59 protein-coding genes and 1 tRNA gene (2 of these 60 running past the window's edge) are annotated in these 54,347 nt (G+C 67.5%); 29 read left to right on the forward strand and 31 right to left on the reverse strand.

The window, feature by feature from the left end; all coding sequences use genetic code 11:
• The 3 genes from trkA to NGM10_RS12850 all read left to right on the forward strand — a co-directional run.
• Window positions 1-599, forward strand: partial view of a Trk system potassium transporter TrkA gene (trkA, locus tag NGM10_RS12840; RefSeq protein WP_253479390.1) — the 3' end only. It extends 739 nt beyond the left edge of the window; only the last 599 of its 1,338 coding nucleotides appear in the window; the start codon falls outside the window, past its left edge; it ends in the stop codon at window positions 597-599.
• A 53-nt stretch (window positions 600-652) separates the two neighbouring features.
• Window positions 653-883: an Lrp/AsnC family transcriptional regulator gene (locus NGM10_RS12845; RefSeq protein ID WP_253479392.1), complete on the forward strand. Its 231-nt coding sequence runs from the start codon at window positions 653-655 to the stop codon at window positions 881-883.
• A 148-nt stretch (window positions 884-1,031) separates the two neighbouring features.
• Window positions 1,032-2,567, forward strand: a complete 1,536-nt coding sequence (locus NGM10_RS12850; protein ID WP_253479393.1) for a TrkH family potassium uptake protein — start codon at window positions 1,032-1,034, stop codon at window positions 2,565-2,567.
• Window positions 2,568-2,591: 24 nt separating this feature from the next.
• Here NGM10_RS12850 and NGM10_RS12855 read toward each other — a convergent pair whose 3' ends face one another.
• From NGM10_RS12855 to NGM10_RS12865, 3 genes are all read right to left on the reverse strand, one after another.
• Window positions 2,592-4,913, reverse strand: a complete 2,322-nt coding sequence (locus NGM10_RS12855) for an amino acid permease (protein ID WP_253479394.1) — start codon at window positions 4,911-4,913, stop codon at window positions 2,592-2,594.
• A gap of 58 nt (window positions 4,914-4,971) precedes the next feature.
• Window positions 4,972-5,430 (reverse strand): universal stress protein, encoded by a 459-nt coding sequence (locus NGM10_RS12860; protein WP_253479395.1) that lies wholly within the window; start codon window positions 5,428-5,430, stop codon window positions 4,972-4,974.
• A gap of 268 nt (window positions 5,431-5,698) precedes the next feature.
• Entirely contained in the window at window positions 5,699-6,193 is a 495-nt protein-coding gene (locus NGM10_RS12865) for a DUF7975 family protein (RefSeq protein ID WP_253479396.1), read from the reverse strand.
• Window positions 6,194-6,298: 105 nt separating this feature from the next.
• Between NGM10_RS12865 and NGM10_RS12870 the strand changes: the two genes are divergently transcribed.
• Both NGM10_RS12870 and NGM10_RS12875 read left to right on the forward strand, forming a co-directional pair.
• Window positions 6,299-6,943, forward strand: coding sequence for an adenylate kinase (locus NGM10_RS12870; RefSeq protein ID WP_253479397.1), 645 nt, complete (start codon window positions 6,299-6,301; stop codon window positions 6,941-6,943).
• 116 nt (window positions 6,944-7,059) lie between these two features.
• Window positions 7,060-7,977 carry a DUF106 domain-containing protein gene (locus NGM10_RS12875; protein ID WP_253479398.1) on the forward strand — a complete coding sequence of 306 codons (918 nt, stop codon included), beginning with the start codon at window positions 7,060-7,062 and terminating at the stop codon, window positions 7,975-7,977.
• 144 nt (window positions 7,978-8,121) lie between these two features.
• Here the strand turns inward: NGM10_RS12875 and NGM10_RS12880 are convergent, their stop codons facing one another.
• The 4 genes from NGM10_RS12880 to NGM10_RS12895 form a co-directional block, all read right to left on the reverse strand.
• Window positions 8,122-8,592 carry a DUF7384 family protein gene (locus tag NGM10_RS12880; RefSeq protein ID WP_253479399.1) on the reverse strand — a complete coding sequence of 157 codons (471 nt, stop codon included), beginning with the start codon at window positions 8,590-8,592 and terminating at the stop codon, window positions 8,122-8,124.
• Window positions 8,579-8,743 carry a hypothetical protein gene (locus tag NGM10_RS12885; RefSeq protein ID WP_253479400.1) on the reverse strand — a complete coding sequence of 55 codons (165 nt, stop codon included), beginning with the start codon at window positions 8,741-8,743 and terminating at the stop codon, window positions 8,579-8,581. The genes NGM10_RS12880 and NGM10_RS12885 overlap by 14 nt, the downstream gene beginning before the upstream one ends.
• 68 nt (window positions 8,744-8,811) lie before the next feature.
• Complete coding sequence (locus NGM10_RS12890; RefSeq protein ID WP_253479401.1) at window positions 8,812-10,626, reverse strand: LEA/WHy family protein; 1,815 nt, start codon at window positions 10,624-10,626, stop codon at window positions 8,812-8,814.
• 124 nt (window positions 10,627-10,750) lie between these two features.
• Window positions 10,751-11,587 carry an RAD55 family ATPase gene (locus tag NGM10_RS12895; protein WP_253479402.1) on the reverse strand — a complete coding sequence of 279 codons (837 nt, stop codon included), beginning with the start codon at window positions 11,585-11,587 and terminating at the stop codon, window positions 10,751-10,753.
• Between the two features lie 133 nt (window positions 11,588-11,720).
• Between NGM10_RS12895 and NGM10_RS12900 the strand changes: the two genes are divergently transcribed.
• Both NGM10_RS12900 and NGM10_RS12905 read left to right on the forward strand, forming a co-directional pair.
• A tRNA-Leu gene (locus tag NGM10_RS12900) sits at window positions 11,721-11,805 on the forward strand.
• 326 nt (window positions 11,806-12,131) lie between these two features.
• On the forward strand, window positions 12,132-12,665 hold the full coding sequence (locus NGM10_RS12905) for a DUF5813 family protein (RefSeq protein WP_253479403.1): 534 nt from the start codon (window positions 12,132-12,134) through the stop codon (window positions 12,663-12,665).
• 5 nt (window positions 12,666-12,670) lie between these two features.
• Here the strand turns inward: NGM10_RS12905 and NGM10_RS12910 are convergent, their stop codons facing one another.
• Window positions 12,671-12,901, reverse strand: coding sequence for an Lrp/AsnC family transcriptional regulator (locus tag NGM10_RS12910; RefSeq protein WP_253479404.1), 231 nt, complete (start codon window positions 12,899-12,901; stop codon window positions 12,671-12,673).
• Window position 12,902: 1 nt separating this feature from the next.
• A complete protein-coding gene (locus NGM10_RS12915; protein ID WP_253479405.1) occupies window positions 12,903-13,607 on the reverse strand; it encodes a potassium channel family protein in 705 nt (234 codons plus the stop codon).
• A gap of 83 nt (window positions 13,608-13,690) precedes the next feature.
• Here NGM10_RS12915 and NGM10_RS12920 point away from each other — a divergent pair, with 83 nt between their 5' ends.
• On the forward strand, window positions 13,691-13,921 hold the full coding sequence (locus tag NGM10_RS12920; RefSeq protein WP_253479406.1) for an Lrp/AsnC ligand binding domain-containing protein: 231 nt from the start codon (window positions 13,691-13,693) through the stop codon (window positions 13,919-13,921).
• Window positions 13,922-14,096: 175 nt separating this feature from the next.
• On the opposite strand, the gene NGM10_RS12925 is transcribed toward NGM10_RS12920, so the two are convergent.
• Window positions 14,097-15,173, reverse strand: a complete 1,077-nt coding sequence (locus NGM10_RS12925) for a thiamine pyrophosphate-dependent dehydrogenase E1 component subunit alpha (protein WP_253479407.1) — start codon at window positions 15,171-15,173, stop codon at window positions 14,097-14,099.
• Between the two features lie 214 nt (window positions 15,174-15,387).
• Between NGM10_RS12925 and NGM10_RS12930 the strand changes: the two genes are divergently transcribed.
• Complete coding sequence (locus tag NGM10_RS12930) at window positions 15,388-16,032, forward strand: helix-turn-helix domain-containing protein (protein WP_253479408.1); 645 nt, start codon at window positions 15,388-15,390, stop codon at window positions 16,030-16,032.
• Window positions 16,033-16,061: 29 nt separating this feature from the next.
• On the opposite strand, the gene NGM10_RS12935 is transcribed toward NGM10_RS12930, so the two are convergent.
• On the reverse strand, window positions 16,062-16,382 hold the full coding sequence (locus NGM10_RS12935) for an antibiotic biosynthesis monooxygenase family protein (protein WP_253479409.1): 321 nt from the start codon (window positions 16,380-16,382) through the stop codon (window positions 16,062-16,064).
• 177 nt (window positions 16,383-16,559) lie between these two features.
• On the opposite strand from NGM10_RS12935, the gene ddfA reads away from it, so the two are divergent.
• Window positions 16,560-16,853, forward strand: a complete 294-nt coding sequence (gene ddfA, locus NGM10_RS12940) for a DdfA family disk-determining factor (RefSeq protein WP_253479410.1) — start codon at window positions 16,560-16,562, stop codon at window positions 16,851-16,853.
• A gap of 73 nt (window positions 16,854-16,926) precedes the next feature.
• Window positions 16,927-18,459 carry an amidohydrolase gene (locus NGM10_RS12945; RefSeq protein WP_253479411.1) on the forward strand — a complete coding sequence of 511 codons (1,533 nt, stop codon included), beginning with the start codon at window positions 16,927-16,929 and terminating at the stop codon, window positions 18,457-18,459.
• Between the two features lie 81 nt (window positions 18,460-18,540).
• Here NGM10_RS12945 and NGM10_RS12950 read toward each other — a convergent pair whose 3' ends face one another.
• Window positions 18,541-18,690: a hypothetical protein gene (locus NGM10_RS12950; protein WP_253479412.1), complete on the reverse strand. Its 150-nt coding sequence runs from the start codon at window positions 18,688-18,690 to the stop codon at window positions 18,541-18,543.
• 9 nt (window positions 18,691-18,699) lie between these two features.
• Window positions 18,700-19,362 carry a hypothetical protein gene (locus NGM10_RS12955; RefSeq protein ID WP_253479413.1) on the reverse strand — a complete coding sequence of 221 codons (663 nt, stop codon included), beginning with the start codon at window positions 19,360-19,362 and terminating at the stop codon, window positions 18,700-18,702.
• 279 nt (window positions 19,363-19,641) lie between these two features.
• Between NGM10_RS12955 and nadA the strand changes: the two genes are divergently transcribed.
• The 3 genes from nadA to nadC are packed head-to-tail and all read left to right on the forward strand — an operon-like array spanning window position 19,642 to window position 23,118.
• The gene (gene nadA, locus NGM10_RS12960; protein WP_253479415.1) at window positions 19,642-20,766 is read left to right on the forward strand and encodes a quinolinate synthase NadA; all 1,125 of its coding nucleotides are present in this window, start codon (window positions 19,642-19,644) and stop codon (window positions 20,764-20,766) included.
• Window positions 20,763-22,319, forward strand: coding sequence for an L-aspartate oxidase (locus NGM10_RS12965; RefSeq protein ID WP_253479417.1), 1,557 nt, complete (start codon window positions 20,763-20,765; stop codon window positions 22,317-22,319). The genes nadA and NGM10_RS12965 overlap by 4 nt, the downstream gene beginning before the upstream one ends.
• The gene (gene nadC / locus NGM10_RS12970) at window positions 22,306-23,118 is read left to right on the forward strand and encodes a carboxylating nicotinate-nucleotide diphosphorylase (protein WP_253479419.1); all 813 of its coding nucleotides are present in this window, start codon (window positions 22,306-22,308) and stop codon (window positions 23,116-23,118) included. The genes NGM10_RS12965 and nadC overlap by 14 nt, the downstream gene beginning before the upstream one ends.
• A 156-nt stretch (window positions 23,119-23,274) precedes the next feature.
• On the opposite strand, the gene gpmI is transcribed toward nadC, so the two are convergent.
• A complete protein-coding gene (gpmI, locus tag NGM10_RS12975; protein WP_253479421.1) occupies window positions 23,275-24,804 on the reverse strand; it encodes a 2,3-bisphosphoglycerate-independent phosphoglycerate mutase in 1,530 nt (509 codons plus the stop codon).
• Between the two features lie 738 nt (window positions 24,805-25,542).
• Between gpmI and NGM10_RS12980 the strand changes: the two genes are divergently transcribed.
• Window positions 25,543-26,802 carry a DNA double-strand break repair nuclease NurA gene (locus tag NGM10_RS12980; RefSeq protein ID WP_253479423.1) on the forward strand — a complete coding sequence of 420 codons (1,260 nt, stop codon included), beginning with the start codon at window positions 25,543-25,545 and terminating at the stop codon, window positions 26,800-26,802.
• A 77-nt stretch (window positions 26,803-26,879) separates the two neighbouring features.
• Here the strand turns inward: NGM10_RS12980 and NGM10_RS12985 are convergent, their stop codons facing one another.
• Window positions 26,880-27,230 (reverse strand): DUF7113 family protein, encoded by a 351-nt coding sequence (locus NGM10_RS12985; protein ID WP_253479425.1) that lies wholly within the window; start codon window positions 27,228-27,230, stop codon window positions 26,880-26,882.
• A 201-nt stretch (window positions 27,231-27,431) separates the two neighbouring features.
• Here NGM10_RS12985 and NGM10_RS12990 point away from each other — a divergent pair, with 201 nt between their 5' ends.
• The 3 genes from NGM10_RS12990 (at window position 27,432) to NGM10_RS13000 (ending at window position 30,670) form a co-directional block, all read left to right on the forward strand.
• The gene (locus NGM10_RS12990; protein WP_253479426.1) at window positions 27,432-29,237 is read left to right on the forward strand and encodes an ATP-binding protein; all 1,806 of its coding nucleotides are present in this window, start codon (window positions 27,432-27,434) and stop codon (window positions 29,235-29,237) included.
• Window positions 29,238-29,324: 87 nt separating this feature from the next.
• Window positions 29,325-29,753, forward strand: coding sequence for a universal stress protein (locus NGM10_RS12995; RefSeq protein ID WP_253479429.1), 429 nt, complete (start codon window positions 29,325-29,327; stop codon window positions 29,751-29,753).
• A gap of 245 nt (window positions 29,754-29,998) precedes the next feature.
• The gene (locus tag NGM10_RS13000; RefSeq protein ID WP_253479432.1) at window positions 29,999-30,670 is read left to right on the forward strand and encodes a glycine zipper family protein; all 672 of its coding nucleotides are present in this window, start codon (window positions 29,999-30,001) and stop codon (window positions 30,668-30,670) included.
• 9 nt (window positions 30,671-30,679) lie between these two features.
• On the opposite strand, the gene NGM10_RS13005 is transcribed toward NGM10_RS13000, so the two are convergent.
• Window positions 30,680-31,870: a KaiC domain-containing protein gene (locus tag NGM10_RS13005; protein ID WP_253479434.1), complete on the reverse strand. Its 1,191-nt coding sequence runs from the start codon at window positions 31,868-31,870 to the stop codon at window positions 30,680-30,682.
• Between the two features lie 185 nt (window positions 31,871-32,055).
• On the opposite strand from NGM10_RS13005, the gene NGM10_RS13010 reads away from it, so the two are divergent.
• The 3 genes from NGM10_RS13010 (at window position 32,056) to NGM10_RS13020 (ending at window position 34,176) form a co-directional block, all read left to right on the forward strand.
• The gene (locus NGM10_RS13010) at window positions 32,056-32,877 is read left to right on the forward strand and encodes an NAD(+)/NADH kinase (RefSeq protein ID WP_253479436.1); all 822 of its coding nucleotides are present in this window, start codon (window positions 32,056-32,058) and stop codon (window positions 32,875-32,877) included.
• Window positions 32,878-32,927: 50 nt separating this feature from the next.
• Window positions 32,928-33,857: a GTP cyclohydrolase MptA gene (gene mptA, locus NGM10_RS13015; RefSeq protein WP_253479437.1), complete on the forward strand. Its 930-nt coding sequence runs from the start codon at window positions 32,928-32,930 to the stop codon at window positions 33,855-33,857.
• 118 nt (window positions 33,858-33,975) lie between these two features.
• Entirely contained in the window at window positions 33,976-34,176 is a 201-nt protein-coding gene (locus NGM10_RS13020) for a hypothetical protein (RefSeq protein ID WP_253479439.1), read from the forward strand.
• On the opposite strand, the gene pyrF is transcribed toward NGM10_RS13020, so the two are convergent.
• Entirely contained in the window at window positions 34,173-34,982 is an 810-nt protein-coding gene (gene pyrF, locus NGM10_RS13025) for an orotidine-5'-phosphate decarboxylase (protein WP_253479440.1), read from the reverse strand. The genes NGM10_RS13020 and pyrF overlap by 4 nt on opposite strands.
• Before the next feature lie 98 nt (window positions 34,983-35,080).
• On the opposite strand from pyrF, the gene NGM10_RS13030 reads away from it, so the two are divergent.
• A complete protein-coding gene (locus tag NGM10_RS13030) occupies window positions 35,081-35,737 on the forward strand; it encodes an HAD family hydrolase (protein ID WP_253479441.1) in 657 nt (218 codons plus the stop codon).
• On the opposite strand, the gene NGM10_RS13035 is transcribed toward NGM10_RS13030, so the two are convergent.
• Both NGM10_RS13035 and NGM10_RS13040 read right to left on the reverse strand, forming a co-directional pair.
• Window positions 35,711-36,160 carry a DUF7993 family protein gene (locus NGM10_RS13035; RefSeq protein WP_253479442.1) on the reverse strand — a complete coding sequence of 150 codons (450 nt, stop codon included), beginning with the start codon at window positions 36,158-36,160 and terminating at the stop codon, window positions 35,711-35,713. The two genes, NGM10_RS13030 and NGM10_RS13035, sit on opposite strands and share 27 nt — an antisense overlap.
• Window positions 36,161-36,186: 26 nt before the next feature.
• The gene (locus tag NGM10_RS13040; RefSeq protein WP_253479443.1) at window positions 36,187-36,639 is read right to left on the reverse strand and encodes a DUF2240 family protein; all 453 of its coding nucleotides are present in this window, start codon (window positions 36,637-36,639) and stop codon (window positions 36,187-36,189) included.
• Window positions 36,640-36,756: 117 nt separating this feature from the next.
• Between NGM10_RS13040 and NGM10_RS13045 the strand changes: the two genes are divergently transcribed.
• Window positions 36,757-37,134: a 30S ribosomal protein S8e gene (locus NGM10_RS13045; protein ID WP_253479444.1), complete on the forward strand. Its 378-nt coding sequence runs from the start codon at window positions 36,757-36,759 to the stop codon at window positions 37,132-37,134.
• 16 nt (window positions 37,135-37,150) lie between these two features.
• On the opposite strand, the gene radB is transcribed toward NGM10_RS13045, so the two are convergent.
• Entirely contained in the window at window positions 37,151-37,888 is a 738-nt protein-coding gene (gene radB, locus NGM10_RS13050) for a DNA repair and recombination protein RadB (protein ID WP_368408628.1), read from the reverse strand.
• Between the two features lie 445 nt (window positions 37,889-38,333).
• On the opposite strand from radB, the gene NGM10_RS13055 reads away from it, so the two are divergent.
• Entirely contained in the window at window positions 38,334-38,567 is a 234-nt protein-coding gene (locus tag NGM10_RS13055; RefSeq protein WP_253479446.1) for a hypothetical protein, read from the forward strand.
• Window positions 38,568-38,723: 156 nt separating this feature from the next.
• Window positions 38,724-39,470, forward strand: a complete 747-nt coding sequence (locus NGM10_RS13060; protein ID WP_253479447.1) for a hypothetical protein — start codon at window positions 38,724-38,726, stop codon at window positions 39,468-39,470.
• A 257-nt stretch (window positions 39,471-39,727) separates the two neighbouring features.
• On the opposite strand, the gene larC is transcribed toward NGM10_RS13060, so the two are convergent.
• Window positions 39,728-41,167 carry a nickel pincer cofactor biosynthesis protein LarC gene (larC, locus tag NGM10_RS13065; protein ID WP_253479449.1) on the reverse strand — a complete coding sequence of 480 codons (1,440 nt, stop codon included), beginning with the start codon at window positions 41,165-41,167 and terminating at the stop codon, window positions 39,728-39,730.
• 288 nt (window positions 41,168-41,455) lie between these two features.
• Between larC and NGM10_RS13070 the strand changes: the two genes are divergently transcribed.
• Both NGM10_RS13070 and NGM10_RS13075 read left to right on the forward strand, forming a co-directional pair.
• On the forward strand, window positions 41,456-43,681 hold the full coding sequence (locus NGM10_RS13070; RefSeq protein ID WP_253479451.1) for a CDC48 family AAA ATPase: 2,226 nt from the start codon (window positions 41,456-41,458) through the stop codon (window positions 43,679-43,681).
• Between the two features lie 123 nt (window positions 43,682-43,804).
• Entirely contained in the window at window positions 43,805-44,683 is an 879-nt protein-coding gene (locus NGM10_RS13075) for a DUF4097 family beta strand repeat-containing protein (RefSeq protein ID WP_253479453.1), read from the forward strand.
• A 157-nt stretch (window positions 44,684-44,840) separates the two neighbouring features.
• On the opposite strand, the gene NGM10_RS13080 is transcribed toward NGM10_RS13075, so the two are convergent.
• From NGM10_RS13080 to NGM10_RS13095, 4 genes are all read right to left on the reverse strand, one after another.
• Window positions 44,841-45,503 carry a sensor domain-containing protein gene (locus tag NGM10_RS13080; protein WP_253479455.1) on the reverse strand — a complete coding sequence of 221 codons (663 nt, stop codon included), beginning with the start codon at window positions 45,501-45,503 and terminating at the stop codon, window positions 44,841-44,843.
• 97 nt (window positions 45,504-45,600) lie between these two features.
• Window positions 45,601-45,867 carry a DUF7521 family protein gene (locus NGM10_RS13085; protein ID WP_253479457.1) on the reverse strand — a complete coding sequence of 89 codons (267 nt, stop codon included), beginning with the start codon at window positions 45,865-45,867 and terminating at the stop codon, window positions 45,601-45,603.
• The gene (locus NGM10_RS13090; protein ID WP_253479458.1) at window positions 45,857-46,171 is read right to left on the reverse strand and encodes a hypothetical protein; all 315 of its coding nucleotides are present in this window, start codon (window positions 46,169-46,171) and stop codon (window positions 45,857-45,859) included. Before NGM10_RS13090 ends, NGM10_RS13085 begins: the two co-directional genes overlap by 11 nt.
• Window positions 46,168-46,509: an ArsR/SmtB family transcription factor gene (locus tag NGM10_RS13095; RefSeq protein WP_253479460.1), complete on the reverse strand. Its 342-nt coding sequence runs from the start codon at window positions 46,507-46,509 to the stop codon at window positions 46,168-46,170. Before NGM10_RS13095 ends, NGM10_RS13090 begins: the two co-directional genes overlap by 4 nt.
• Window positions 46,510-46,691: 182 nt before the next feature.
• On the opposite strand from NGM10_RS13095, the gene NGM10_RS13100 reads away from it, so the two are divergent.
• Window positions 46,692-47,441: a sensor domain-containing protein gene (locus tag NGM10_RS13100; protein ID WP_253479462.1), complete on the forward strand. Its 750-nt coding sequence runs from the start codon at window positions 46,692-46,694 to the stop codon at window positions 47,439-47,441.
• 39 nt (window positions 47,442-47,480) lie between these two features.
• Here NGM10_RS13100 and phoU read toward each other — a convergent pair whose 3' ends face one another.
• The 5 genes from phoU to NGM10_RS13125 form a co-directional block, all read right to left on the reverse strand.
• Entirely contained in the window at window positions 47,481-48,158 is a 678-nt protein-coding gene (gene phoU / locus NGM10_RS13105) for a phosphate signaling complex protein PhoU (protein ID WP_253479464.1), read from the reverse strand.
• A gap of 159 nt (window positions 48,159-48,317) precedes the next feature.
• Window positions 48,318-49,202, reverse strand: coding sequence for a phosphate ABC transporter ATP-binding protein PstB (gene pstB / locus NGM10_RS13110; RefSeq protein ID WP_253479467.1), 885 nt, complete (start codon window positions 49,200-49,202; stop codon window positions 48,318-48,320).
• A gap of 3 nt (window positions 49,203-49,205) precedes the next feature.
• Complete coding sequence (gene pstA, locus NGM10_RS13115) at window positions 49,206-50,849, reverse strand: phosphate ABC transporter permease PstA (RefSeq protein WP_253479469.1); 1,644 nt, start codon at window positions 50,847-50,849, stop codon at window positions 49,206-49,208.
• 19 nt (window positions 50,850-50,868) lie between these two features.
• On the reverse strand, window positions 50,869-51,789 hold the full coding sequence (pstC, locus tag NGM10_RS13120) for a phosphate ABC transporter permease subunit PstC (protein ID WP_253479471.1): 921 nt from the start codon (window positions 51,787-51,789) through the stop codon (window positions 50,869-50,871).
• 51 nt (window positions 51,790-51,840) lie between these two features.
• Window positions 51,841-52,845, reverse strand: coding sequence for a PstS family phosphate ABC transporter substrate-binding protein (locus NGM10_RS13125; RefSeq protein ID WP_253479473.1), 1,005 nt, complete (start codon window positions 52,843-52,845; stop codon window positions 51,841-51,843).
• Between the two features lie 273 nt (window positions 52,846-53,118).
• Between NGM10_RS13125 and NGM10_RS13130 the strand changes: the two genes are divergently transcribed.
• Window positions 53,119-54,117 carry a phosphate uptake regulator PhoU gene (locus tag NGM10_RS13130; protein WP_253479475.1) on the forward strand — a complete coding sequence of 333 codons (999 nt, stop codon included), beginning with the start codon at window positions 53,119-53,121 and terminating at the stop codon, window positions 54,115-54,117.
• A gap of 24 nt (window positions 54,118-54,141) precedes the next feature.
• Here the strand turns inward: NGM10_RS13130 and NGM10_RS13135 are convergent, their stop codons facing one another.
• A protein-coding gene (locus tag NGM10_RS13135; protein ID WP_253479477.1) for a CBS domain-containing protein crosses the window boundary here: on the reverse strand, window positions 54,142-54,347 show its 3' portion. It continues 940 nt past the right edge of the window; 206 of the gene's 1,146 nt are visible here — the last part of the coding sequence; its start codon lies beyond the right edge, outside the window; it ends in the stop codon at window positions 54,142-54,144.

Here is a 54,347-nt window from a genome sequence, read left to right on the forward strand (position 1 = left end):
AAGACCGCGGGCTCCGACCCCGACTCATCGAGCGCGACCCAGACCGCGCCCGCGAACTGGCCGAGGACCTCCCCAACTCGGTCGTGATGAAACACGACGCGACCGACGCCGAGTTCCTCGCCCGCGAGCACGTCGACGAGGCCGACGCGGTCGTCGCCGCGCTCGAAAGCGACGAGAAGAACCTGCTGGTGTCGATACTCGCCAAGCAGATCGGCGTGAGCCGGACGGTCGCAATCGTCGAGAACACCGAGTACGTCGACGTGTTCGAGACGGTCGGCGTCGACGTGGCGGTCAACCCCCGAAACGTGACCGCCGAAGAGATAACCCGATTCACCCGCGAGACCACCACCGAGAACGTCTCGCTCATCGAGAACGACCGGGCCGAGGTCATCGAGGTAGAGGTCGACGCCGACAGCGCGCTGGTCGGCAGACCAATCCGCGAGGCGGTCGCCGACCTCCCCGCGCGGTTCGTGATCGGAGCCATCACCCGCGGGCAGGAGTACGTGGTCCCGCGGGGCGACACGGTGATCGAACCCGGCGACCACGTCGTCGTGTTCCTCGACACCGAGGTCCTCGACGAAGTGACCGCCAAGCTCTGAGCGCCCTCGCGGTCCGGCAAAACACCTTTGGGAACCACCGGCGTACCCGGCCCATGGTTCGTGCGTACGTCGCGATAATCACCGGCGAGGGGGCGGCCGACGACATCGTCTCCGCGGTCCGAGACCTCCCGGGGGTCGCCGAGGCACATGTGGTCGCGGGGGACTTCGACGTCGTCGCCGAGGCTGAGGGCGAGACCGTCCGGGACCTCCAGCGGACCGTCACCGACGGCATCCACGGCGTCGAGGGCGTGGGGACGACCCGGACGTACGTCCAGCTCGACTGATTCGGCGACGGTCGCGACCTCCGAGTGACCCCTCCTCGGGGGCCGAATCGGGCGAGGAGACTCGTCTTCGTTCCGGAGCATTCATTGACCAAGTGGATTATGCAGGGGGTATGCAGCGAGCCATCGATACCGGGAGCGCTGGTCGACGATGGAACTGAGGGTCGAGTGGCGCCAGAGCGTCGCGCTCACCGGAACGATAATCAAGTACCTCGCCGCGGCGATGGTCGTTCCGCTCGCGGTCGCGGTCGTCTACGGCGACGACGTTGGCGTGTTCCTGGCCTCCATCGCCATCACGGTCGCCGTCGGACTCTCACTGGAACGGCTCTCCGACGACACCGACCTCCACCCGCGGGAGGCGCTGTTGCTGGTCGCGCTCTCGTGGGTCGGGGTCGCCCTCGTCGGAACCGTCCCCTACCTGCTCGCGGGGTACGGAACGGCGTCGACGCTCGCCAACCCCGTCAACGCGCTGTTCGAGTCGATGTCGGGGTTCACGACGACCGGCGCGACCGTGATGGGCGAAATCTCCTTCGAACGCCACTCCCACGCGTTGTTGATGTGGCGACAGCTCACCCAGTGGCTCGGGGGGATGGGAATCATCGTCCTGATGGTGGCCATCCTGCCGGAGCTGGCGGTCAACGGCGCACAGCTCATCAGCTCGGAAGCGCCCGGTCCCGAACTACAGAAGCTGACGCCGCAGATCGCCGAGACGGCGCGCATCCTCTGGCTGTTCTACCTCGGGTTCACGGTGCTGTACGTCGTCCTCCTCTACGGCCTCCACCTCGCGGGCCTCGCGCCGAACATGGACTTCTACAACGCCGTCGCACACGGGTTCACGACCCTCCCGACCGGCGGGTTCTCGCCCGAGGCCGACAGCATCGCCGCCTTCTCTCCGGCGGTCCAGTGGGTCGTGATACCGTTCATGCTCATCGCCGGGACCAACTTCGCGCTGTTCTACTTCGTCTATCGGGACGACGTCCGGGAGTTCTTCGAGAACCGGGAGTTCCAGGCGTACGTCGGTGCGAGCGCGGGGCTCACCGTCGTCCTCTGGGGGCTCCTGTTCACCGGCTCTGCGCCCGCGCTCGACCTCGGCGGCGTGACCGAGGGGGTCACCGAGAACGCCCTGCGACAGGCCGCGTTCCAGATCGTCTCGCTGTTGAACTCGACGGGCTACGCGACCAGCGACTTCGCCCAGTGGGACACGACGGGACAGGTCGTGCTGTTGTTCGCGATGTTCATTGGAGGGTCCGCGGGGTCGACTGGCGGCGGGGTGAAGGTCGTCCGGTGGCTCATCGTCCTCAAGGCCGCCAGGCGCGAGCTGTTCACCGCCGCCCACCCCGAGGCGGTCCGACCGATTCGACTCGGCGACAGCGTCATCGACGAGGACACCATCCGCGGAATCCTCGGGTTCACGTTCATGTACCTCCTCATCTTCGGGGTGGCGACGGTCCTGATCGCGCTCGACGCGGGCCGCGTCGGGATGGAACTGACGACCCTCGACGTAATCAGCGCGAGCATCGCGACCCTCGGGAACATCGGGCCGGGGTTCGGCCCGCTCGGCCCGTTCGGGAGCTACCTCGACTTCCCGGCGACGAGCAAGCTCCTGATGATATTCCTGATGTGGATCGGCCGCTTGGAGATCATCCCGGGGCTCGTGTTGCTCACGGGGGCGTTCTGGAAGCGGTAGCGAACCGCTTCCGGCCGCGCGCCCTCACCGCTCGTCGCTCCGAGTCCCGAACAGCCGCTCGCGGAGCGACCGACTCGTCGGTCGCTCGGCCAGCAGGACCGAACACTCCACGTCGTGGACGACGTCGTAGGCCAGCGAGCCGCGAACGAGCCGGGAGAGCAGGCCGCGTTCGGTGGCCCCGATGACGACGAGGGTGTGGTCGCGCGCGGCTTCCGCGATAGCGCCCTCGATGTCCCCCGAGGCGTCGACCCGGACGGCGGCGTCTCCGAGGTCGTGGTCCTCCGCCCACTCGGTCAGGAACGCCTCGCCGGTCTCGCGGTCGTCTTCACTGTCGACGACGTGGAGGAGCGTTATCTCCGAACCCAGTTGCTCGCGGAGGTACTTCGCCACCTCCGCGCTCAGGTCCGAGTCGGGACCGCCCGCGGTGGGGACGAGCACGCGGTCCGTTTCGAGACCCCGGTCGTTGAGGACGAGGAAGTCGCAGGGGAGGTCGTGGGTCAGCTCCTCCAGCGGCCGCTCGGCTCGTCCGGAGGACCACGGCCGGTCGGGACCCCACCCCATGACGACCTTGTCGGGTCGTTCGCGTTCGGCCACCTCGAACACCTCCTCGAACGAGCGGTGGGAGACGACCGTCTTCACCTCCACGGGAACATCGAGGGTCTCCGTGCTCTCGCGGACGCGCTCCATCAGCGTCCGGGACTCCTCGTTTATCCGCTGGACGTGTTCGGACCCCTCCAACAGCGGCGTCTGGTCGGGCACCTCGACGATGTGGACGGCCTGCACGATTCCGTCGTTTGCCTTCGCGAAGATGCTCGCGAGCGAGAGCAGGTCGGACTCGGTCCGGGGGTTCGAGACGGGCACCATCACCTTGTACTGGGTGCCACCGGACGGACGCGCGACGTTCGCGGCCGAGACCGCCGCGTCCGGCATCTCGTCGGACCGCGAGAGGATGTGGCGGCTCAGGACGCCCTCTCGGTCGGTCTTGTTGCGAGCGTACAGCCCGTACCACGCGACCGCGCCAGCGACGAACACCAGTCCCAGCGCGATTTCGATGGCCTTCATGAAGCCGATCAGGCCGAGCGAGAGCACGAACCCGAGGATCGGCGTGATCGGGTACAGCGGGACGGTGAAGTCGGGGTCGTACTCCGGGACGTCGGCCTCGCGGAAGACGACCAGCGCCACGTTGATGAGCGCGTAGACCACCAGATGGAGGACGCTGGCGGCTTTCGCCAGCACCTCGACCTCGCCGCCGAGGACGACGAGGAAGAGGACGATCATGAAGCCCGTGACGGCGATGGACCGGTAGGGAGTCGCGAACTTCGGGTGGATCTCGTTGAGCCAGTCGGTGACTATCTTGTCGCGTCCCATCGCGAAGTTGATGCGGGCCGACGCGAGGATGGACGCGTTCGCGCTCGACGCCGTCGCGAGCAGCGCGGCCAGCGTGATCGAGGTGATGCCGATGACGCCGATGTTCCCCTCGAAGATGACCCTCGCGACGTCGGACATCGGGGTGTCGACGTCGATCTGGTCGTAGGGGATGATACCGACCATGAGTCCGACGAGGATGGAGTAGACGACCATCACGATGGCGACGCTCCCGATGATGGCGATGGGGAGGTTGCGGCCCGGGTCTTTGAGCTCCTCGCCGATGGTCGCGATCTTCGCGTATCCGAGGTAGGAGACGAACACGAGCGCGGTCCCCGGCAGTATCTCGGTGTATCCGAGCGGGGCGATGGTGCCGTCGACCATCACCGTCCCCCAGTCGAACGAGAAGAAGCCGACGGCCGCGAACACCGTGAGGATGCCGAGCAAGACCGTGACGATGACGGTCTGGACGCCGCCGGTCTCCTTCGCGCCGATGTAGTTGACGGTGACGAACGCGACGCCAGCCAGTAACGCACCGATCTGGATGTCCGAGAGGACGAACGGGCCGAGTACAATCGTGGGCAGGAGTTCGACGCCGCCGGTTCCGGGGAACGGAATCACGACGCCGTCGAGGAGCGTCGTGAGGTACCCGCCGAACCCGATGCAGTAGAACGCGCTCGCGAACGCCAGCCCCATCCAGTCGCCCATCCCCGAAATCGAGCCGAAGAGGGGACCGAGCGCGCGATTGATGTAGTAGTACGCGCCGCCCGCCTTCGGCATCGCGGTGCCGAGTTCGCTCACCGTGAGCGCGTTCACCATGGCGATTACGCCGCCGATGAGGAACGACAGGACGACGATGGGCCCGGCCTCCCGGGTCGCGATTCCCGGCAGGACGAAGATGCCCGCGCCGATCATCGTCCCGATGCCGACGGCGAGTGCCGAGAGCAGGCCCAGGTCCTTCGCGAGTTCCTCGTCGCTCACCGTCCGTCACCCCCGGAGATGGACGGAGTTGGCCGCGGTATCGAATACAAACCCTCGCTCATGCGTCCCCCTCGTCCGTCTCCTCGTCTCCGGGGTCCGGCAACACGACCACCGGCCGGTCGGTCTCGGTCGCCAGCGACAGCGCGACGTCGCCGGTCAGCAGGCGGACCCATCGGCTCCCGCCCCGCGGCGTGAAGGCGATGGCGGTCGCGTCCACGTCGTCGGCGACCTCGAATATGGTCTCGGCCACGTCGGTGCCGTACGCGATTCGCGTCTCGACCGGGACGCCCGCGTCGGCGCACCGGCGTTCGACCACCTCGAACGCCTCCTCGGCGTACTCCTCGCGTTGCTCGACGGACACCTTGTCGGGCGCGCCTCCGGCCTTCTCGACGACGTGGACGGCGACGACGCGCCCCCCGGCGGCCGCGATGCGGTCCACCGCGGCCGCGCAGGTGGCCTCGGCGTCCTCGGGTCCCGCGACGGGCAGGAGAACGGTTTCGAGCAGTTGGTCGGTCATCCGCCACCACCGCCGTCGACGAGTGCGTCACGTCGGTACTTCCGGACGCGGGCGTCGAACCGGGGCGATTCGCCGAGGGTAGCGACTCGTAAGTGCCGACTCGGATGAAGACTCATTACGCGGCTAAATGCAGAGGTCCCAAATAAGTCGCCCGGTCGAATCGTGATTCGCCCGAACGATGCCGCGCTCTGGCCGAAACACGCCTGCGGTGGGACGAACGCCGCGCCCCGCCCCACCGCAGCCTCCCGGAAGTCGAGTGCGGCGGGGGCTACACCGCCGAGACCCACGCCCGGAACCCCTCGGGCTGGTCGTACACGTCCCGGAACGCGCGGTCGACCCACTGGGCGACCCGGTTGGGGTCGGCCAGCGCCGACACCCTGACGTTGACGCCCTCGGCCTCGTCGGGCCGGGCGATGTCGTCGATCTTGAACGCCGGGAACTCCGCGAGGAGGGACTTCAGCCGGTCGAGTTCCTCGTCGGTGCAGTCGAGGTTTAGCGTGCCGTCGCCGAACTGGACCCACGGCGGGAGCGCCTCGGTGGCCTCGGCGTCTCCGTCGGCGTCGTTGCCTTCTCCGTCGGCATCTACGTCCTCTCCGTCGAGCGCCCCGGCGGCGTCCGACTCGGACGCCGCCGGGGCGCTCGACGAGGCGTCCTCGTGGGCCTCGAACGTGCAGAAGGCGCTCGCGCGCTCTCGGTGGGCCGCGATGGCCTCGACGAACAGTTTCCGGCGCTCGGCGGGGGTGTCGGCGTCGAATCGCGTCATGGGCGGTCGTAGGCGGCCCGTCACTAAAAAGGCCGACTCCGCGCGCCGCGGCGCGCGGAGTCGGCTTTCTTTAAGCCTTTAAGCGTGGGCGTCGCAGTCGGAGACATGAACCCGCACATCCTGATACTCGGTGCGCCGGGCGCAGGCAAGGGAACCCAGAGCGACAACATCGTCGAGGAGTTCGGCGTCGAGCACGTCACGACCGGCGACGCCCTCCGCGCGAACAAGGGGATGGACATCTCCCACCTCGGACTCGAATACGACACCCCCGGCGAGTACATGGACCGGGGCGAACTCGTCCCCGACGAGGTCGTCGACGAGATCGTCGAGACCGCCCTCGACGAGGCCGACGGCTACGTCCTCGACGGCTATCCGCGCAACCTCGCGCAGGCCGAGACGCTCGCGTCGATGACCGACCTCGACGTGGCGCTGTACCTCGACGTGGACGAGGACGTGCTGGTCGAGCGCCTGACCGGCCGCCGGGTCTGCGAGGAGTGCGGCGCGACCTACCACGTCGAGTTCAGCCCGCCCGAGGAGGAGGGCGTCTGCGACCGGTGCGGCGGCGACCTCTACCAGCGCGAGGACGACACCGAGGAGACCGCCCGCGAGCGCATCCGGGTGTACGAGGAGAACACCGCGCCGGTCGTGGAGTTCTACGACGAGCGGGGCGACCTCGTCCGAATCGACGGCGAGGGGTCGCCCGACGAGGTGTGGGCCGACGTGAAGGACGCAATCGAGTCGAACGCCTAACGCTCGCGCTCGGCTCGGAACCCCGTCGCGCGGCCGGTCCGAAGTCGCGGGTTCCGGCCCGCGAGGGGAGACGAATAGCGAAACTTGATTAACCGGGGGATTCCAAATCCGTGTCAATGGCACGGACCGCGGACAAGATAGAGTCGCTCATCGCCGACGACGGGGCGATGGCCGACGCGCTTGCGGTCGTCTACGACCGCACCGACGGCGGCTCCGAGCGAATCGAGTGGGCCGACGTGAACGACCAGCTCACGAGCGGCCAGTGGGGACGACTCATCGAGAAGGACGTTCTCGAAAGCGACGGCGACGAGTTCCGACTCGCCGACCCGAGCGCGGTCGAAGCCGCCCTCGAAGACGAACCGACGACGACCATCTCGACCGACACCGACGGCGACACCGACGTGGACATCGACGACGAGGAGTCGTCGTGGTCGAAGTGGGACAAGATGGCGGCGGTGGGCTCGGTCGGGCTGTTCCTCGGTTACTCGCAGGCGTCGGTGCGGAACGTCATCGGGAGCGCCGTCAACGTCCTCATCGGCCCCATCGAGGCTGTGTTGCCCTTCTACGTGGTCGTCTTGGTGCTGGCGCTCATCACGGGTCTGTACTCGACGCTGTTGCAGGCCAATCTGATGGACATGGAGAAGATGGGGGCCTACCAGCAACGGATGAAGGACATCCAGGAGAAGCGAAAGAAGGCCAAAGAGCGCGGCGACGACGAGGAGATGGAGCGCATCCGCGAGGAGCAGATGGACGCGATGGGCGACCAGCTCGGCATGTTCAAAGAGCAGTTCCGCCCGATGGTCTGGACGATGTTCCTCACCATCCCCGTGTTCCTCTGGATCTACTGGATGGTGCTCGACGGTCACGTCCCGGCCGACGAGACCACCATCGTCGCGCCGCTGGTCGGGGAGGCCAACTGGCGACAGGGCGTCGTGGGTCCGATGCAGCTGTGGATCGTCTGGTACTTCCTCTGCTCGATGGGATTCACCCAGCTCATCCGGAAGTCGCTGAACATCCAGACCACGCCGACGTAGTCGGCGTTTCTCTGCTCCGTCCGCGTTTCCCCGTTCCATCCTCGACCGTTTCGAATCGGACCGCGAGCGCCGTCCTCGGCGCTCGCGGTCCGAGCTAGACGGGCACGTCCCGGCTACTCACGCCGACGGATTACGGTTCGATACTCACGCCCGCGGGTCGCGGTCCGGCCCCGGGTACTCCCCGCCCTCGACGGCCTCGTACAGTCCCTCGGCGTCGAACATCCCGACGAACCCCGCGGGCGTCTTGACGCTCAGGTTCATCCGCGACCCCAGTGTGGCCCCGGCCTCCGCGCTCCGGAGGTCGTCGTCGTAACTCAGCAGGTGGGCCGCGCCCCCGCGGTACGCGCTCGCCAGCGCGGGGTGGTCGCCCGCCGGGTGTTCGACCCGGACCCGGAGGTTCTCGATCTTCTCGCGCCACGCGCCCGCCAAGTCGTCGTCGGCCAGTTCCCGGATCACGGCCTCGGCGTCGTCGAGCAGGTCGTCGCTGGCGACCAGTTCGACCCACGAGTGGGCGCGGGTCGTATCCAGCGCCTCGCGGGCCGCCCCGCCGACGAGCAGGTCGGCCGCCAGCACGTCGGCGTCGGCGACGATTCGGGCCGGATTATTCTCGGCCATCGCGACCCTCCCGTCGGTCGGCGTCGGCCGGTCCGTCGTCGCTCCCGCCAGCGTCGTCCCCGCGCTCGCGAACCGCGGCCAGCGCCTCGCGTACGGCGGCCTCGTCGGCGTCGTACGTGTCGGCGCGCTCGAAGAGGTCGGTCCAGTCCATGCCCGAGGGTGGGGCGCGGGCGGGGAAAAGTCCTCCTGCCTCTTTTTATTCTTTGCCGAAGGCGTCACCTACTCTCCGCCGAAGGCGTCGGTCTCGACGGTCCGCTCGTAGCTCATCTCGTCGAGTTCGACCGTGAACTCCTGCCCGGCGTACTCGACGACGACGTAGTAGGAGACCGAGACCGTAGAGCGCTCGCCGTTCGAGAGGTGCTCGACCCACCACTCGGGGATGCGGTCGTTCTCCAGATAGCCCGTGGCCTCGATTCCGCGGGTGGTCTTGCCGGGTATCGTGGTCCCGACCTCGCTCTCGTTGTCGGCCAGCACCACGTCGTTCGCGGTCACGTTGTAGCCGAACCGCTCGACGGTGAGCGGTTCGGCGCGCTCGTTGGTCACGTCGGCCTCGAAGTCCATCGGACTCCGGTCGGTCGTCGCCTCGCCCCACTCGGACGACGCGTTCTGGATGGTCGCTATCCGGTAGCCGCGGAACTCGACGCTCTGTTCTGTGCCGTCGAGCCCTCCGAGCATGTCGGTCTCGAACGTCTGGGTGCTGTCGGGGAGTTCGACCGGCACCTCGGCGAACCCGAGGTCGGCGGTCACGTCGGACTCGGTCCTCAGAGTCGTCTCCTCGCCCTCGTTGACGTGGGACGCCCACCACCGCTGGATGGTCTCGTCGTCGAGCGTGTTCTCGAACTCGAGTTCGTTGCGTCCGGGGTCGAGGACGGCCCGCTGGCCGTCCTCGACCGCGACCACGTCGTTGAGCGACACCCGGTAATCGGCGTCGAGCGCGAGTTCGCCCAGCGACGACTCGTTGCCGTTGGGGTTGTCCACGACGACTGTCGAGACGAACCGCGTGCCGTCGTCGGTCGGGGTCCAGTCGCGCTCGACCGACTCGACGGTCGGGGCCTCGAAGTCGAACTCCCCGCCGGAGTCGAGCTCGCGCGTGGTCGCGGTTCCGCCCCCGAGGATGTCGGTCTCGAAGGCGACGCGCTTGCTCATGAACGGGAGGTCGACCCGCCGGGTCCCGTCGTCTGTCTCGACCTCGGCGAACACCCGCACGTCGAGGGTGGTCTCCTCGTCGTTTCGCAGGTGGCTGACCCACCACTCGTCGAGTTTGGTGTTGTCGAGCGTGGAGTTCACCCGGATGGCGTCGGTCGACTCGCCCTCGATTCGGACCGCCTCGTCGGTCGTCCCCTCTGCGACCGTCACGTCGTTCATCGAGACGGTGTAGCCGATGGTGGCGAACTCGATGGCCTCCTCGTTGGGGTTGGTGACCGTGCCCGAGAACCGGAGGGGGGTCTCCTCGGCGGTCGCCTCGCCCCACGAGGCGTCGGTCTCCTCGACCGTCAGCAGGGTCCGGTCGCCCGCGGTCACCGACTCGCCCGACTCGCTGTCGAACGACGCGAGCATGTCGGTCTCGAACGTCCGGTCCTGACTCGGCAGGTCCCGCGAGAGCAGGGGCGCGTCGAGGCTCGGACGGACCGACACCGTGGTCTCCTCGCCGTTGTTGATGTGGCTCGCCCACCACGCGGGTATCTTCCCGTTGTCGATGGCGGTCCGGAGGTCGACCTCGTTACGGCCGGGCGGGATGGCGAGTCGGCCGCTGTCGCCCGACGCGACCGTCACGTCGTTCATCGCCACGTCGTAGGAGACTCCCGCGACGCCCGGAATACCGAACCGGTTGGGGTTGTCGACCACGACCCGGGTCTCGATGCCCGTGGTCTCGTTGGTGATCTCGCCCCACTCGTTGTCTATCGATTCGACGGTCGGGGCTTCGGGACTCACCACCCCGGTCGCGAGCGCCGCGCCAGCGCCGACGGTCGTGACGACCATCCCGACGACCACCGCGACCGCAACCTTCCCCAGCGTGCCTTCGAGGAGACTCACCGTGCCACCCCGATTCGCCGTTTACGTGCCATGGAGGGGCTTTGCGCGACGACCCGTAAGTAGTTTTCCCGCCCGGCGCGTCTGGAATTGTCGCCCGAGACGGCCCGGACCGACTGCGTCTCGGCTATCGTATCTTCCGGACGTTGCTGATGTCGAAGCCGCCCTCGTGTATCTCGGTCTCGAAGCGGATGATGTCCTCGGCCTCCAGCCGCGAGAGGACGCCGCGGAACTCTCTGACGAACATCACCCGGTCGCGCTCGCTCCCGCCGGTCTCCCACTCGAAGGCGATGGTGCCGTCGGCCGCGCCCATCAGGCTCCCCATCTCCTCGGCGGTGAGCGCGTCCTCGTTGACCAGCACCAGGATGAGGCCGTCCCAGTGCCGGGAGGCCTTCTGGAGGCCCTTGACCAGCAGGGAGATGTCGCTCCAGTCGAGGTGCTCGTCGGGGATGCGCGCGAGGTCGGTCAGCGAGTCGATCACGACGAGGTTGCCCTGAGCGTGGCGGTTGAAGTACTCGCCGAGCGCCTCCAGTACGTCCCGGCGGTCGCTGCCCTGCCCGAGGTCGGTGATGGTCTGAGTCCGGTGGGTGTACCACTCGGTGGGGATGGCCGACAGCTGGAAGTACTCCTTGCTCAGGTCCTCGAAGGTCACCGCCTCGACGCCCGCATCGACCAGCTCCTGGCTCATGGTGTAGGCGATCTCCCTACGGAGTTCGGCGGCGCTGTCGGTAAAGGAGACGTAGTGTATCTCGTCGGGCACCTCCGCGCGGTCGTCGACCTCGCCGTAGTGGAGGTCGAACTGCTCGGGGTCGGTGTGGGCGAGTCCGTTGACGGTCGCGCTGGTGAACAGGAACTCCCGGGCACCCGCACCGGCCTGCCCCGCCAGCAGGACCACGCTTCCCGGCGGGGCCCCGCCGCCGATGATGTCGTCGAGCCGAGAGACGCCGAAGGGGATTCGGTCCATGCGCTTCTCGTTTCGGGCGTCTCGGGCCGGGTGCTTGGCTCTTTCGTCTACGCGGAACCCGGAACGGACCGGCGGTCGACGCGACCTCCCGGACCGAAACCCACTTCTTGAAGACGCGACAACGTCGACCCGCGCGAGGGTTGCCCAGCCTGGCCAACGGCGGCGGGCTTAAGACCCGCTCGTGTAGACGTCCATGGGTTCGAATCCCATCCCTCGCATACGACCTTTTTATTGCGAGCGAGGGGTCGGCGTCGCCGACCCCTCGCTCGATAAAAAGCTCGACCAAAAAGCCTGCGCTCGTCCCTTCGGTCCTCGCTTGGCCCGCTCGCGTCGCTCGCGGTGGGTGACCGAGTGCGCGACCGCGCCGCAGACCGCGACCGCACTGCACCGCAGACCGCGACCGCACTGCACCGCAGACCGCGACCGCACTGCACCGCAGACCGCGACCGCACTGCACCGCAGACCGCGACCGCAGTCGAGTGAGTGACCGAGCGCGAACCGCAGTCGAAACCCACATCCTCCCGAACCGCCTACTCGACGCCAAATGACAGACGAGACCGTCGACCGAGCGTTCCGACAGCACCCCTCGTTCGAGAAGTCCGGTGAGGCCGAGTTCGAGTACACCGCGACGCCCTTCGAGGGCGTCGTCACCGTCTCGGATTCGGAAGACGCCGACGACGACGCGACCCGCGAGTACCGCGTGGTCGTCCGCGCCCCGGTCCTCGACGCGGTGGTCGAGGGCGAGACGGTCGCCGAGGTCGTTCGGTCGGGGTGGTTCGAGACGCTGGAGCGCCGACTCGCCGACGCCCACACCGTCACCCGAACCGAGAGCGCGAGTCCGCCCGACATTCGCCGAGCGGGCGAGGAGGTGGTCGTCGTGGTGACCTTTGCCCGCGAAGACCCCGAGTACGCCGCCGAGGACGCTCAGGCGGTCGTCGACTACGTCGAGGGGACGTGGGTGCAGGGCATCATCCCGGGGTACGACTACCGCGAACCCGCCGCGGGGCTGTTGGAGCGAGCGACCGAGAACTACGACGACGACGGCCAGACCGGGCCCTCGGGCGCGCCGCCGCTCTGAGCCGGTCAGTCCATCGCGATGTAGGTCTGTGTGTCCTCGACGCCCTCGACGTTCTGGATGCTGTCGGCCGCGATGGCCTTCACGTCGGCGGGCGACTCGACGTTTACCTTGGCGATGATGTCCACGTCGCCCGCGACGATGTGGGCGTCGGCCACGCCGTCGATGTCGAGTATCTCGTTCTTGAGCCTGTCCGCCTCGCCCGTGTTCGCCTTTACCATGACGTATGCCGTGACCATGTCAGTCGCCTCCTGTGTCTGGGGTCATCTCGGCCGCGTCGTCGCGCGCGGCGTCGCCGACCAGAATCCGGCGCACGTCCTCCAGCACCTCGAAGTCGGCCAGCACCGCGACCCGGTCGCCGACCCCCAGCGAGTCGTCCGGGAGCGGGATGCCCATCGGCTCGTCGGCCTTGCCGAACGCCAGGACCCGGGCGTTGGCCGGAATCGAGAGCTCGCTGATGGAGTAGCCCTTGACCGGCGACTCGTCGGTGATGGTGAGTTCGACCACCTGTAGGTTCTGGGCGATGTCGGCGATGGCGCGGATGTTGCCCCCGAGCAGGGCGTTCTTCGCGCCGATGGCCCCGAGTCGCTCGGGGTAGACCACCTCGTCGACGTCGCTCGCGAACTTCCGGTAGATGTCCTCGCGGTAGTCCTCGTCGATTCGCAGGACCGTCCGACAGCCGTAGTGTTTCGCGACCATGCACGCCGCGAAGTTGACGTTGAGGTCGCCGGTCAGCCCGCCGAGCGCGTCGGCGGCTTCGAGGTCGGCCCGCATCAGGACCTCCTCGCTCGCCCCGTCGCCCTCGATGACCTCGAAGTCGTCGTTGCGGGCGCGCTCGGCCTTGTTGGCGTCGCGCTCGACGAGCACGACCTCGTGGCCTTCCTCGCGGAGGACGCGGGCGGTCCGCAGTCCTACCCGACCTGAACCAATGATAACGAATCGCATGGTACTACGTTACGCGGGAGGCCTTGAATAACTTTTCTCCGCCCCAAAGGCTTTTCTCGTGTGGTAGAGAATCACACGGTACGATGGTTCACGCGTTCGTCATGGTGAAAACCGCCGCAGGCCGGTCCGAGGACCTCATCGACTCGGTCCGCTCGCTCGACCGCATCTCCGAAGCCCACATCGTCGCGGGCGACTTCGACATCATCGCCGAGGCCGAGGCCGACGAAGTGTACGACGTCCTCCACGCCGCCTCCTCCGACATCTCCGGGATGGAGGGCGTCGCCGACACCAAGACCTACATGGCGCTCGACTGAGGTCGCCCGCGAGCGTCTTCGGACGCGACGCGTCCGAAGACGCTCGCAGGCGTCCGGGCCTCACATGCGTCCGGGCCTCACATGCGTCCGGGCCTCACATGCGTCCGGGCCTCACATGCGCCCGGTCCGGTCCCGCCCCGGCGCGGCCGAGCGCCGCGGCGCTCGGCCGCGCCGTTCAGTGGTCCAACTCCTGCACGTCGCGGTCGGCGATGAACGAGTCGAGCCACGCCTTCTGTTTCTGGAGGTTCGGGGGGAGGTCGGCGTACACCCGGTCGAACACGTCGTGGGGGTCGGCGTCCTCGACCGACTCGGCGCGCTCGACCGCCTCGTCGAGTTCGGCGTCGGCCTCCTGCTCGACCTCCGCGACGAACTCGTCGTCGAGGGCGTCCTGCTCGCGGAGGTACGCCTCGTAGCGGTCGAGGGGGTCTGCGGTCCGCCACTCGGGCAGCTCCCGGCGGGTCTCCTCGTACTGGCTCGGGTCGTCGCTCGTGGTGTGGGCACCCTGCCGGTACGTCAGGCTCTCGACCAGCACCGGGTCGCCGCTCCGGGCGCTGTCGAGCGCCTCGCTCACGGTCTCGCGGACCGCGAGGGGGTCGTTGCCGTCGACCTGCACGCCCTCGAAGCCGTAGGCGTCGGCCTTCACCGCGATGGAGTCGCTGGCGGTCTGCTTGTGGCGGGGGAGGCTGATGGCCCACTCGTTGTTCTCGCAGAAGAAGACCACCGGCGCGTCGAACACGCCAGCGAAGTTCAGCCCCTCGTGGAAGTCGCCCTCGCTGGTCGCGCCGTCCCCGAAGTAACACAGCGCGGCGGCGTCGGTCGCGTCCCCCTCGCCGCTCTCTTTCACGCTCTTCTCGTAGTTCATCGCCATCCCCGCGCCCGCGGCGTGGGGTATCTGGGTGGCGATGGGGACCGCCTGCGGGAAGTTGGGCACGTCGTGGCCCGACTCGAACTCCGGGCGGCCCCGCCGGAACAGGAGGATGTCGCTCATCGGCACGTCGCGGGCGATCTGCATCGCGTTCGACCGGTAGGTCGGGAAGAGCCAGTCCTCCTCGTCGAGCGCCGCGGCCGCGCCCACCTGCGAGCCCTCCTGTCCCTTGTACGGGGGCCAACTGCTCATCCAGCCCCTGCGCTGGAGCGCCAGCGCGCGCTCGTCGAACGCCCGCGCTCGGACCATGTCGCGGTACACCTCGCGCGCCTGCTCGGGAGAGAAGGAGGTCTCCGACAGGTCGCGCTCGCCGATGATGCGGTTCATGCGAGGCGGCTTCTCCCGCCCGGCGCATAGTGGTTCCGGAACCGGCACGCCGGGGCGACCGCGTCGCCCCGGCGTGCGAGAGTGCTCAGCGTGGGAGGGCGCTCGGCGCGAACCCGCGCTCGACGCGAACCCGGCGTGGGGCGACTCCGTCGGAGGGACTCCGACGGAGTCGCCGTCCCCAACGAACTTGGTTGCGCGCGTCGAACCGCACACGATGAGCGTCATCGCGGAGTTGGCGGTCCCCGTCGATGACTTCCCCCTCGGGCGGGCGCTGGCGGCGACCCCGGAGATGCGGGTCGAACTGGAGCGGATCGTTCCGACCGGAAACGGCGTCCTGCCGTTCTTCTGGGTGTGGGGAGACGACGTGGACGCGTTCGTCGAATCGGTCCGGGACAACCCCGGCATCGACCGGCTCACCGTCCTCGACCGGGTGGACGGCGGCGCGCTCGTCCAGGCGGTCTGGACCGACGAACCGGGCCTGATAGGCGGCATCCTCGCGTCGGAGGCCACCCTGCTGGAGGTGCGACGACGGGACGGCGTCTGGCTGTTCCGGCTCCGGTCGCCCGACCACGAGGCGGTCGCCGGGCTCCAGCGCTACTGCGCCGACCACGGCGTCGACCTCCGGCTGAACTGGATTCACACCCTCTCGGAGTTCGAGGCGGGCGAGCAGTACGGCCTGACCGACGACCAGCGCCGGACGCTACTGGCGGCGTTCGAGGCGGGCTACTTCGACGACCCGCGGGGGACGACCCTCGAAGAACTGGCCGACGAGTTCGAGGTCTCGCCCCGGGCGGTCTCCAAGCGCCTCCGTCGCGGACTCAGAAATCTGGTCGATTCCGCGCTCGTCGGCGAGCGGTGAAACGACGGGATTTTCGGCTGGTGGGCGCGCTACTCGGAGGCGTCTCCGGCGTCCTCGAAGCCGCTTCCGTACGTCTCGACGACCTCCGTGACGGTGACCTCGTACGCGTCGTACCACTCCGTCCAGCGGTTCTTCGCCGCGCGATGCTTCGAGTCCTCGGCGAACGAATCGAGCGCGTCGAGCGTCTCCCACCGGTAGATGACGAGGACCTCGTCGCTGTCCGGGTCGTTCCACGTGTGCTTTCCGAGATACCCGTCGGTCGATTCGGCGGTGGCCTCGATGGCGTCGTTCAGGTCGTGGAACTCCTCGTCGTACTCCCCCGGGTCGAGCCGAAACGTGACGAGATACATCCTATCCACTCACTCGCGCCGACGCTCAAGACGGTTCCCATCCGCGGGCGGCAGGCTCCCGATGGACCGGCCCATATAAACCCGTTCACCAGCGAACCGTCGGTAGTACCCCGGTCGGGACCGAACCTCGGGCGAGGACTTCGTCCGGGGCGTTCGTGCTCCGGTAGCACGCCATCCATGATAGAGAAGAGATCTACAGTTTCGAGCAACGAGACACGACAATACGAGGTCGAGAGCGGAGCGCGGGTGAGCGAGACGGTGGTCGAAGCCGTCTCGGCCGCCTCGAACCTCGACCCCGCCGCGATGGACCCGCTCGCCGAGTCCGTGGACCCCGACGCGCTCGATGCACTGTTCGCCGACCGATACGACGGGACGCCCCGTCTCGGAGGTGTCGTGCGGTTCTCCTTCTCCGGATACGACGTGACCGTGACCGACGGCCGACTCGTCTCGGTATCTAGCGCGACCCAGTAGTACGGCACCGCGCCGCGCTCGGTCGCCCGCCGGTTCCCCAACGGTTATCGCCTCTCCCCCGCACACCTCGCGTATGACAGCGGTTGCCGACCTCGTACTCACGAACGCGCAAGTCCACACGCTCGACGAGTCCGACGCCACCGCGGAGGCGGTCGCGGTCCGGGACGGCGATATCGTCCGGGTCGACGACGCCTACGAAGTCGACTTCCTGGCGGGCGTCGAGACCGAGGTCCTCGACCTCGGCGGGCGGGTCGTCCTCCCGGGGTTCGTCGACGCCCACACCCACCTCCAGCACCTCGGGCGGTCGCTGGTCCACGCCGACCTCTCGGCGGCCGATTCGCCCGGCGACTGCACCGACCTGCTGGCCGACGCCGCCGAGGGCGACCGCGAGTGGATACTCGGGTTCGGCTACGACGAGAGCTCGTGGGACGACGCTCGATACCTCACCCGAGAGGACCTCGACGCGGTCTCCGAGGAGCACCCGGTCGCGGCGTTCCGCGAGGACATGCACATCGCGGCGGTCAACTCCGCGGCGCTCGACCGGTACGTCGACGAGATGCCCGACGGCGACGTGAAGACGGACGGCGGCGAACCGACCGGCGTCATCGTCGAGGAGGCGGTGGACGTGATCTACGACGCCATCGAACCCGACGCCGAGGAGATGCGCGAACTCCTCGACGCCGCCCAGCGCGAGGCCCACCGGAAGGGCGTCACCGGCGTCCACGACATGGTCCGCCAGTCGCGCGCGCCCGAGGTCTACCGCCAGATGGAACTCGACGGCGACCTCGAACTCCGGGTCCGAATCAACTACTGGTCGGACCACCTCGACGCCCTGACGGAGGTCGGCCTCCGGACCGACCACGGGAGCGAGTTCGTGCGGATGGGCGGCGTCAAGACCTTCACCGACGGGAGCTTCGGCGGTCGGACCGCGAAGCTCTCGGAACCCTACGCCGACGCCGAGGGCGAGACGGGCCAGTGGGTGGTCGACCCCGAGGAACTCCGCGAGTTCGTCGCCGAGGCCGACGGTGCCGGATTCCAGGTCACCGCCCACGCCATCGGCGACGAGGCGGTCCGCGAAGTACTGGCGGCCTACGCCGGCACCGACGACCCCGGAGCGGCGCGCCACCGCGTCGAACACGCCGAACTCGCCGACGACGAGGCGGTCGAGCGGTTCGCCGAGTCGGGCGTCGTGGCGTCGGTCCAGCCCAACTTCCTCAAGTGGGCCCGCGAGGGCGGCCTCTACGACGACCGAATCGGTAGCGAGCGCCGCGAGCGGTCGAACCGATTCGCCGACCTGCTGGAGGCGGGCGCGCCCCTCGCGTTCGGGAGCGACTGCATGCCGCTGGACCCCCTGTTCGGCGTCCACCAGACGGTCAACGCGCCCGAACCCCGCCAGCGCCTCTCGGTCACCGACGCGCTCCGGGCCTACACCCGCGGGGCGGCCTACGCGGGCTCCGACGAGGACCGCCTCGGCACCGTCGAGACCGGCAAGAAGGCTGACTTCACGGTGCTGGAGCGGTCGCCGTGGGACCACTCCGACGACATCGAGAACATCGACGTTGCGATGACCGTCGTCGACGGCGACGTGGTGTACGACAATAGATAGCCGTGTGAGACCTGCCGTCTAAATTCTGCGTGGCTCACTATCAGACGCGTCCGGTTCCGTCAATTCTCTTCGGTTCAGAAGCTACGAGTCTTCGTCACTGGATTCACCGCTCTTGTTTATCCTGAGCGTCCGGTATCGGGTCCCGTCTTCACTTGTGGCATCCGCTTCGGAAACCGATTTATCCCCGGGACTCGACTTATCTCCGGAACTCGACTCGGCGGTGTCTGTCATTGCCGTAATCTATGGTCGCGAGAGGGTTAAATACTTCCCCGTTAAGATGTACCACGCAACGGCAACTGCAAGTAGCGTTGTCCCGACGAGACCTGCCCAGTCCACCTGTTTCGTGAAATCGCCGAGATGGAGTATGCCAGCAGTAGACAGAAAGAGGACGCCGACGAGTAGAAAATAGAGTGTTCGGCGGAAACGCCGCGAATTCACTTCTATTACTCGCTTGTTTTCCTCTATTATCTCGCCGTACGACCCAAGGACGCGCTGAACATGAGTGCGGAAATCGGTTTCATCGGATTCGCTGAGATAGTACCCGACTGTGTAATCGAGTCCGACCCGAAATCTGCTACTGAGGTACGTCACAATCGCGGCACCCATAGCGACCAACAGACTGAGGATTCCAAGCGTGAACGCGATTTCGGTCGGAACCGTTGTAGTACTGATCTCGATTCCATCTAGATTCGAGACGAGTGACAGAACTGAAAACACGAGTCCGACGAGAATACCAACCAATCGAGTGATATGCTCTGCTTTATTATCGATACCATTTATTATCGATATTTGAGTATCTATCGCCCGTTCCAGTCGGTCCGCGGCGTCGAGATACGGGTCCGACTCATCCGGCTCACTGGTCGGTTCTGGACGTCCATCAGAGTCGCTCGTCACTTCTATCACTACAACGGAAGGAGTAGGTGTTCTTGAAAGTGACTATTCTTAGGTATTTACACTGCCTCATAATTACTGGCTTGTACCTCCGTGCTATCACTCGTTGCTCGTGAATCTGTTATCCTGAACGGTCGGAATCGGCCGGGGAGGGCCGAGGAATCTCTCGACTTCGTACACGGATGGACATCGACCCCAGAAACCAATTCACTAGCGGCCTATGAAGAGAAAATATTTTCAATACCGGATACCGACGGCTAGAACAATCGAAGGTGGCAATTCGTGCCAAAAATGGAAACAGCCGACATCGAGACCGACCTCAGCCTCTTCAAGTACGATAATCTGGAGCAGTTGCCCGACGCCTACCGGGACCTCGACGAGGCCGAGCGCGCCGACCGAATCGCGGCTGCGAAGGCCGAGTTGGGCGACGACCTCGTGATACTGGGACACAACTACCAGCGGCGGGAGATAGTCGAGCACGCCGACTTCGTGGGCGACTCATACCAGTTGAGCGTCGAGGCCGCCGAGGCCGACGCGCCATTCGTCGTCTTCGGCGGCGTGACGTTCATGGCCGAGTCGGCCGACATCATCACCGACGACGACCAGACCGTGGTACTGCCCTCGATGGAGGCGTCGTGTCCGATGGCGGGGATGGCCGAGGCCCTGCAGGTCGACGCCGCGTGGGCCGAGATAACCGCGGCCGCGCCCGGCGCCGACATCGTCCCGGTCACGTACATGAACTCCTACGCCGACCTGAAGGCCTTCTGCGCCGAGCAGGGCGGCGCGGTCTGCACGTCCTCGAACGCCCACGACGTGTTCGAGTGGGCGCTCGACCGGGGTGACAAGGTCCTGTTCCTCCCCGATAAGCACCTCGGGGAGAACACCGCCCACCGGCTCGGGATGGCCGACGAAATCGCCGAGTGGGACCCGTGGGACCCCGAGGGCAAGGACGCCGAGGAGGTCGCCGACAGCGACATCATTCTGTGGGACGGCTACTGTCAGGTCCACGAGCGGTTCCGCGCCGACCACGTCGCCGAGATTCGCGAGACGTACGACGACGCGAACGTCATCGTCCACCCCGAGTGCCGCCGGGAGGTCGTGGAAGCCGCCGACGTGGCCGGGAGCACCGCGACCATCTGCGAGACGGTGGCCGACGCCGACCCCGGCGAGACGTGGGCAATCGGCACCGAAATCCACCTCACGAACCACCTCCAGCGGTGGCACCCCGAGGTGAACGTCGTGGCCCTCTGCGGCGACGCGTGCATGGACTGCAACGCGATGCGCCAGATCGACCCGAACTACCTGACGTGGGTGCTCGAAGAACTGGTCGCGGGCCGAGAGCGGAACGTCATCGAGGTGCCGCCCCGCGAGGCCGAACTCGCGAGCGTGGCGATGGAGCGGATGCTGGAGATATGACCGCGAGTGACTCGTCCCCCGACCCGACCGAGACCGACGTGCTGGTCGTCGGGAGCGGCATCGCCGGGTGTGCGGCCGCGCTCGCGGCCGCACGCGAGGGCGCGGACGTGCTAGTCGTCACGAAAGCGACCCGGCCAGAGGAGACGACCTCCCACTGGGCGCAGGGCGGAATCGCCACCGCGCGCTCGGACCCCGAGTCGTTCGCGGCGGACGTGCTGGCCGCGAGCGCCGACACCGCCGACCCCGACGCGGTCGAGGTGCTGGTCGGGAACGCCCGCGAGGCGGTCGAGGACGTGCTGGTCGAGACCCTCGACGTGCCCTTCGACCGCGCTGGCGACGAGAACGCGGGCGAGGCCGACTTCGACTACGGTCGGGAGGCCGCCCATTCGAAACCGCGAATCCTCCACGTCGACGCCAGCACCGGCGAGCACGTCCTCGGACCCTTCTTGGCCCACCTCGGCGACCGCGAGCGCGTGACGATTCGGGAGGACACCGCCGCGCTCGACCTGCTGACCCACGAGGGGCGAGTCCACGGCGCGGTCGTCGAGCGGGACGGCGAGACGGACGCGATTTTCGCGGGGTCGACCGTCCTCGCCACCGGGGGTATCGGCGCGCTCTACGGCACCTCCACCAACCCCGACACCGCGACCGGGGACGGCATCGCCATGGCCGCCCTCGCGGGCGCGACCGTCGAGGATATGGCCTACGTCCAGTTCCACCCCACGGCCTACGCGGGCGACGAGCCCTTCCTCGTGAGCGAGGCGGTCCGGGGCGAGGGCGCGGTCCTGCGCAACGCCGAGGGCGAGCGGTTCATGCCCGACTACCACGACGACGCCGAACTCGCCCCGCGGGACGTGGTCGCGCGGGCGGTCGCCGACGAGCGCGAGGCGACCGGCCGGGTCGTGCTGGACGTCTCGCCCCTCGACTTCGCCGGGGAGTTCCCGGACCTCGCAGGGAAATGCGAGGCCCGCGGCGTCGACTGGCGAGAGGGGATTCCGGTCGAACCCAGCGAGCACTTCCTCTGTGGCGGGATTTCGGTCGACGACCGGGGCCGGACCGACCTCGACCGGCTGTTCGCGGTGGGCGAGTGCGCCCGGACCGGCGTCCACGGCGCGAATCGCCTCGCCTCCACGAGCCTGCTGGAGGGGCTGGTCTGGGGCCTGCGCGCCGGGGCGTCGGCCGCCGAGGCGGCGGCCACGGGCCTCGACCACGAGCGCGTCGAAATCCCGGACCTCCGGGACAGCGACCCCGCCCTGCCCGACCGCTTCGCCGACGAGAAGTTCGCCCGACTGCGCCGTGTGATGGACGAAAACGTCGGGATTCGTCGGACGCCCGAGGACCTCCGGCGCGCGACCGCGGCCCTCCGGCGGCTCAAGGGCGAGGTCGACGCCTACACGCGGACCCGGACGAGCCGGAGCCTCTACGAGCTCCGGAGCGCCAGCGTGGTCGCCCTGCTGGTCGTCCGGTCGGCGATGGACGCAGAGCCGGTGGGCTGTCACGCGCTCGCAACCGAAGACGAGTCCGAAGGGGTGTCAGCGAATGCGAGCGACTGACCGGCAGGTCGAGGCGTGGCTGCGGGAGGACGTGGGCCACCGCGACGTGACCAACCTCGTGCCGGGCGAGACGACCGGCCGCCTCGTCGCGAAGGAGGCGGGCGTGGCGGCGGGACTCGACGCCGCGAAGGCGGTCTTCGAGTACCTCGACGTGGCGGTCGAGACGCTCGCCGACGCGGGCGACCGAATCGCGCCGGGCGACGCGGTGCTGGCAGTCGAGGGGCCCGCCGAATCGGTCCTCCGGGGCGAGCGCGTCGCGGTCAATATCGCGGGCCACGCCTCGGGGGTGGCGACGAAGACCCGGCGGGCTGTCGAGGCGGCCCGCGAGGTCAGCGACGCTGTCGAGATCGCCGCCACGCGCAAGACCACGCCCGGTCTGCGAGGAGTGGAGAAGCGCGCCGTCGCGGCTGGCGGCGGGGACACCCACCGGCTCACCCTCTCGGGGATGGTGATGGTCAAGGACAACCACGTCGCCGAGATGGGCCTGGAGGCGGCGGTCCGGCGCTTCCGCGAGCAGAAGTCGTTCGCCACGAAACTGGAGGTCGAGGTCGAGTCGCCCGCCGACGCCCCGCGGGCCGCCGAGGCCGGGGCCGACATCGTGCTGTTAGATAACATGCCCCCCGCGGAAGTCCGCGAGGGCGTCGAACGCCTCCCGGAGGGGGTGCTGGCGGAGGCCAGCGGGGGAATCGGGATTGCTGACGTGTCCGACTACGCGGCGACCGGCGTCGACGTGGTCTCGATGGGGTCGCTGACCCACTCCGCGCCGAGTCTGGACCTGTCGTTCCGGACCGGGGAGTAGGCCCTCCGGGGCGTTCCGCGAGCGTCGGTCGGCCGTCTCGTCGGGGACGCGAGCGCTCGCCGAGCGCTCGCGTCCCCCCGCGAGAAGGGACGGGAAGGGGCCTCGCGACGAGCGCGAGGATTCCGCTCGCGGCCGTCAGAATCGGCCGCGACCGAGCTACTCCAGCAGTGTCCGGCCGGTCATCGCCGCGGGCTGGTCGACCCCGACGAGTCCGAGGAGGGTCGGCGCGACGTCGCACAGCGACCCGCCCTCACGGACGCGGAGACCCCCGTCGTCGCCCTCGGGCGAGCGGTAGACGACGGGGACGGGGTTGTAGGTGTGGGCGGTGTGGGGGTCGGCGGGCGTCCCCATGTCGTCGGCGTTGCCGTGGTCGGCGGTGACGAGGACGTGGCCGCCCGCCGACTCGACGGCCGCCACGAGTCGGCCGAGCTGGGCGTCCACGGCCTCGACGGCCTCGACCGCGGCGTCGAAGTCGCCGGTGTGGCCCACCATGTCGGGGTTGGCGTAGTTGAGGACCAGCACGTCGGGGTCGTCCGACTCGACGACCGCGACGGCGGTGTCGGTGACCTCCTCGGCACTCATCTCGGGCTTCAGGTCGTAGGTCGGCACGTCGGGCGACTCGACGATTTCCCGGCGCTCGCCGTCGAACTCCACCTCCCGGCCGCCGTTGAGGAAGTAGGTGACGTGGGCGTACTTCTCGGACTCGGCGATGCGGAGTTGCGTGAGTCCCTCGTCGGCGAGGACCTCCCCCAGCACGTCCTCGGGCTGGTGGGGCGGGAACGCCACCGGCAGGTCGAACGTCTCGTCGTACTGGGTCAGCGTGGTGAGGTGGATGTCCGGCGGAGTCGTCTCGATGCCCTCGGCCGCCCAGTCGCCGGGCCGGATGTCTGCGAGCATCCGGGTGAGCTGGCGGGCGCGGTCGGCCCGGAAGTTGAAGAAGACGGCCGCGTCGCCGTCTGAGAGGGCAGGACCGCCCTCGACGAGCGTCGGCTCGACGAACTCGTCGGTGTCGCCCCGGTCGTAGCTCTCCTCGACCGCCTCGACCGCCGAATCGGCCTCGTGGTCGGCCTCGCGCTCGACGATGGCGTCGTAGGCCCGCTTCGTCCGCTCCCAGTTCCGGTCGCGGTCCATCGCGTAGTACCGCCCCGAGACGGTCGCCACGTCGCCGGTCCCCTCGCGGTCGACGATTTCCTGCAAGTCGGCGAGGAACCCCGCGCCGCTCTTCGGCGGGGTGTCCCGGCCGTCGGTGAACGCGTGGGTCACGGCGTCGACGCCCCGCTCGGCGGCCAGCTCGACGAGCGCGTAGAGGTGCTTCTGGTCGGAGTGGACGCCGCCCTCGCTGACCAGTCCCACGAAGTGGACGCGCCCGTCGTTGTCGGTCGCGTAGTCGAACGCGGCGTCGATGGCGTCGTTGTCGCCCAACTCGCCCGCCTCGATGGCGTCGGAGATGCGGGTGTACTCCTGCTTGACCACCCGGCCCGCGCCGATGTTGAGGTGGCCGACCTCGCTGTTGCCCATCTGGCCCTCGGGCAGACCCACGCGGCGGCCCGACACCGTGAGGGTGCCGTACGCGCCGGTCTCGGCCAGTCGGTCGAAGTTCGGCGTGTCGGCGGCCTCGATGGCGTTGCGTCCTCCGTCTTCGCTTCCTAACCCCCAGCCGTCGAGGATTATCAGCGCGGCCTTCATGGGTGGACCGTGGACGCCTCGGCGTAACTACCCTTCGGCTTGGTGCTACGTAGAGACTGTGTAGATTCGAGTTCCGTGAGTCGAGTAGCCGCGATGTAGACACCGAAAGCCCCCGGCCGCTCGCTACGAACCGTTGGGGCAGACGGAACGACGACCAGTTAGAAAGCCCCCGGCCGCTCGCGGTCGCTCAGCGACATATCGCCGCAAACCGCGCGGCGATAGAGGTCGCTGAGGCGACTAAACTGAACGCGAGCGACCGGCCCCTTTCAGTCCCGCCCGCGGTTGATTGGTCCGCTGGCAGACCTCCGGTGGGAACATCCCGGCGCGCGCTGGTGCGGGCCGTGGTTTGGCCCGCACCAAGGCGCGCGAGGGACGAGCATCACAGCGACCGAAGGGAGCGAGAAGCGCAGTCGGTTGGGGAGGATGTGGCCTGCGGTTGCGGTGCTGTCGGCCGGACTGAAAGGGGCCGCCCGCTCGCGGCCGAAGGCCATGGTCGTCTGCGCGGGCCAGTATCTCCGCGGCGGGCGGTGCGGAGAGCCGCGGAGATATCCCGCGTCAGCGACCGCGAGCGGGCGGGGGCTTTCTGGGCGTTCTCGGTTTTGAAAGTCGTAGTTCGTAGCGAGCGAGCGGGGGCTTTCTGGGCGTTCGCTTCAGAGGACTCCGAACCGACGACGAGACTCCGACCACCCTCGCGCCGAACCCGACCCTTTTTCCGGACCTCACGCGAACCCCTCGCGCATGACCCTCGACCCGGTGCACTTCGACGGCATCGCGGGGCTGGCCGACCGCATCGACTACGACGCCGAGGACCGCGACCACCGGGAGTTCGCCGAAGACGTGTGGGAACACTACCTCGACCCGCTGTACGACGACGAGGGCGACGTGATCCTCGAACCAATCGACGAGCAGTCGCGCCGCCGGGTGAACTGCGAGAAGATTGCGCTCGAAGACCCGCCGTTCGCGACGATACACGGCCTCGACGCCGGGACGCTCAACTCCCGGCCGTTCAAGAACGGTCTCGTCCTCGACGTTGCCCACGCCGCGATGAGCGCCACGCCGTCGGACCTCGGCCTCCACGACCGCCGGACCGTCGTGAAGGCCCTGCACCTCAACGACACGTCCCGGGACTTCGGGACCGACTGGGAACCCTACAACGACGGCAGTCGGCGTCGCATCGTCCACACCCACCTGCCCAAGAGCCAGTACGAGGAGGACGTGGTCCACGCGCTCGCGCTCTACCTCGCCGAGAGCAGCCACGCGCTCGAACACGCCGAGTCGGTGTCGGAGTTCCTCCTGCTCGACGGCCCCATCTACCCGAAGGGGGTCCTCCGGTGGTACTACCGGAGCACCGCCCTCACCGACCTGTTTCGGGACTCGGAGGACGTTGCCCGGATTCTGCAGAACTACGTCGAGCTGGTCGAGACGTTCGTCGAACGCGACGTTCCGCTCGCGGGGTTCGTCAAGAACGTCTCGGCGAAGTCCATCGTCCGGACCCTCAAGCGGAGCAGCGACTTCGCGCCGGTGCCGTGGGCCCACGACGCGGGACTGTTCGCCCAGATACTGGAGCGCCGCGAGCGCGTCGACGGCGAGTTCGAGCGACTCACCGACGACCTGACGCTGACGAACTGGTTCGTCTCGACCGCTGGCACCGACGACTTCTTCAACGACCCCGACAACGACCTCGTCGAGCGCGAACTCGACCCCGAGCAGTACCGGGTCACCTTCTGCATCGTCTACGACCCCCGGCGTGACCTCGTGTTCAAGGTCGAAGCGCCCTACGCCGTGACCGAAGACGAGGGGACTCGCCGGAAAATCGAGCGCCAGATACTCCAGGAGGTCGCGCTCCAGCGCGGGCCGCCCCGCGCCATCTCGAAGGCCGACGAACTCGCGGCCATCGACCGCGGGAGCGCCGAGTCGCTGGTGAAGTCGTTCGAGGAGTCGCTCGACACGGAACTCGACCGCAACTACAACGCGGTGCGGTGGGGCCGGGACTACTGACGGTCGCGCCGAGCGCGACCGTCAGTTCGATTCGCCGCGGTTCGTCGGGCCGATTCGCCGCGGTTCACCGACTCGCCTCAGCGCGGTTCGGCGGCCTCGGTCTCGGACTTCTCGACGGTCAGTTCCACGTCCTCGGGGTCGACGCCGATGCGAGCGAACTGGGTCCGGACGTGCTCGCGGGCCGCCTCGGTCGCCTGCTCTTTCGTGTCGAACCCGCGGGGCATCGGCGACTCGAACGCGACGTTGACCTCCTCGCCGTTCACCTTCTGGACGGTCCCGCCGCTCTCGACCTGGTAGAACTCGTCGCAGACCCAGACGTAGGGGGCGTCCTCGTCGGGCGCGCCCTTGAACCGCGGCGCGCGCTCCCCACGCTCGTACAGCGTGCCCGTCAGGGTGGTCCCCCCGGCTTCGCCACGGATGAGTAGCATGACCGGACGTACGGCGTCAGCAGGTAAAAGGGACGCGTCCCGGGTACGGTGTGGGAACCGGACACGAGGTTGGACCCGGACACAGAGCGCCACGACGGCCCGGCCCGGAACCGGGCCGGGCCGTCGCGGCGCTGGACCGGGCCGTCGCGGGAGACCGGCGGAGGAAAACTGACAAGAGGGTTAACCGCAATGACCGGAACGATGACCGACCTCGGCGACTTCGAGAACTTCGAGGGCGACGACACCGCGAGCGACGCCCCGGCCCGCGACGACACCGAGACGAGCGCGGCCGCCGACGACGACCGCTTCGAGTCGATGGACCCCTCCCCCGTGGGGACCGACCGCGGCATCGGCACGCTCTCGGCCGCGGGCGGCCTCCGAATCGGCGAGGAGGAAGACGACACCCGAGTGCGCGCGTACGTGACCGCAGACAACCGCGAGGACGTGCGCGTCGGTAAGTACCTGCTCGTGCCCTACCCAGACGACGAGAAGCTGTTCTGCCGCATCTCCGCCCTCTCGTACGAGCAAGAGTATCAGGTCGACGACGCGACCGAGATTCACTCGAAGCGCGCGATGCGCCGCGAGGCGATAGAGGAGACCGATTACAAGCTGATGGCGACGCTGGAGCCGGTGGCGGTCCTGTACTCCGACGAGGGAGACCTCAAGCGCCGGATGACCGACCGCGTGCCAAAGCCCAAGGCCGTCGTCCGGCAGGCCGACGACAAGGCCGAAATCAAGACCGGCCTCAAGATGCCAGAAGACGGCGTGTTCCTCGGCCACCTCTCGGTCGGGGGTGAGAAGGTCCGGACCGCCGCCCAGCCCCCAACAATCGACTACCGACTCAAGGACGACTACGCCGACGGCGACCCGCTCGTGTTCCGCCACACCCTCGTCGCTGGCGGGACGGGGTCGGGCAAGACCCACGGCGCGAAGAACGTCCTCCGGCAGTTCCTCGCCGAGGAGCGCCGCTACGAGATGGAAGACGGCGCGAAGCGTCGGGCCGCGGTGGTCCAGTTCGACCCGCAGGACGAGTACGCCCAGATGCACGACGACAACCCCGAGGTGACCGCCGAGGACGAGCGCGGATGGGAACGGGAGGGCATCGCTCACGGCGGTCACGACGATACGCTCGTACTCGCTCCAAAGGAAAACGGCGTCTCCTACTCGCCGGACAACCATCGAGCCGAGTACGAAACGTTCACGGTTCCGTTTTCGATGGCGAGTAACCGACCATGGCTCGTGGCCGGGAGTTCCCTAAACGAAAATCAGTATCCTGCACTGAAAGAACTTCTCGGCCGCTTCTTCACACAACGTCCGGACGGAACGTACCGGCAGTTCCTCGCTTTCCTCGACGATCCCGCACTCAAGGAAGAATTGGACGAGTCGGGCAAAGTCCACGAAGCCACCTACGATGCCGTCAAACGCCGGGTTCGTGCGATCCCGTCCGGAATCTTCGACCAGAACGCAACTCCGATCACCGAACTCGACCACAAACTCGTTCGTCGCGGTGGACTGACGACCATCCCGACGTACCATCTCACGTCCAGTCGGGCAAAGGAGTTGTTCGTTCTCGCTGTCGCCAGCCTCCTCATCGACGACAAGCTCTCCAACAGTCCCGAAAGTCAACACATCAAGGAGACCCCGCTCGTGGTCGGGATGGACGAGGCGCACAACTTCCTGACCGACGCCGACAACGTGCAGGCCCGGAAGGTCATCGGGAAGTTCACCGACGCGGCCAAGCAGGGTCGCAAAGAGCGCCTCGGCCTGTTCCTCATCACGCAGGACCCTCAGGACATCGCGGACCCGGTGTTCAAGCAGGTCAACACCACCATCGTCCTCAACCTCGGCGACGAGGACGCCATCAAGAGCGTCAACATCCCGGCCGAGCTAGAGGGGAAGGTCCCCTACATGGAGAAGGGCCAGATGGTCGTCTACTCGCCCGACAACTCCGAGCCGGTCGAGATAACCGGGCTCTCGAAGTGTCTGACCAAGCACGGCCGGGAGTAGCGAGGTCCCGCCGACCTCGCGCCCCGTAATTCTCAGTTTCCGAGAACTGCCTGTACGCTTAAAGGAATTCCTCGCGTATCTCCAACCATGAGCAAGAAGGTACTCGTCCCCGTCGACGGCTCCGAGCAGTCCGAGACCGCGCTCGAATACGCACTCGAAGAGTTCCCCGACGCGAACATCACCGCTATCAACGTCCTCGACCCCATCGACGCGGGCTACAACGCGCCGGTCGGGGTACCCGGCGGCTCCGAGAACTGGTACGAGAACGCCAAGGCCCAGAGCGAGACCCTGCTCGAAGGTGCCCAAGAGACCGCCGACGAGTACGGGACGACCCTCGAAACGGCCACCGAGATGGGTCGGCCGTCGAGCGTCATCGTCGAGTACGCCGAGGAGGAGGGCTTCGACCAGATAATCATGGGGAGCCACGGCCGGTCGGGCGTCTCGCGCATCCTGCTCGGGAGCGTCGCCGAGACGGTGGTCCGGCGCGCGACGATGCCGGTGACGGTGGTTCGGTAAACGTCGGGGTAAAGCGCGCTGAATTTTAATTACTAGAAGGGCAGTAGCGTCAGCTATGGTTCTCGAATCTTCGAGGGACCGAACGGACGAGACGGATAGTGATGCGTCCGAAGTGTCTCACTCACGACCGCGGGGCCCCGTTCTGTACGGTATCGATGGCGTGAAGTGGTTCCTAGGAACGGTCGATATCACTCACGAGAAGTTCGAAGCCCTCCCGCTGGTCCCGGGTCGGATTCGGCGTCCTCGTGTTTCTCTTCTCGATCTACTTCGGGGAGACGGTGCGAGTCGGAATCGACCTCGTAGTGCAAACGTTCGTCGTACCGTTGCTGGGCGATTTCGTTCGAATACGATTCGGTATCTGGGTCGTCCTGTTTCTCCTCGTTCTCGTGATGATTCAGACCTCTCTCATCAACTACAGACTTATAATGATGGACGGCGAACCGAGAGGCGAGCAAATGCCGTCCGACGATGTCGCTCCCGATGGTGGCGAGATGTACGCTCGGGCCGGGAAAACGTCGAGTATCGGTTCCAGCGGTGCTGGCGTTTTAGGTGGTGCCGCGACCGGTGCGGTAATCGGAGCGAGTTTCGGACCTGCTGGCGTCTTCGGCGGGGCCGTGCTGGGAGCTATCGTCGGCGACGAGATAGAAAAGTCATCTACGAGAAGTAGGGCGCGAAAAGCGGTCAAGTCGGACGTTCTCCGGACGCTCATTGCACAAGAGATCGTCGAACCGGACCGCATTTCTCTGGACTCGGTCGAACGAACCCTGCCACATCACGACGAAGCGGTCGTCAGAGAGGTGACGTTAGAGATGGCTTCCGACCCGATGGCTCCACTCGTCGAAGATGGACAGGCCGTACAACTGACGACGCTTTCCGAAGCGAAATCGCACCTCCAGCGGCTTCGTGAGGACTCGTAGCGACGCGGGTCAGAAGATATTCGCCTGCCGGTACACGCTGATGCCCTCGTTCGTGATGGAGTAGGGCTTTATCTCCCGGGAGTGGTTCGCGTCCCGTATCTTCTGGATTTCGACCGCGAGTCTGGTCTCCCGGAAGTCGTCGCCCGACCGGATGTACCGCAGGATGAACACGGCGTCCACGAGGTACTCGATGATGCCGTGTCGGGAGGCGTAAGGGTTGTCCTCGCTGGCCTCGCTGGTCAGCATGGTGGTCACGCCCGCCTCCTTGAGGCTCTTGGTGAAGTCGTACACCTCGTTTCGGCGGGTGGCCTGGTCGTCGTACATCATCTCCAGCAGGGAGACCGAGTCGAGGACGAGTCTGGTCGCGCCGAACTCCTCGACGAGTCGCGGCAGGTCGTTGCGGATGGAGGTCAGGCTGTTTGCCATCTCGATGGGGTCGAGGTCGATGACCGCGAGTCGGCCCTCCTCCTGGTACTCGTCGAACTCCCAGCCCTTCTCGGTCGCGGTGTTGACGATGCGGTCGTGGCTCTCTTCGAGCGTGATGAACACCGCGTTCTCGCCCGCTTCCAGCCCCTCGTGGAGGAACTGGAGGCCGAAGGTGGTCTTGCCGGTCCCGGCCGACCCGATGGTGGTCATCAGCGACCGCTCGGGGACCCCGCCCTGTATCATGCTGTCGAGGCCGTCGATGCCCACGTCGACCCGCGGAATCGACGACTCGAACTCCTCGTCGTCGAACGACTCGGGTTCCCCTCCTCCGAACCCGGCGCCGGGGTCCATACCGAATCCGCCGCCCATGCCGAACTCGGCGTCGTCCCCACCGCCGAACTCCCCGTCGCCGCCGAACGCTCCCGCGTTGCTCCCTGCTTGGCCGCCCGCTCCCCCGCCCGGGGCGTTCCGGAACGCGGTGGCGAAGTCGTCCTCGAACAACTCCGTGTCGTCGCCCGCATCGGCCGCGTCGTACGGGTCGGCGTCGGCGAACCCGCCCGACGACCCGCCGGACCGGTCGGGGGTCGGTTCGGCGTCGTCGCCGCCAGTTCGCTCGGGGTCGAACTCGGGTGCGTCCTCGAATCCGCTGGCGGACGCGGGGCGGTCGTCCGTCTCCGAATCGGAGTCGTCGTCCGGCGAATCGCGGTCTTCGCCGCTCGCTTCGTCCTCACCGCTCTCGCGGAGCGCTCGCTCGAACCAGTCGTCGTCACTCACGGCGACCAACTCCAGTCGGTCGAGCGCGGACCATGTCGGGCACCTCGGACCGACCGCATTTGAATGTTTCTCGCGTCGACTGTCGTTCGCGGGCCGTCCTCGGCGCGTCCTTTCCCGCGTCGGCCGTGTCGCGGGTCGTCGTCCACGCCGGGGGACTTTTGACGGGCGGGCGAGAAGGGTCACCGATGAGAGTCGGCATCGTCGCCCAGATGGGTAACGACAGGGCGGCCTCTCTGGCCGGGCGGATTCGGGAAGCGCTACCGGACGAGGTGACGGTTCGACTGGACGCCGCGACCGCCGAGGCGCTCGGCGGCGAGGGCGACCCGGTCGAGGAGATGGACGCGTCCGACCTCGTGGTCTCCATCGGCGGCGACGGCACCTTCCTCTTCGCGGCCCGGGGCGCGGGGCCGACGCCGATTCTGGGCGTCAACCTCGGCGAGGTCGGGTTCCTCAACGGCGTCAGGCCGGGCGAGGCGGTCGAGACCGTCGAGTCGGTGGTCGAGCGCTTCCGCGAGACCGGCGAGATTCCCTCGCGGGACGTGCCCCGCCTGTGCGCCGAGACGGAGTCGGGAGTCGAACTCCCACCGGCCCTGAACGAAATCGTGGTACAGGGTCCCCAGCGCGGCCACGGCAACGGGCTGGAGTACGAGGTCCGGGTCGACGGCCGACCGTTCTCGGACGGGCACGCCGACGGCGTGCTGGTCTCGACACCGACCGGGAGCACGGCCTACAACCTCAGCGAGGGCGGCCCGCTGGTCCACCCCGAGGTGGACGCGCTGGTCGTCACCGAGATGTGCGCCGCCGAGTCGATGCCACCGCTGGTCGTCTCGGGCGACTCGGTGGTCGAAATCCGGGCCGACGGGGCCGAACACGGCTTCGCCAGTAGCGACAGTACGCGAAAGCGGTTCGAGATGCCCGAGCGGGTGACCGTGCGGTCTGCCGACGAGCCCACGCGCATCGCCGAACCCGCCAGCGACTTCTTCCGGGCGCTCGGGAAACTCGACTGAACCTGCCGAAAGGGAAAGCCCTAATCCTGCTGATTCGCTAGGTCCCGACAATGGACGAACAACTACCGGACGTGCAGGCATCCGAACCGGACGTGACGGTCGGCCTGAACCGCGTCGGGGTGACCGGCGTGACCAAGCTGGTCGAACTCGCCCGCCCCGAGAAGCGTCCCATCGTGTTGACCGCCGAGTTCGAGGTGTTGGTCGACCTGCCGGGCTGGCGGAAGGGCGCGGACATGAGCAGGAACATGGAGGTCGTCGACGAGATTCTGGAGGACGCGGTGAGCGAACCCACCTACCGCGTCGAGGACGTGTGCGGCGAGGCCGCCGAACGCTTGCTCGGCAAGCACGACTACACCTCGAAGGCCGAGGTCCGGATGGAGGCCGAGTACATGCTCAAGGACGAGACGCCCGCGAGCGAACGGCCCACGCAGGCCACGGTCGACATCGTGGCGGGCGCGACCGCGACCGACGAGGGCACCCGCGAGGAGATCGGCGCGCGCGTCACCGGGATGACGGTCTGTCCCTGCTCGCAGGGGATGATGAGCGCGACCGCCCGCCGGAAGCTCGAAGAGCTCGGCGTCGGCGACGAGGAGGTCTCGGAGTTCCTCCGGGAGGTCCCGCAGGCGGGCCACTCCCAGCGGGGCCACGCCACCCTCACCGTCGAGAGCGACGGCGCGCCCGAGGCCGACCTCAACGACATCATCGAGGTCGCGCGCGACTCGATGAGCGCGCGCATCTACAACCTCGCAAAGCGCCCCGACGAGGACCACATGACCTTCGAGGCCCACGCGAACGCCAAGTTCGTCGAGGACTGCGTGCGCGACATGGCCGAGGGCGTCGTCTCGGAGTTCCCCGACCTGCCCGACGGCGCCGTGGTGACGATGAAACAGAGCAACGACGAGTCCATCCACCAGCACAACGCTCACGCCGAGCGCGTCGCCGAGATGGGGTCGCTTCGGGACGAGCTTTCCGAAAACTGACTCCCCGCGTTCTGGAGCTTCTACGACCCTCCTCTCTGTCGTCTTCGACGTTCAGTCCCCACCGCACTCCGAGAGGGACGCCCACAGACTCTTGGAAGACGAAACCGAACCACGTACCATGAGCGTCACGGGCCTGTGTCAGATATGCGAGAGCCGCGAAGCAGAACACTCGTGTCCCAACTGCGGCAATCAGGTCTGCGAACGCCACTGGAACGACGGCATGGACCTCTGCGTCCAGTGCGCGCCGACCGGCGAGAACGTCGACCCCGACCGGGTGTCCCCCGAGGACCTCGACGACGATGACGTGATGACGTTCTAGCGGCGCAACTGTCGCTTGAGTCGTCCCGCGGCCTGCCGCGCCGCGGCGGCGTAGGCGTCGGCGTCCGGTTCGCGTCCCCGTCCCGCAGTCTCCCCCGCGTAGAGGACCTCACGGGAGACGTTCACGAGTCCGACGCCGTCGGCGGTCGCGTGCTCGGCGACTTCCGGGTCGTTGCGCGCGCCCCCGACCACGAGGAAGGGCAGGTCCGGGGCGCGCTCGCGGAGGGCCTCGACGTCGTCGGCCGACCCGCCGACGAGCAGGCCCACGTCCCCCGCCGCCTCTTCGGCCCACTCCCCGGCGAGGTCGGCCGCGCGCTCGGCCAGCGTCTCCCCGTCAGCGAGTTCGAGGTCCTGCAGGTCGCTCGCGCCCGAGTTGGGCGTCCGACACACCACGAATACCCCGCGGCCCGGTCGCGAGAGCGCCGCGGCGCTCTCGCGACCGAGGTACGGCGAGACGGTCAGGGCGTCGGCCGAGTCGAGCAGGGTCGCGTGCTGGCGCGCGGCCGCGCCGACCTCGGCGCGCTTGCCGTCGAAAATCACGGGGACGCCCTGCGCCTGCGCGTACGCGAGGGTCTCTTCGAGCGCGGTCCAGCCGTCGGGAGTTTCGTAGGCCGCCAGACTGGCGGTGTAGGCCGCGGCGTGGTCGCTCGTCGCGTCGATGATTCTGCGATTGAACGCCCGCCGGGGGTAGTCGTACTCCCGGCAGTCGGCGGGGAGCCGCGACGGGTCGGGGTTCAGGCCGACCGAGAGGACGCCGCCCGTGGTTCGAATCCGGTCGCGGAGTCGGTCGGAGAGCGAGAGGGTCACGCCGGGAGTTGCGAGGGCGAAGGCAAGGCTCTTTTCCTCCGCGGTTTCCCGACCGCCCCTCCGCAGGTATCAAGTCACCCTCGCCCCAAGTCCGGGTCGTGACCGTCGACGCCGTCGTCTTCGACTTCGATTACACGCTGACCGTGCCGGACCGACCCCGTCAGGAGGTGCTCGACGAGGCGACCGACGCCGTGGGTGCCCCGCGGCTGTCGCGCGAAGCGTACTTGGATGCCCATTCACGCCACCTCGACAGCGACACCAGGGTGCCAATCTTCGCCGAACTCCTGCCCGAGGACGCCGACATCGACCCCGAGGCGCTCGCCGACGCCTACCGCGAGAAGGTCGCCGACTCGCTCGTGGCGGTCGCGGGCGTCCCCGGCCTGCTCGCGGCCCTCGGCGAGGAGTACAGGCTCGGCCTGCTCACGAACGGCCCGGCCGACGCCCAGCGGAGCAAACTCGACCGCTTCGACTGGGTCGAGGAGTTCGACGCGATAGCGATCACCGGGAACCTCGACGCGGGCAAGCCCGACGAGCGGGCCTTCCGGGCCATCCTCGACGCGCTCGGCGTCGACCCCGACGAGGCGGTGTACGTCGGCGACGACCCCGACGCCGACGTTCACGGCGCGCAGGCCGCGGGGATGTACGCCGTCCACGTCGTCTACGAGGGCGGCCCCGACCCCGTGCCGGACGCCGACGCCGTCGTCGAGCGCGACGCGCTCGCCGACGAGCTACCGGATATCGTCGCCCGACTGTGACCCGGAATCGTCGCCCGGCTCCGACCCGGCGTCCGCGCCGGACCGCAGGACCGCCACCAGCACGTCGGTCGCACGCTTGACCTCTGCGCCGTCCTCGACGAACACCAGCGTTCTGGGCGGTCGGACCGCCTTCGGTCGGACCCTGAGGTCGACCTCCTCGGCGGCTTCTGCGGCCGCGTCGACTCCCTCGCGGAACTCGATGCGAGCGCGGTCGTCGTGGACGTAGACTTCGGCGAGGATTTCGGTGTCTTCCGTTCCCCGGCGGGCGATTCGGTACGCCAGCTCGCCGTCGGCCGACCCCTCGACGTCGGGGTCGGCGTCGACGACCGCCAGCGCGCCGAGACCGGAGTCCTCGCGGCCGTCGACCTCCGAGGAGAGGAGCTGAGCGATGCGCTTGCCGTCGGTGGTTCGGTCCTCGACCATGGGAGAAGGAAGGGCGAACGCCGGGATTAGCCTTCGGCTTTGAGTTCCTCGCGGGCGTCGGCGGCCTCCTCGCTCGCGTCGATACCCCTCCGGCGGGCGTAGACGACCGCCGCCGCCTCGATGGTGACCCCGAGGTCGCCTTGGAGTTCGTTTATCTCGGCGACCGCGGTCTGCTTGTCGGTCCCGGCCGCGACCACCTCGTCGAGCAGGCGCTCGAAGGTCGAGCGCTCCTGAAGGATGGACTCGTCGGGCACGAACTCCTCGGGAATCTCGACCTCGGAGGGGTCGAACTCCGCGACCACGTCGCCGTCCTCGCGGGCGAGCAGGCCCCCGCCGCTGGCCACGTCCACGAGGCGCTCGGCCTGGTCGGGCGAGAACCAGTCGCGGTCGAGCGACAGCGCGACCACGAACTCGCTCTCGGGCATCGACTCCTTGCCCTTCTGCTGGAACGGGGCGGCCACCGCGATTCGCAGGCTCATCGCTCGGAAGGGCGCGGGTCGGGGGCCTAAATGTGACGGTCTCGGGCGGGGTCGTCGGCCGAGCGCCCCGGAAGCTAATCCGAGATATATAAGTGTAGGCTCGCCGATTTCCAGAGTATGAAAGACCAGGGAGGCTCCACGCGCAAGCGTACCGGCGGCCGACTCCGTCCGTCGCACAAGAAGAAGAAGCACGAACTGGGCCGCGAACCCACCGAGACCACGGTCGGTGAGTCCACGTTCCGGACCATCGACGCCCGCGGCAACACGCAGAAGACCCGCGCGCTCGCGACCGACGTCGCGAGCGTCGCGGTCGAGGGCGAGACCGTCGAGGCGACCATCGAGGACGTGGTCGAGAACGCCGCCAACCCCAACTACGTCCGGCGGAACATCGTCACCAAGGGCGCGATCATCGAGACCAGCGAGGGCCGCGCCCGCGTCACGTCCCGACCGGGCCAGACCGGCAACGTGAACGCCGTCCTCGTCGACGACGAGTAAGTCGCGTATCGCCTTTTTACGGTACGTCCTCAGCGCCCTCCAGCCCCGCGTCCGTGATTCGGAACTGGGCGGTCTCGCCCGCGGGTCTCGCGCGGTGCTTTTCGAGGGTCGCGCGACGGTTCCCGCCCCGGAAGCGGTCGATGCGGACCACCGTGCCGGTCCAGTGTTCGAGGGTGTGGCCCCCGAGCGGCCGGGCGCGGTCGCCGTCGGGGTCGGTGTACACCTGATTGGTCAGCACCACGGCGAGGTCGTGCTTGCGCGCCAGCGACAGCAGGTGGGTGACCTGACTCGCGACCTGCCGGAGCGCCTCGCCGCCCTCGGTGTCCTCCGAGCGCTTGAGCCGGTAGAATCCGGTCGCGCTGTCGAGGACCACGAGGTCGGCGCGGTCGGCGAGGTCGCCAACGTCCCGGACCGCCTCCTGCTGGTCCTCGAAGTCGTAGGCCTCCTTGATGACGATGCGGGAGGTCAGGTCGGCCACGGCGTCGGCGTCGGCGTCGTCGGCCGACGACGCCGACGCCGTGGCGTTCGCGCGGGCCTCCGCGACCTGTTCGAACCGCGCGAGCGACAGCCCCTCGGTGTCGACGTACACCGCGGTTCCGCCCGCCGCGGCGACTTCGACCGCCGCGCCGAGCGCGACGTTGGTCTTGCCCGCCGCGGGCGGGCCGTACACCTGCGTGACGGTCCCGCGCTCGAACCCGCCGCCCAGCAGGTCGTCGAGCGGCCCGCACCCGGTCGGGATGGTCTCGTCGTTCACGACCGGGGGTTGGTCCCACCCGGTCAAAAGGTTCGGGATTCGCTACTGGAGTTTCGGAACCGAGGCGCTCGGAATCCCGACTCTCGAAGACGCGCTCGGTGTTGAGTCATCCCCGGCGCGTGCGGGCGAATCCCTTGTGGATTCGCCTAACTGCGCGAGGGATGAGTATCGCAGGAGCGACCAACGGGAGCGACGAGAAACGCAATCGGCTGGGGAGGATGTGGCTTTCGGCTGAGGACCCAGTCCACAGTTAGGGCGGACTGAAAGGGGCCCTCCAGTCGCGTCAGAAGGACGTGGTCGGCTCAGCGACCGCAACCGGGCGGGGGCTTTCGAGGAAAATTTCACCGATAATATATTTAGGATATTAGGCTCGAAGCCGAGGTAATGATACATGATAAATAATTGACACGGACATTTTTATATGATTTAGTGCTACTAATACCTTATGGGTGGGAATGATGACTCGCACGATGACTTTTTAGCCGCATGTGATGAATTAGCAGACCTAATTGAAGAGCAACTAAATGAGAAAACGGGGATTGAGTGGGAAGTAACGAAAATCCAGAAAACGGAGGGCGGGACGTCTCTATACGCAAAGCCAGACATAAATATGGACAATAAATTAGGGCGTACAGTGGACATTCAGTCGCCAGGAGTGGAGGTTTTGATTTCACATTAATTAGAAAGCAGTTGTAATATATGCAATTATAAATTAATTTAGCACATATCTACCCACACCAATTCAGATATTAATATCGAGAATGGCTACTGGTCACTCGAACGGCTCTCTCCCCAACAACCGTACTTTTCACCCCCGACGACCAAACCCCGAGTAGTGACAGTCGTCGTCGCCACCGAGGACTTCGAAGTGTACCACGGCGTGGTCAACGAACTCCGGGACCGCGGAGTGACCTTCACCACGGTCGAACTCGACGCCGACCTCCCCGACTCGGCGCGGGTCTTGATCCGCGCCGAGGGCGACTCGGTGGACGCCGAGGGCGTCGAAACGGTGGTCGCCGACCCCGACGAGCCCCGGCGCGCGGTCGAGGAGGCGCTGGCCCGCCTGCGGGGCGGCGGGGGTCGGACCGTCGTGGGAATCGACCCCGGAACCCGGCCCGGCATCGCGGTCCTCTCGGGCGGCGTGGTGGTCGCGGCGTTCCACGTCCCGCTCGCCGACGTGGCCGAGGTCGTCCGCGAGGAGGTCGCCGATGCGGTGGACCCGGTGGTCCGAATCGGCGACGGCGCGCGCCTGCAGGGCGCACAGCTCGTCCGCGAGCTGGAGGACGTGCCGGTCGAACTCGTCGACGAGACCGGGACGACGCCCTACCTCGGCACCGGCGCGCGCGGGATGGGTGACGTGCTGGCGGCGGTCAACATCGCCCGACTGGAGGGCGAGCGCGTGGAGGGCCGGGAGATAGAGCCGACCGCCGGGGAACTGAAGGTCATCAAGAACCGCTCGCGCGAGCGGTCCGAGGACAACCGGGAAATCGACGAGGAACTGGCCCGGCGGGTGGCGTCGGGGGACCTGACGCTGGAGGAGGCGATGGAGGAGCATCGGGAGGGAGACAGACGAGAGAGTTGAAACGCTATCTTGTCTACAAGTCGAACTGTTGGAAACGTGGCTGAGGATTCCCCGAAAGCCCCCGCCAGCTCGCCACCGGCAGAGCTCCGCTCTGCCGAGCCCTCGTTCGCTTCGCTCACGAGGAGGCCGCTGACCGACATATCTCGGCCTCTCCGCACCACCCGGCCGAGATAGGGGTCGGTCAGGCGACCACGGGCCGAAGGCCCGCGAGCGGGCGGCCCCTTTCATTCCCGCCCACGGTGGTTAGTCCGGACCACTCAGAGACGATTTCTCGCTTCGATCTCGGCCCGTCGCATCACCTCGCGTACCGCCACGTCGGCCTCTCTCGCCACCGCCGCGCAGTCGTCGTACTCGGCGCTCACGTCGTACACCTCGCCCGCGTCGTCGCTCGCGATTTTCACGTCCACCTCGTAACGGTCGCCGTCGAACTCGACGGCGACCGTCTCGAACGCTCGCTGGGCAATCCACCGGTGGGTCGCGCCTGTCTGGCGAATCCCGAGGGTTCCGGTCTCCTCGGCGAGTCGGCGGGCGACCTTCCGGGCGTCGTCGGGCTTGCAGACGACCTTCACGAGGTGGCCCGGCCGGGACTTCTTCATGGTGAGCGGGACGACCGACACGTCGCGCGCGCCGACTTCCCTGAGCGACTCCTGGAGGCCGCCCAGAATCTCGGGCGGCGCGTCGTCGAGGTTGGTTTCGAGGACCGCGACGTCGTCGTAGACGAGGTCCCCTGCTCTCTCCGTCTCGCTCGCTCCCACCATCGCCCGCAGGACGTTCGGGTGGTCCGGGAAGTCGTACCCGCCAGCGCCGTAGCCCGACGCGGTGACGTTCAGCGCGGGGAGCGCCTCGACGCCCTCGGCGAAGTGCGCGAGGATGGCGGCCCCGGTGGGCGTCAGGAGTTCGGCCTCGACCGGGCCGCCGCGGAGCGACCAGTCGGCGCGCTCGGCGATCTCGACCACGGCGGGCGTCGGGACGGGGTAGGTGCCGTGGCTCATCTCCATCTCCCCGCCGCCGGTCGAGACCGGGAGCGTGACGATTCGCTCGGGCGCGAGGTCGTCCACGAGGAGCGCCGTCCCGACGATGTCGGCGATGGCGTCGTCGGCGCCGACCTCGTGGAAGTGCGTGGATTCGAGGTCGGTGCCGTGGACGCTCGACTCGGCCTCCCCGAGGAGTTCGAAGACCGCGAGGGCGTCGTCCTCGACGCCCTCGGGGAGGGCCATCGACTCGACGATGTCGACGACTTCGGGGTAGGTCCTGAGCGGCCCCGAACCCTCGGCGTGGGTGTGGTCGTGGGTGTGGTCGTGGGTGTGGTCGTGGTCGTGGTGGTCGTCGTGATGGTCGTGGGTGTGGTGGCTGTTGTGGTCGTGGGTGTGGTGGCTGTTGTGGTCGTGGCTGTGGTCGTGATTTCCGTCGCCGTGAGAATGGTCGTGGTCGTGGTCGTGGCCGTGGCCGTGGTCGTGGTCGTGACCGTGGTCGCGGTCGGTCTCGCTCTCGCCCCCGTCGCCGTCTTCCCCGTCCAGCAGGACCGAGACGGTCGTCGCGGAGATGCCGTTCTTCTCGGTCGTTCCGACCTCGTAGGTCACCCCGAGCGCGTCCTCGACCGGCGCGAGCGCATCGCGGTCGGCCCCAGCGGCCAGGAGGGCGGCGAGGAGCATGTCCCCGCTCGCGCCCATCCGGCCGTCGAATGCGAGCGTTTGCATACAGGTAGTGGGGCGGTTCGTAGCGAAAAAGCCGGTGGTTCCGGTCGGGGGGACCGTCTTCACCCTCGGAGCGCCCCGAGCTGAAAGCCGATATTAAACCGGGCCCGAGTACGCCGAAATAATCACGGGGACGCAAAACGGCTTTGTAGCGCGAACACGTATGCAAATCCATAGCATGCGCACGAAGTTCCCGCCGCTCTCGGCCGGTTCGACGGTGGAATCTCCCGGTAGCAAAGGACTTATCCCCGACGGACGCGGATTGTCAAACAATCCCCGTACGCCCTAATCATGAACGAAGTCCAACTAGAGGTGGCGAAGGCGTACCCGAACGACTCGGGACGCGGCATCGCTCGCCTCGACCCCGACACGTTGCTCCATCTGAAGCTGAGCCCCGGCGACATCATCGAGATCGAGGGCGGTGACACCACCGCCGCGAAGGTGTGGCGGGCCGACCGACAGGACTGGAACACCGACACGGTCCGCATCGACGGCTTCACCCGCCAGAACGCCGACGTGGGTATCGGCGAGCGCGTCGAAATCCGGAAGGCCGAGGCCGAGAAGGCCGACAAGCTGGTGCTCGCGCCGCCCGAGGAGGCCAGCGTCCAGTTCGGCTCGGACGCCGCCGGGATGGTCAAGCGCCAGATACTCAAGCGCCCGGTGGTCGAGCGCGACATCGTCCCCGTGATGTCGAGCACGAACCACCCGTTCATGCGGTCGCCCGGACAGGCGATTCCGCTCATCGCGGTCGAGACAGACCCCGACGGGGTCTGTCTCATCACCGAGGACACCGAGGTCGAACTCCGCGAGGAGCCCATCAGCGGCTTCGAGAAGACGGGCGGGGGCATCACCTACGAGGACATCGGCGGCCTCGAAAGCGAGATCCAGCGCGTCCGGGAGATGGTCGAACTCCCGATGAAGCACCCCCAGATATTCAAGAAGCTGGGCATCGAGCCGCCACAGGGCGTCCTCCTCCACGGCCCGCCGGGGACGGGCAAGACCCTGCTCGCGAAGGCGGTCGCCAACGAGACCTCCGCGAGCTTCTTCTCCATCGCGGGCCCCGAGATAATCTCGAAGTACTACGGGGAGTCCGAGCAACAGCTCCGGGAGATATTCGAGGACGCGACCGAGGAGTCGCCCTCCATCATCTTCATCGACGAACTCGACTCCATCGCGCCCAAGCGCGAGGACGTGACCGGCGAGGTCGAGCGCCGGGTCGTGGCCCAACTGCTGACGATGATGGACGGCCTCGAATCCCGCGGGCAGGTCATCGTCATCGCCGCGACGAACCGGGTCGACTCGGTCGACCCCGCGCTCCGGCGTCCGGGTCGGTTCGACCGCGAGATCGAGATCGGCGTCCCCGACGAGACGGGGCGCGAGGAGGTCCTCCAGATTCACACCCGCGGGATGCCCCTCAGCGACGACGTCGACCTCTCGCGGCTCGCCAACGACACCCACGGTTTCGTGGGTGCCGACATCGAGAGCCTGACCAAGGAGGCCGCGATGAAGGCCCTGCGCCGGTACCTCCCCGAGATCGACCTCGACGAGGAGGACATCCCGCCGAGCCTCATCGACCGGATGATAGTCAAGCGCGAGGACTTCAACGGCGCGTTGAACGAGGTCGAGCCCTCCGCGATGCGCGAGGTCCTCGTCGAGCTTCCGAAGGTGTCGTGGGACGACGTGGGCGGTCTCGAAGACGCCAAGGAGCAGGTCCAAGAGAGCGTCGAGTGGCCCCTCTCCTCGCCCGAGAAGTTCCGGCGGCTGGGCATCGACCCGCCGAGCGGGGTCCTGCTGTACGGCCCGCCGGGGACGGGCAAGACCCTGATGGCGAAGGCGGTCGCCAACGAGACCAACGCCAACTTCATCTCCGTGCGGGGCCCCCAACTGCTCAGCAAGTGGGTCGGCGAGTCCGAGAAGGCCATCCGCCAGACGTTCCGGAAGGCCCGGCAGGTCTCCCCGACCGTCATCTTCTTCGACGAACTCGACAGCCTCGCGCCCTCGCGGAGTCAGGAGGTCGGGTCGAACGTCTCCGAGCGCGTGGTGAATCAGCTCCTCACGGAACTCGACGGACTGGAGGAGCAGGGCGACGTGATGGTCATCGGCGCGACCAACCGCCCGGACATGATCGACCCCGCGCTCATCCGGTCGGGCCGGTTCGACCGCCTCGTGATGATCGGCCAGCCCGACGAGGAGGGCCGCGAGCAGATACTCAAGATCCACACCGACGACACGCCGCTGGCGGCCGACGTGAGCCTGCGCGAACTCGCCGAGATAACCGACGGCTACGTGGGGAGCGACCTCGAGTCCATCGGCCGCGAGGCCGCCATCGAGGCGCTCCGGGAGGACGACGACGCCACCGAGGTCCAGATGCGCCACTTCCGGCAGGCGATGGAGAACGTCCGGCCCACCATCACCGACGACCTGCTCGACTACTACGAGCAGATGGAAGACGAGTTCAAGGGCGGCGGCTCCGAACCCACGCAGGGTCGGCGCGGCGGCCGCATCGGCTTCCAGTAGCGCCGACGGCTGTCCCCGTTTCGAGGGAATCCGCTCGTCCCGGTACATAATTCTTTGGGTCGTTCGCTCGCCCAGCGCCCGCGATTCCCCTTTTAAGGTATCGGCCCGAGTAGTGGCGGATACATGACGATAGACACTCACCGCCGCCGACTCCTCGGGGCGGGCGCGACTGCCGCGCTGGTCGGCCTCTCGGGCTGTACCGGCGCGACCCCGTTCGTCGGCAAGCGAATCGAAGGGACCCACCAACTCGACCTCGGCGAGGGCGATTCCCTCTCGGTGGTCGGCGACAACGGCGACGTGACGGTCCGGTCGGGCGACGCTTCGCGGCTCGAATCCGTCAAGAAGTCGGGGTCGGTGTTCGCCGACCTCTCGGACGCGACCGTCGCGGTCGACCGCGAGGGCGACGCCGTCAGCGTCGAGGCCCGGACCGACGACGACGGGTCGTGGTTCCGCGGGACGCCCGCCATCGACCTGACCTCCGAGGTTCCCGACGGCGCGACGGTCGAGACGGTGCGGTCGAGCAACGGCGACGTCGAGGTCCGCGGAACGTCGGGCGACGTCTCGATAGCCTCGGACAACGGCGACGCGCTCGCCCGGAACGTCGACGGCGAGGTCACGGTCGAGACGCGAAACGGTGACGCCGACGCCCGCGGCGTCTCGGGCTACGTCGCCGCCGAGAGCCGGAACGGCGACGTGACGGTCCGGAACGTCGGCGGCCTCGACCGCGCGGAGTCCCGGAACGGCGACCTCGAAGTCGAGATTCCGGCGGTCCGGGACGACGTTCGCGTCGAGACGTGGAACGGCGACGTCGAGGCGGCCGTTCCGACCGACCTCGACGCCCGGATACTCCTCCGGACCGAGCGCGGCGAGGTCTCGCTCGACGAGTCGTTCGAGGCCGAGACGCGGGCCGACGAGTACGCCGAGGCGGGCGTCGCGGACGCCGACGCCGAGGTGCGGTTGCGTTCCAGCAACGGCGACGTGTCGGTCACCGCGCTGGACTGACCGGACGGCGTCGGATTCGAATCGGCTGTTTCTGCGGGTAGTCGCCGACCGACTGATTCCGTACCGAAAGGAGAGAGACGAGAAGCGGGGTGGAACGAAAGAGGAGGACCGAGAGCGCCAGCGAAGGACCGAGAGCGTCGGCGTGCGAGCCCGGCGCTCAGTTCGTCGTCGCGGTTCCGAGCAGGGCCTCGGTGGCGACGCCCCAGACCCGCGCGAGACCGTTCAGGAGGTGCAACGAGACGACCCCGACCGCCAGCCCCGCGACCGCGACACCGACCGCCTCGGGGAAGGTGTCGACCACGAGCGTGCCGGATTCGAAGGGGCCGACCGACGCGCCGCCCAGCTGCAGACCGACGTGGTAGGCGGTCGAGTAGGTCACCGGGGCCGCCAGCATCGAGACCGAAAGCGACACGAGCGTGGTGAGCGCGGTGAGCGCGACGATGCCGTAGACGAACCGGCCGAACAGGAGGACGAGACCGAGCCACGTCCGCGGCGCGGTCACCAGTCGCTTGGCGGCCGCGAGCAGTCCGTCGTCGGCGTTCAGCGACGCGCTCGACGCGTCGGTCCCGAGCAGTCGGTTCGCGAGTACGGCCTCGACGTTGGTCAGCACATGCGCGAGCGCGAGCGTGGCGAGCAGTATCGGCACGCCGAACACGGTGATGGCGAGTCCGGTGCCCATCGAGAGCCCGGCCGTGAGAACCACGAAGTACGCGGTCCCCAGCGGGAACGCCACGAGGAGGTACAGCAGGTTTCGGTACGTCTGGGTTCGTGCGGGGACGCCGACGAACGCGGTCGCGGCGTCACCCAGCGATGTCGTCACGCGTAATCACCTCGTTTCGAGCGACGAGGCGCGGGCCGTTAAATGGGGGTCGACGGTCGCTGGGCGGGCGACTCGCCGAAAGACTCTTGTATCGGTTCTACCGCAACGAGTAGAGGATGGCGAGCAGTCCGACGTTGTACGAGGCCACGACGGCCAACAGCGTCAGCCCGTCGGACCACGCGAGCGCGGGCCCCACGAGGGCCGTGAAGCCGAACGGTATCGCGGTGAAGCAGACGATACCCACGGCGAGCAGACCCATGGCTCTGCTCCCGTGGCGGCGGTAGCCGCGGTAGGCGTGGGAGGCGACCAGCAGGCCGAGGCCCGCCGCGAGCGCCGACGCGAGGGTGACGATGTCAGGGGTCATAGATTGCGTACAGGATGGCCGCGAGGCCGAGCAGTTCGAGGCCGGTCGTGGCGAGCGACCGGGCCGCGGGCGACACCGACACGAGGTTGGCGAACGCGAGCCGCAGGAATATCGGCGCGGTGACCAGCAACGCGAGCCCGACACCGAGGTGTAGCATGAGGCGCGTCCCGTTGCGCCGGTAGCCCCGAATCAGCCGGACGACCACCAGCACCGACAGGACCGCCGCGAGGCCGAACCCCGCGAGCGCGAGCGCCACGACGAGCCCGGACCCGCCCACGGCCGTCTGGAGCACGACTCCCGTCATCGCTTGAACCCCTCGTAGAGTCTGGTGAAGCGGTCTGCCGGGTCCTCCTCGCGGTCCACGTCGAGTTCGAAGCCGTCGGCGGTGAGTTCGACCGTGACCCGCTGGAGGTTGGCGGTGTACACCTTGTAGTGGTTGCCGTCCGGGTCGAGGCGCTGGTCGTCGGCGAGCAGTCGCTGGTCCCGGAGTCGCTCGATTCGCCGGTAGATGGTCGACGGCGAGGCGTCGCAGGCGTCGGCGAGCGCCTCGGCCGACATCGGCTCCTCGTAGGTCTCCGCGAGGATGTCGCGGGCGTACTCGTCGTCGAGCAGGTCGAACACCACCGTCGCGTCGTCGCTCATCGCGACGACCTCCCGTCGTCGCGAGTCGGCGACCGTCGGTCCTCGACCGAGTCGGGCACGCATTCCATCGCCGTCCGCTCGCGTCTTCGAACGGCCGGTAGTTAAAACGACACGGACGGTCGCTCTCCCGGCGAACCAGCAGTAGGCTTATTACATCGGATGCTGAATTCCCGTCGAGTCGAATGTCTTCGAACCGGCACGACGCGGGCGTGGCCGACGGTCTCCGCGGGGTCTTCGGGGTTCCGTTCCGACTCCAGACCTACCGGAATCTGTTGTACCTCGCGCTCGCGTTCCCGCTCGGCCTGCTGTACTTCGTGTTCCTCTCGGTCGGCCTGTCGCTGGGCGTCGGGCTCGCGATCACCGTCGTGGGCATTCCCATCCTGCTCGCCGTCCTCGCGGTCTCGACCGGGCTGGCGACGGTCGAACGCGAACTCGCGACGTTGCTTCTCGGGGTCGACATCCCGACCGTCGGCGGAGAGACCCCCGACTCGCTGGTCGGGCGCGCCAAGCGCCTCGTGTCCGACGCGGGCACATGGAAGGCGGTGGTCTACCTCGGGTCGAAGTTCGTCATCGGCCTCGTCTCGTTCGTGGTCGTCACGACGCTGTTGGTCACCGCGACGAGCCTCCTCGTCGTCCCGTTCGTCTACGACCAGCCCGGCGTCTACGTCGGCGTCGTGACCGACGCGCCCGTCGAGTTCCACCCGTCGCTGTACGTCGCCTGGAACCAACTGCTCGTGGGCATCGAGACGGTCGTCCACCTCGGGTCGTGGCAGGTGACGACGCTCGCGGAGGCGCTCGCGGTCGCGGCGTTCGGCGCGGTCCTGGGAATCGGGTCGCTCCACCTTCTCAACGGTCTCGCCCGGTTCTCGGCGTGGTACACCAAGCGCATGCTCGCGACGAGCGGTCGCGCCACTCCGGCTTCGGAGCCCTGACCGTCGAATCCCGCCCGGTTCGCTCGTGGAGGTCGGCCGTCAGTAGATGAGTTCGTCGTTGTTCTCGACCATGTAGAGGGTCCGCGCGGCGATGTTGACCGCGTGGTCGCCGATGCGTTCGAGGTCCCTGACCGTCAGCAACAGCCGCGAGACGTCCTGCAGTAGCGTCTCGACCTCCTCCTCCGTGTTGTCCTCCAGTTCGGTCTCGATGAGGTCCCTGACCACGATTTCGCTCGCGCGCTCGCAGAGCGCGTCGAGGTCGTCGTCGCGCTCGGAGATGTCGTAACAGCCATCGGCGTCCTGCTCGCTGTAGGCGTCCATCGCGTCCTCGATCATGTCGAGCGTGAGCGCCCCGAGCTCCTGGATGTCGACCTCGGGGAACACGTCTTGGTCGGCTTGGAGGGTGTACTCCCCGAGGTTGGTGGCGAGGTCGCCGATGCGTTCGAGGTCGGTGATTATCTTGAACGACGCCGCGATCATCCGGAGGTCGCTGGCGACCGGCTGTTGCAGCGCCAGCAGGTCGATGCAGTCCTGTTCGAGTTCGAGGTAGAGCTGATTGACCTCCTCGTCGCCCTCGATGACTTCCCACGCGAGGTCGTCGTCCTTCTGTTCGAGGGCGTCAAGCCCCATCCGGAGCCGTTCCATCACGACCTCGCTCATGTACAGGACGTTCTCCTGTAGCTCGGTCAACTGCTCTTGATAGTCCTTTCGTGGCATTGTTCGGGTTTCGCGCGTTTGGCTGTTGTACTTTTCCCTCGTGGCACTTCTCTGCCCGCCGGGCGCGCCAGCGTACTTCTCTGCCCGCCGAGCGCACCGCGGTTCACCCGCGAGCGAGGCGATTCGCCGTCGGCGAATCGCCTCGCTCGCGAACCGTCTCTATCCGAACTTCCCGGTGATGTAGTCCTCGACGCGCTGGTGTTCGGGGTTCTCGAATATCTTCTGGGTGTCGTCGAACTCGACGAGTTCGCCGCCGGTCAGGAACACCGCGGTCTTGTCCGAGATGCGCGCGGCCTGCTGCATGTTGTGGGTCACGATGACGACGGTGTAGTCCCGGGCGAGCTCGTCGATGAGGTCCTCTATCTGGGAGGTCGCGACCGGGTCGAGCGCGCTCGCGGGCTCGTCCATCAGGATGACCTCGGGGTCGACCGCGATGGCCCGCGCGATGCAGAGCCGTTGTTGCTGGCCGCCCGAGAGTTCGAGGCCCGACTCGTCGAGCTGGTCTTTGACCTCGTCCCAGAGCGCCGCGCCCTTGAGCGCGTTCTCGACCTTCTCGTCTAGGTCCTCGGTCCGGTTCTGGAGCCGGAGCCCGTAGGCGACGTTGTCGTAGATGCTCTTGGGGAAGGGGTTGGGTTGCTGGAACACCATCCCGATGCGCCGCCGCAGCGCGACCGGGTCCACGTCCTCGTCGTAGACGTTCTTGCCCTGAAACAGCAGGTCGCCCTCGACGCGGGCGGCGTCGATGAGGTCGTTCATCCGGTTGATGCAGCGGAGGAAGGTGGACTTGCCACACCCCGACGGGCCGATCATCGCGGTCACCTGTCGCTCGGGAATCTCGATGTCGATGCTATCGAGCGCCTGCGTGTCGCCGTAATAGACGTCGAGGTCGCGCGATTCGATGACCGTGCGCTCGGACCCGGAGGCCCCGGACGTTCGGCCGGTATCGACCGCTTCCGTCCCCGGAGTCGGCGACGAGATCGATTCGTCGGTGTCTGTCTGGGTCTCGGCGTCGGGATTCGAAGTCGTCACGTTCTCGTTGCTCATGGATTAGGACCTCCGTTGGTACTTGTTTCGGATGAGTATCGCCGCGGCGTTCATCGACAGCAACACGACCAGCAGGGTAACGACACCGGCCGCGAGGACGCCGTACCGGAACTCGGCCGAGGGTTCGTGGGACCACGCGAAAATCTGGCGCGGCATCGCGCTGAACTTCTCGGTGAACCCGCCGGGCGGGCTGAACACGACCGCGGCCGCCCCGATCATCAGCAGGGGCGCGGTCTCGCCGATGGCCCGACCGAACGCGAGGATGTTCCCCGTCAGGATGCCCGGGAGCGCCTCGGGGAGCACGACGTTCCGGACGGTCTGCCACTTGGTCGCGCCCATCCCGTAGGAGGCCTGACGCATCGAACTCGGGACCGCTCGGATGGCCTCCTGGGCCGAGATGATGACGATGGGCAGGATGAGCAGGCCGACCGTGAACCCGCCCACGATGACCGACCCGGTGTTCATCCCGGCGTACCGGATGAACAGCGCGAGGCCGAGCAGGCCGTAGACGACCGACGGGACGCCCGCGAGGTTGGCGATGTTCGTCTCGATGAGGCTCACGACCCAGCCGAGGCGTCCGGTGTCGGGCGCGTACTCTTCGAGGTAGACCGCGGCCGCGACGCCGACCGGGAACGCCGAGACTACGATGACCAGCATCATCATGATGGAACCCACGAGCGCGGGGTAGATGCCCGCCTCCTCGGCGAACCGCGAGTGGGAGTTCGTCAGGAACTGCCAGTCGAGCCACGCCTCGGGCCCGGCGAAGCCGAACGCTTCGACCGCCGCCGCGCCGACGAACATCCCGGCGTACACCACGACCGGGAGCGCGAGTCCCGCGAGGTGCTGGCGTTCGCGAACCACGCCCCCGACGTAGAGCGCGGACGGGACGGCGACCGACAGGCTCAGCACGATGAGCAGGTAGTCGTCGATGCCGACCGCAGGAGCCGAGAACACCGCGAAGACGGCGACAACGAGCGTGAGCGCGACGGCGACCGCGCCGTCGCGCCTGCTCTCGCGGCGTCGGGCGACCACCCATCCCGCGAGTATCGCGACCGGGGCCGCGAACGAGTAGAGCATCATGGTCGCGTGGTTGAGCGCGAGCGGCGCGTTCTGGAGGATGCGGCTCAGGCTGGGGACCGCACCCGGGACGCCGACGAGCGCGAACACGAGCGCCGCGACCGCGACGAGGGTCGGCTCGAAGGCCACGGGGTCGGACCGGAACCGCCGGTGGGCGTAGATCGCGCCGACCGCGAGCAGGAGCGCGAGCGTGGACCCGAACCACTCGATGGGCCGGAACACCTCGACGAGCAGGAGCGCGATGCCCGACCCGATGAGGAGGCAGAACGCCGGGAGCGCGGTCGCGGTCGCGCCGACCCAACCGGAACGCCGGTCGCGGAGGCCGTAGTAGCCGACGAGTGCGGTCGTCGGCGCGACCAGCGCGAGGAAGAAGGTGAGGTGCCAGCCGGGGTCGGCCGTGAGCGGCCGAATCGCGTCGAGCGCGACGTACGCCAGTAACACGAACACCATCGCGATACCGAACAGCATCGCGCCCAGACACCCCCACTTGAACAGTCGCCCGCGAAGCTGGTTCACTCCCTCGCCGGTCCCGTACCACGACTCCTCGCGGGTCGAACGCTCGGTTGCCATTATCGCATCACCTCTGTGTTCATTCGTACTCCTCCCGGTAGCGCGAGGCCACCCAGTTGCTCGCGACGTTCATCGAGAACGTGATGACGAACAGCGTGAGACCGATGGCGAAAAGCGCGTAGTAGGCGGCGGTACCGCCCGCGAGGTCGCTGGTCGAGAGCTGGACCATCGCGGAGGTCATCGGCTGAATCGAACTGAACGGACTCGGGAACAGTTGCGGGCTCATCCCCGCGGCGACCACCACGATCATCGTCTCGCCGATGGCCCGCGAGAGCGCGAGGATGAACGACGAGAAGATTCCCGAAACCGCGGCCGGGATGACGACGGTCGTCGTCACCTCGAACTTGGTCGCGCCGAGTCCGTACGCGCCCTGTCGGAGCGAGTCGGGCACCGCGCTCATCGCGTCCTCGCTGAGGCTCGACACCATCGGGATGATCATCACGCCGACCATGAGGGACGCGCTCAGCAGATTGAACGTGCTGACCGGGACCCCGACCGCCTGAAGCGCCGGTGTGACGTACACGAGCGCGAAGAAGCCGTAGACGACCGTCGGGATGCCCGCCAGCACTTCGAGCGCGGGCTTGAGCACCGACCGCGTGCGGTCGGTCGCGTACTCGCTGAGGTACGCCGCCGAGGCGGTCCCGACGGGAATCGCTACCAACGCCGACAGCACGGTCACCGCCAGCGTGTTGCTCACGAGCGGCAGGACGCCGAACGACTCGCCGATCTTGGGGCTCCAGCTCGTGCCGGTGAAGAACGCCACGGGCGACACCCGCGTGAAGAACTCGATGGCGTCGAACAGCAACGTCGCCACGATGGCGAGCGTCACGAACACCGAAAGCGCCGCGCACACGAACAGGAACCACTTGATGGCGGACTCCTTGGCCGACCGGGTGCGGTTCTCGCCCGCGAACTCCGGCCGCGCTGGTTCCTCGCTCATCGGTTCGTTGTTCACGGTGGAGGTGGTAAAGGTAGGTGATTCGGCGCTCGGCTACTCGTTGCGAATCTCGTCGAGTTCGTCGAGGTTCTGGTCGCGCAGATCGGCGTTCGCGGGCACGTAGCCGATCTCGCTCACGATGTCGGTCTCGGACTGCTCGATGTAGTACTTCAGGAACTCGTAGACCTGGTCTTTCTCCTGAATCGACTCGGCCGCCGGATAGATGAACAGCGGGCGCGCCATCGGGTAGTCGCCCGACTTGGCGTTTTCGAGGTTCGGCTTGACCGCATTCGAGACGTCTTCCTCGGCGACGTTGACGGCCTTCACGCGGTCGCTGTTCTCCTGATAGTAGGAGTACCCGAGGTAGCCCATCGCGTTCTCCGAACCCTCGACGCCCTCGATGATCTTGTTGTCGTCCTCGGTGGGTTCGTAGTCATCGCGGTGAGAGCCCGCTTCACCGACGACGTTCTCGGTGAACCAGTCGAACGTGCCGGAGGTCGAGGCGGGCCCGTACAGTTCGAGTTTCTCGTCGGGCCAGTCGTCGCGCACGTCGCTCCACGTCTCCGCGCCGTCGGGCTCCCAGATCTGAGCGAGTTCGTCGAACGTGATGCTCTCGATGTCGGATTCGGTGTTGACGACGACCGTGAGCGCGTCGCTCGCGATCTGGAACTCCCGCGGGTCGACGTCGTTCTCGCCGCAGTTCTCCTCTTCTTCCTCGGTGATGGGACGGGACGCGCCGTTGATGTCGGAGTTGCCCGGACAGAAGTGGTTCTCGAACCCGCCGCCGCTCCCGGTCGAGTCGACCGAGATGTCGACCTCCTCGTTCTCCTTCTCGAACTCCTCGGCCATCGCGACCGAGACCGGGTACACCGTACTGCTCCCGGTGACCGTCACGTCACCCGAGAGGCCACTGCCTCCTTCTTCCGTCTCGGTGTCGGACCCACCCGAACCGCCGCCGTTCTCGCCGATGCAACCAGCTAGGGCGGCCGCGCCGAGCGCACCCGTGCCGACGAGGAACTTTCGTCGCGATTCGAACGTCGGTCGCTCCGTGTCTGTCATCACCTGAAACGAGGACGTAGTCGATGTAAATACTCTACTATGAAGTCTATATAGTGTTGGGTTGATGCACGCTCTCAAGGGGACGAAATGGCGAAGAGAGCTCGAAGATTCTCGGCTCTCGGCAGGTCGCGTGATGTCGAGAAACGCCGGGTAACGGCTCAATTAGCCCGTTGAAATCGGCTGAGGGTTCTACGTGTCTGCTCGGAATCCTGAACCCGAACTCGGTATATAGAGATAGGTGGATTTATCCCTAATCGAATGTGACGTACGCACATGGAAACCCGGAAGGTGCAGGTCACGGGCGGTTCGACGTTCACGGTCTCGATTCCGAAGGACTGGGCGACCGATAACGGCATCGAGGCGGGCGAGCGACTCGCGTTCTACCCGCAGGACGACTCGCTCGTGGTCACGCCCCGCGATTCGGACGAGAAGTCCGAGGGGACCCTCGACATCACCGACCTCCGTGGCGAGAGCCTCACCCGGACCGTGATGACGATGTACGTCAGCGGCTTCGACGTGATGGTGCTCGAATCGGGGCGCATCGACGCCGACCAGCGTCAGGCCATCCGACAGGCGACCCAGAGTCTCGTCGGACTGGAGGTCATCGAGGAGACCGGCGACCGGGTGGTCATTCAGGACCTGCTCGACTCCTCGGAGCTGTCGGTCCACAACGCGGTCACGCGCATGCGACTCATTTCTTTGAGCATGCTCGAAGACGCGGTAACCGCCATCTGCGAGAACGACGACTCGCTCGCCGAGGACGTCATCGAGCGCGACGACGACGTCGACCGCCTGTGGTTCATGGTCTCGCGCATCTTCCGGGCCACGCTCAGGACGCCGAAGGCCGCCGAGGAACTCGGGATTCCCCGCGAGGTCTGCTTCGACTACCACTCCAGCGCGCGTCAGCTGGAGCGGATCGCCGACCACGCCGCGAAGATGGCCCAGCACGCCCGCCAGCTCGGCGAGATTCCCGAGGAGGTGGCCGAGTCACTCGGAGGCCTCCACGCCGACGCCGCCGAGATCGTCAACACCGCGATGGACGCCCTCCTGCTCGACGACAGCGCGGAGGCGACCGCGCTCGCCAACGAGGCCCGCGAGCACGTCCGGGAGATAGACCAGCACACCCGAACCGTCGACGACCAGATACGGGACCTCGACGCCCAGCAGGCTCAACTGCTCGGGCTCATCGTCGACTCGCTGTCCAGAAGCGGCGACTACGGCGGCAACGTCGCCGAGACCGCACTTCAGAAGGCCGCACCTCGGCCCGAATAAGTCTAAAATCGCAGTTTTCCCGTCTCAGAGCTCGCCGAGCTTCCGCAGGAGCTGGCCCTCGTACTCGCGGTCGCTCTGGACGCCCTTCACTTCGAGGACGTTGCGCTCCAGCTTGTCGCGCGCGACGCTGAACGCCTGCTCGGCACCGTAGCCCTCGCCCGACCCCGCGACCTGTCCGCGGTTGGTCCGCAGGCGGATGGCACACTGGATGAGCGGCGTGCCCCGGAGCG

This window comes from Halorussus salilacus (assembly GCF_024138125.1).
Lineage (GTDB): Archaea > Halobacteriota > Halobacteria > Halobacteriales > Haladaptataceae > Halorussus > Halorussus salilacus.

Excerpts from the sequence above, each read along its gene's own strand:
- NGM10_RS12845 (WP_253479392.1), top strand. The coding sequence starts at position 653 with ATGGTTCGTGCGTACGTCGCGATAATCACCGGCGAGGGGGCGGCCGAC.
- NGM10_RS12850 (WP_253479393.1), top strand. The coding sequence starts at position 1,032 with ATGGAACTGAGGGTCGAGTGGCGCCAGAGCGTCGCGCTCACCGGAACG.
- NGM10_RS12860 (WP_253479395.1), bottom strand. The coding sequence starts at position 5,430 with ATGACCGACCAACTGCTCGAAACCGTTCTCCTGCCCGTCGCGGGACCC.
- NGM10_RS12865 (WP_253479396.1), bottom strand. The coding sequence starts at position 6,193 with ATGACGCGATTCGACGCCGACACCCCCGCCGAGCGCCGGAAACTGTTC.
- NGM10_RS12870 (WP_253479397.1), top strand. The coding sequence starts at position 6,299 with ATGAACCCGCACATCCTGATACTCGGTGCGCCGGGCGCAGGCAAGGGA.
- NGM10_RS12875 (WP_253479398.1), top strand. The coding sequence starts at position 7,060 with ATGGCACGGACCGCGGACAAGATAGAGTCGCTCATCGCCGACGACGGG.
- NGM10_RS12880 (WP_253479399.1), bottom strand. The coding sequence starts at position 8,592 with ATGGCCGAGAATAATCCGGCCCGAATCGTCGCCGACGCCGACGTGCTG.
- NGM10_RS12885 (WP_253479400.1), bottom strand. The coding sequence starts at position 8,743 with ATGGACTGGACCGACCTCTTCGAGCGCGCCGACACGTACGACGCCGAC.
- NGM10_RS12895 (WP_253479402.1), bottom strand. The coding sequence starts at position 11,587 with ATGGACCGAATCCCCTTCGGCGTCTCTCGGCTCGACGACATCATCGGC.
- NGM10_RS12905 (WP_253479403.1), top strand. The coding sequence starts at position 12,132 with ATGACAGACGAGACCGTCGACCGAGCGTTCCGACAGCACCCCTCGTTC.
- NGM10_RS12910 (WP_253479404.1), bottom strand. The coding sequence starts at position 12,901 with ATGGTCACGGCATACGTCATGGTAAAGGCGAACACGGGCGAGGCGGAC.
- NGM10_RS12915 (WP_253479405.1), bottom strand. The coding sequence starts at position 13,607 with ATGCGATTCGTTATCATTGGTTCAGGTCGGGTAGGACTGCGGACCGCC.
- NGM10_RS12920 (WP_253479406.1), top strand. The coding sequence starts at position 13,691 with ATGGTTCACGCGTTCGTCATGGTGAAAACCGCCGCAGGCCGGTCCGAG.
- NGM10_RS12925 (WP_253479407.1), bottom strand. The coding sequence starts at position 15,173 with ATGAACCGCATCATCGGCGAGCGCGACCTGTCGGAGACCTCCTTCTCT.
- NGM10_RS12930 (WP_253479408.1), top strand. The coding sequence starts at position 15,388 with ATGAGCGTCATCGCGGAGTTGGCGGTCCCCGTCGATGACTTCCCCCTC.
- NGM10_RS12935 (WP_253479409.1), bottom strand. The coding sequence starts at position 16,382 with ATGTATCTCGTCACGTTTCGGCTCGACCCGGGGGAGTACGACGAGGAG.
- ddfA (WP_253479410.1), top strand. The coding sequence starts at position 16,560 with ATGATAGAGAAGAGATCTACAGTTTCGAGCAACGAGACACGACAATAC.
- NGM10_RS12945 (WP_253479411.1), top strand. The coding sequence starts at position 16,927 with ATGACAGCGGTTGCCGACCTCGTACTCACGAACGCGCAAGTCCACACG.
- NGM10_RS12950 (WP_253479412.1), bottom strand. The coding sequence starts at position 18,690 with ATGACAGACACCGCCGAGTCGAGTTCCGGAGATAAGTCGAGTCCCGGG.
- nadA (WP_253479415.1), top strand. The coding sequence starts at position 19,642 with ATGGAAACAGCCGACATCGAGACCGACCTCAGCCTCTTCAAGTACGAT.
- NGM10_RS12965 (WP_253479417.1), top strand. The coding sequence starts at position 20,763 with ATGACCGCGAGTGACTCGTCCCCCGACCCGACCGAGACCGACGTGCTG.
- nadC (WP_253479419.1), top strand. The coding sequence starts at position 22,306 with ATGCGAGCGACTGACCGGCAGGTCGAGGCGTGGCTGCGGGAGGACGTG.
- gpmI (WP_253479421.1), bottom strand. The coding sequence starts at position 24,804 with ATGAAGGCCGCGCTGATAATCCTCGACGGCTGGGGGTTAGGAAGCGAA.
- NGM10_RS12980 (WP_253479423.1), top strand. The coding sequence starts at position 25,543 with ATGACCCTCGACCCGGTGCACTTCGACGGCATCGCGGGGCTGGCCGAC.
- NGM10_RS12985 (WP_253479425.1), bottom strand. The coding sequence starts at position 27,230 with ATGCTACTCATCCGTGGCGAAGCCGGGGGGACCACCCTGACGGGCACG.
- NGM10_RS12990 (WP_253479426.1), top strand. The coding sequence starts at position 27,432 with ATGACCGACCTCGGCGACTTCGAGAACTTCGAGGGCGACGACACCGCG.
- NGM10_RS12995 (WP_253479429.1), top strand. The coding sequence starts at position 29,325 with ATGAGCAAGAAGGTACTCGTCCCCGTCGACGGCTCCGAGCAGTCCGAG.
- NGM10_RS13010 (WP_253479436.1), top strand. The coding sequence starts at position 32,056 with ATGAGAGTCGGCATCGTCGCCCAGATGGGTAACGACAGGGCGGCCTCT.
- mptA (WP_253479437.1), top strand. The coding sequence starts at position 32,928 with ATGGACGAACAACTACCGGACGTGCAGGCATCCGAACCGGACGTGACG.
- NGM10_RS13020 (WP_253479439.1), top strand. The coding sequence starts at position 33,976 with ATGAGCGTCACGGGCCTGTGTCAGATATGCGAGAGCCGCGAAGCAGAA.
- NGM10_RS13035 (WP_253479442.1), bottom strand. The coding sequence starts at position 36,160 with ATGGTCGAGGACCGAACCACCGACGGCAAGCGCATCGCTCAGCTCCTC.
- NGM10_RS13040 (WP_253479443.1), bottom strand. The coding sequence starts at position 36,639 with ATGAGCCTGCGAATCGCGGTGGCCGCCCCGTTCCAGCAGAAGGGCAAG.
- NGM10_RS13045 (WP_253479444.1), top strand. The coding sequence starts at position 36,757 with ATGAAAGACCAGGGAGGCTCCACGCGCAAGCGTACCGGCGGCCGACTC.
- NGM10_RS13055 (WP_253479446.1), top strand. The coding sequence starts at position 38,334 with ATGGGTGGGAATGATGACTCGCACGATGACTTTTTAGCCGCATGTGAT.
- larC (WP_253479449.1), bottom strand. The coding sequence starts at position 41,167 with ATGCAAACGCTCGCATTCGACGGCCGGATGGGCGCGAGCGGGGACATG.
- NGM10_RS13070 (WP_253479451.1), top strand. The coding sequence starts at position 41,456 with ATGAACGAAGTCCAACTAGAGGTGGCGAAGGCGTACCCGAACGACTCG.
- NGM10_RS13075 (WP_253479453.1), top strand. The coding sequence starts at position 43,805 with ATGACGATAGACACTCACCGCCGCCGACTCCTCGGGGCGGGCGCGACT.
- NGM10_RS13085 (WP_253479457.1), bottom strand. The coding sequence starts at position 45,867 with ATGACCCCTGACATCGTCACCCTCGCGTCGGCGCTCGCGGCGGGCCTC.
- NGM10_RS13090 (WP_253479458.1), bottom strand. The coding sequence starts at position 46,171 with ATGACGGGAGTCGTGCTCCAGACGGCCGTGGGCGGGTCCGGGCTCGTC.
- NGM10_RS13095 (WP_253479460.1), bottom strand. The coding sequence starts at position 46,509 with ATGAGCGACGACGCGACGGTGGTGTTCGACCTGCTCGACGACGAGTAC.
- NGM10_RS13100 (WP_253479462.1), top strand. The coding sequence starts at position 46,692 with ATGTCTTCGAACCGGCACGACGCGGGCGTGGCCGACGGTCTCCGCGGG.
- phoU (WP_253479464.1), bottom strand. The coding sequence starts at position 48,158 with ATGCCACGAAAGGACTATCAAGAGCAGTTGACCGAGCTACAGGAGAAC.
- pstB (WP_253479467.1), bottom strand. The coding sequence starts at position 49,202 with ATGAGCAACGAGAACGTGACGACTTCGAATCCCGACGCCGAGACCCAG.
- pstA (WP_253479469.1), bottom strand. The coding sequence starts at position 50,849 with ATGGCAACCGAGCGTTCGACCCGCGAGGAGTCGTGGTACGGGACCGGC.
- pstC (WP_253479471.1), bottom strand. The coding sequence starts at position 51,789 with ATGAGCGAGGAACCAGCGCGGCCGGAGTTCGCGGGCGAGAACCGCACC.
- NGM10_RS13125 (WP_253479473.1), bottom strand. The coding sequence starts at position 52,845 with ATGACAGACACGGAGCGACCGACGTTCGAATCGCGACGAAAGTTCCTC.
- NGM10_RS13130 (WP_253479475.1), top strand. The coding sequence starts at position 53,119 with ATGGAAACCCGGAAGGTGCAGGTCACGGGCGGTTCGACGTTCACGGTC.